Raw genomic sequence first — 57671 nt, forward strand, 5'->3', positions numbered from 1 at the left:
TCGAGTGGTGGAGGCCGATGATGGAGGTGGGCGCGTGGCTGGGGGTGGCGGTGGTGATCGCGATCGCCGGCGCGGTAGCGGAGGTGTTTGGGGATACGGTGCCCGATAACTTCTCGGTGCTGGTGGTGACCGGGGGGCTGGCGGCGTGGTTTGGGTGATGGGGGTGGGGACGTCGGCGCCGGGGTAGCGGTACACGCCGCGCCGGAGGCCGGTTCGAAAAGCGATCGAAATTCGACCGGTCGTATTGCCAGGGTTCGTTGAGGTGTCAGCCCGGGAAACGTGGGCAATGCTCGATCTGTAATGATGGTCGCGTGGGTGGTCGGCGGACTCGGCGGATGTGTGACCGAGGAGCCGGAGCGGGAGCGCAGCGAAGAGCCGACGAATGTAGTGATCGAGCGGCTGGGCTCGGCGGCTCATGGGCTCGAGCAGGCGAGCCAGGGCTGCGATGGAACACCGCTTCCAAGCTGCGACGGGCCGTTCACGGGAGCGTCGTGCGACCTGCCGTGCGCGCTCGCTCCTCCTGGTCTGCCGCCGCGCGAGTGCGGCGTGGACCGCTACTGCCACTCCGACGGCAGCACGTACGGCCTCGCCGCTCGCAACGCTGTGCTCTACCCCGCGTCGCCCGATGAGCCCGACGAAGCGGTCCAAGCCAATCTCGAGGCGTGGATCGTCGAGCATCCCGCCGATCTCGGCCTGGAGGCGGGGCTGACGGCGGATGACCTCGAGCTGCACCGGATGAACGACTTTCGGTCGTCGGCAGGGGCGCTGACGATCTTCCGCTTCGGGCAGACCTATCGCGGGATCCCGGTGCTGGCGCCGGATGGGATCGTGACGGTGGTGTATGGGCCCCAGGGGGCGATCTCGATCACTGGCGCGATCATCGATGGTCGGACGCCGTACGAGCATGCCGACGCGCAGGTCCACGCCGCCAAGGCGATCGACTCGATCTTGGCTCATGCGGACGCACAGATCGCTCAGGCGTCAGTGCAGGGGCTGCGGGTGGAGCATGCCACGCCCGTGGCAATGCCCATGGCGAAGGCGATCGGCTGGGCCGGCTTCGTGCGGCAGCCCGGAGGGCCGTTGCTGGCGCGGGTGATCGTGGACGCCGATCCCGGGTTTGCGGGGGCGGTGCAGCCGCTTTGGAGCTTTCGTGAGCTCGTGGTCTCGGGGCTGGGAGATACGCAGCAGATCGACGTGCACACGCTGGACGGCAGCAGCGATCCGACGTCGCTGGCGTATGCCGATCGGGACGTGCTGACGACGGGGGCGCCGCTCTTGGGCTCGATGTACGATGCGACGCTCCAGCTCCAGCTTGCGACGGAACGGGTGGTGGTGTTGACGCTTGGCGGGGAGCGGTCCAGGGATGTCGAGATCTACGGTGCTCGCGTCCTCGACCCGGTCGGTGACTTCTCCGCCAACACCGGACCCGAACTCAGCGCTCAGACCGCCTACCACCTGATCCAGAGCTGGTACGACTACACCGACGAGCACCTGAGCGACCCCGTGACTGGTACCAAGCAGTGGGACTCGGCCAACCTGCTGTACTCGGATGGAATGTCGCCAGGGGATACACCACCCGGAACGTACTCGCCACGGGTGCTGGTGTTCTCGAACACCAGCTCGGCCGACTGTCCGGTCTCGGGGATCGCGTGCGTGCGGCAGTCGGGGTACAAGATCGGAACACAGGAAGTTTCGGTGTTCCCCGAGCTCGCCCATATCCCCGCCGGCGCTTCCATGCAAGAAACGACGGGCAATGTCATCCTCCCCGGTGAGGGCGTCGAGCCCATCACCTTCGCCCACGAATTCGGCCACATCGTTGATCTCTTCACGGGCGGCGGCCTGATCAAGGACTTCGCGCCCGATTGCGGCAACGTGTGCGTCTACGAGTGCGTCGTCGGCACCACCGACGAGGCCCCTCCGCTGTCCGAGTCGGTGGCGCAACTCTTCACCTTCGTGTTCCTGCTCCAGGCCTTCGATGGCGTGGACTGGCAACACTGTTCGATCGTCGACCTCGTCTCCCGCAACGGCACCAAGTCGTGGACCCCCGGCCCCTGCATTCCACCCGGCGAGGACATCAGCCTGCTGCTGCGGTCGGACGACTGCACCAAACCATCCGATCAGTACTGCGACCGACCCGAGCAGATTGGGGTTGGTCGGGACTGTTGCTACGATGACGAGGATCTCGGCGATTGCACGCTGATCGTACCCAGCGAGTGCCCCGTGGGCGAGGTTGGCGCGACCGGCGGCTTGGGCACCGGGACGGCTCGCCCGGAGCCGACGGGAGCATGCGATCCCCATCCGGGCTATAGCACCAACAGCCTGTTCCAGGCGTTCTGGCAGATGCTCAACGGCCAGCGCTGCGATCCCACGCCGCCCTTCGCGTGCGTCTCGGTCGACTGGGCGCCGGGGGTGACACCAATGGACGCGGCCACCGACGCGCTGATCTACGCCATGCGGATCAACGCGCTCACGTACGACCAGCTCGTCGACGGCATGGCAACCTACGTCTCGTGCAACTACGGCGAGGCGGCCTATGATGAATTCAACGCGGTTGCCTGCGCCCATGGGCTCCGTGATTGCGCGGCGCCAGCTCCCATGATGTGCGAGGATTGCGGCAACGGCGTGCGTGAGGGCACCGAGACGTGCGACGGCGCCGACTGGCTGTACGCGAGCTGCGACGACCTCCCGGAGTATGCCGGTGGGACGCTGTCCTGCGACGAGAACACCTGTGCACTCGACTACGCTCAATGTTCGATGCCCAGCGTGGATACGACCGCGGGCACCGACGACCCCATCGATTCGTCGACGTCGATGACGCCCTATGTCGAGACGGAGACGACAGGGGCCGCGGGGGTGGATCCGGGCGGTTGCGACTGTCGAGCCTCTTCGGGCGGTCGTTGGCTCATCCTCATCCCATTGTTCGTGCTCGGCGTGAGGCGCCGAAGGAGGGCTGCCTGATGCGCTCCTGCGGGTTGATCGTATCATTGGGCCTGGCGTGGCTGACCGGCTGCCAGTGCTCAAGCGGAGAGATCGTCGGGCTCGACTCCGATACTTCCTCTGAGGCATCCGGGGAAATGTCCACCGGCTCGTCCATATCCGGTGAAGGTAGCACTGGCGAGCCATTCGACGCCTCGCGTTGGATCGGCCGCTATCACTTCGAGAGCACATTCCTTCCGTTTGGTGAGAGCGGCTATCCGGGTGGTGACTATTCGCTCGTCAATTTCGAGATTCTACACGATTCTCGTGCGACGATGCTCTACGATGATTGTTCCTTCGAAGAGCCGATCACCATCGCCTATGAGTGGCTCCCTCCCGAGGATGGCTGGATGAGCCTGCGACCCGGAGCGGGTGAGACGTCTCTCCGATTCCTCTCCCTCGAGGATGTCGAGAACTTGCGCGTGAAGCTCGTCGAGCCCTGCCGTGAGCTCGAGTTCGAGGTGGACGGGATGGGTTTGTCGTTCACCGTCGTACGACCCGGCGCGTCGTGCTGGGTTGACAAGTGTACGACTGGTCATGTCATGCAGGTCGACTACTGTGAGGGAGAACAGCCGGAGGAGGTGTGCCCATGAGCGAACCCCGACTGGCTGCACGCGAGCTGCGACGACCTCCCGGAGTACGCGGGCGGGACGCTGACCTGCGGCCAGAACACCTGCGCGCTCGACTACGCCCCTACATGATGCTCGCATCGTTGGCCTTGGCTTGGCCGACTGGCTGCCAGTGCTCCAGCGGAGAACTGGTCGAGGTCGACTCCGAAGGCTCCTCTGGGACCTTCGAGGAGACTCTCGCTGCGTCGTCCGGCTCCGGCGACGAGAGCACGGGTGAGCCCTTCGACGCCTCGCGCTGGATCGGCCGCTATCACTTCGAAAGCACCTTCCTTCCGTTTGGTGAGAGCGGCTATCCGGGCGGAAATTATACACTCACCAATTTCGAGATCCTACCCGACTCGCGGGCAACGATGCTCCACGATCACTGCAACTATAAAGAGCCCATCACCATCGAGTACCAGTGGCTACCCTCGGAGAATGGCTGGCTCATCCTGCAGCCGGGGGCTGGCGAGAGATCACTGCGGTTCAATGCGGATCCGGACGTGGAGAGCCTCCGGGTGCGACTGATCGAGCCGTGCCGCGAGCTGGAGTTCGACTACGACGGTACGATGATCGGGATGGGTCGATCATTCACCCTCATTCGACCCGGTGCATCGTGCTGGGTGGACAAGTGCACGACCGGCTCGATCATGCAGGTCGACTACTGCGACGGCGAACAACCAGAGGATGTGTGCCCGTGAGTGAATTCCGACTGGCTGTACGCGAGCTGCGACGACCTCCCGGAGTACCGGGCGGGACATTGACCTACGACCCCTGCGACATCCTGGTAGCGTGAGTCAGGGGACGTCGGCGCCGGGGAAGTCGGGGGTACCGTGGGTGGTCGGGCGGGGATCGCCGTCGATGTCGGTGGTGGGATCGCCGAGCTGCCACTGGGCGATGTAGGCGAAGGCTGACTGTCCGGAAGGGGAAAGATGGAAGTTGCCCGAGGCGATGTTGGTGAACCATGCCGTGCTTAGGGCACCGACCTGAAGATTGCCAGTGTCAGGTACATCGACGGAGGTGACTGAGTTGGAGACATCCACGATCGGGCAGTAATTGGTGACGTTGGCGCTGACCATGATGCTATTGCGTGCCGTGACCGAGAACGGATTGTCGCAGTACAGACTCGTGCCAGCAGGCCCGTCGCCTATGAGCGTCGAAGAGACGATCGTTGCCGATGATGTCGAGTAGACGCGGAGAGCGGAGCGGTTGACACCACCAAAGAAGGAGCCGACGAAGCAGTTGCGGATCATCAACTCGGCCCCGCCAACGATGTAGGCGCCGTGGATGTTGTTGACGAGCGAGGTGCGATCAAGCCACGCTTGGCCGCCGGTCATATATAGTGCAGCAGAACTAGAATTGTCGGAGAGACGGAGGCCGTCGAGGAAGACCGTCCCATCTGCCCAGATCTCGAGCTGAAACTGTTCGCTCGTGCTCCAGTTCGGTGAATCTCCCGGGGCAGCCAGAAAGGCGAGTCGCTTCTCGTTGTCGATCATCACGGACTCCAAGTAGTCGCCTTGATGGATGATGATCGTCCCTCCTTCGCCCGGCCCGAAGCTCGCAACGGCCGAACCGATCGTCGCGAACCTTTGCCCCGGCCCCACGCGGACGACCGCGTCCTCGGGCAGGCACCAGCCGGTGAACATGTCGCACGCCGCTTCGCCGCATTGGCTGTGCTCGGTGCACGGGACACACGTGTTGGTGAGAGGGTCGCACACAGGCGTGCTGCCGGTACATGCCACGGAATGGCTGGGTGTGCACTCCACGCACTCATCCCGGAGGCACACGGGGGTGGCCGGATCGAGATGTGCACAGGCGCTGTTGGGATCCGGTAGCTCGCCACACGACACGCATTCTCCACTGAACGGACTACAAAACGGCATCGCCGAATCCGGACAATCCTCGGACGACGTGCATGGAGCTTCGCCCGACGAGCTCGTGTCGGCCGAGGTACTCGACGAACTCTCGGTCCCGGTCTCCGAGCCGCTGGTCCCGTCCAGCAGTCCGCTGCATGTCAGCGCCCACTGATCGACCGCATCGTAGAATCCGCGCAGAGCCTCCGCCTCCTCCTCATCGACGAAAGCCTGCTCCTCCCGGATCCTCTTCGTCGCTCGCAGCCCCTCCAGCCGCCCCCGAGCCGCGAACACCACCTCGACCTCCATCATCTCCAAGATCTCCACGGGCAACTCCTCGTCGACCGAGCAGACCTCCTCGAGACCATCCTCCCGAGCCCGGCGCGCGAGCACGCCTTGCACGGTATCGGACTCGAGCAAGGGCTCGCCCTCGGCGACCCAAGCGCGCGGCACCCCGTCGCGCAGATGCACGTGGCGATCGGGCTCGAGCTCCAGCGCCTCGTCCACGGCCAGGCAGCCATGGCTCGCCCCCTCGACCACTCCACCGCCGATGACCACTACGCAGGCCTGGCCGTCACAGCCGCGGTCACCCCCGGTGAACACGCAGTGCTCACCGTCGATCCTCCGACCGCAGCCGGTCCCCCAGGGGATCGTGATCGCCAACAAGCCGAGCAACCTCGTCGAGACTCGCATCCTCCACCCCCTCATCGCGCTACCCATCCTCGGGACTGGCGTGGGCCAGCCATGCGCTCGAGCAGCGGGCCCCGCTCACCGCATACCACTCGATCCCTCTTGCAGCGCACCACGTCGGTCACGAGCAGCACCACCCCGGTGGTCAGCACGGCAGCACCGACCCCGAGCAGCGCGTAGCCCGGAGGGCGGAAATCGGTGGCGCTCAAGAGGTCGTTGCCCGAGGGCTCGATCCCTTTGGCCGAGACCAATGCTCCGCTCACCATCAACCCTCCACCCAACCCTGCGGTCACCGCTCCCATCAGTCCGAGCATGGCGGGTCGATAGGGCTTGGTCGCCAACGCGTTTCGGCGCATCAACTCGGCCTGGGCGGTGCGCTCGCGTTCGGCTCGTTCCCGGGCCTGGCGCTCGCGCTCGGCTTGCTCTCGCGTCCGCGCCTCGATCAGGCGATCGACGGCCTGCTCGACACCCACCTCGACCAGTGCGAGTAACTCGTCGGTCGAGCCCCTGCACTCGAACGTCTCGGGCTGCTCGGCCAGCGGCTCACCGTGTCGCAGCACGCGAATGGTCACGCGATAGTCGCGGCTCATGCCGGCCAGATCCACCACGATGCCGTCGCCATCCTCCAGATCCGAGGCGCGACGGTCGAGGACGGTACGCGCTTGTTCCTCGACCCATCCGCGATGAGCCTCGGCCTGGAACATGCGAGGGTCGACTTCGACGGTGAGCCGCTCGTCGGCGGCCGGGGCAGCGATGCTCGACGCCGAGCCGTTCGCCGCGCTCGACGACAGCCCGGCCAGTTCCGCCGCGAGGATCACGGCCAGCCAGGTTCGTGACGAGATCCCGATCACTTCACGCGCTCCTTGCTTGCCTCGACGACACCAGCGACGAGGAGGGCGAAGTGTCGATCGGAGCGGTCGATCGAAGAAAGAGCAAACTATGAATATGACCCTCACGTGTCACATCACTCGACGTCTTCGTGCGTGGTCGACCAAGGAGTGGAATGTTCGGGTCGACGCCCCCACCGCCCGACCCACCACCAAGACCAGAGCCACCCGCCGGCGCGGTCGGGTCGTCCTCCAGATCCCGGCCGGGCCAACGGACTGGTCACCCCGCGCGGTTTGCTGATATGCTCCGCCCCGACTCATGCCTCGCGCCGTTGCCCAGCGCCACGTCCGAGGGAGGTTGCGGGCCTCGTGGCTCGGGTGTGCCGCGATCGTGACGGCGTGGCTCGTGGTGACCGGATGCGGCGCTTCCGAGCCAAGCGCCCCCTTGGTGACGTCGAGCGAGGCACCGAGCCCCGAGCCGGCGAAGGGCGGGGAGCCCGTCGCGGCTCCGACCGCCGTCGATCCTCCTCCCGTCGCCGCCTCGACCTCGGACGGCCCCGAGCCCGACGCCGAGCCCGAGCCCCCGCCCAAGCCCGATCCCCTGCACGGCCAGGTGCGCGCCGGCGACAGCCTCAGTCGCATCCTCAATCGCGCCGGCCTCTCCGGCTCCAAGATCCAGCGCGTGGCCGAGGCGCTGCAGCCGGTGATGGACCCGGCCACCATCCGCATCGGACAGCGCTACGACATCGAGCTCGATGACACGGGTGAGCTGCTCTCGTTCGCCTTCCACCTGTCGGTGACCGAGGTCGCGCGGGTGCGACGAACCGACGACGGCACGCTGCAAGGACGGCTCGAAGAGCTGCCCACCGAGCTGCGCGAGGAAGAGATCGACGGCGTGGTCGAGAGCTCGCTGTGGGCCGCGCTCACCGAGCGCGGTCACTCGCCCGCGTTGGTCGACGTGATCGTGGACGTGTTCGCCTACGACATCGACTTCTTCCAGGCCACCCGCAAGGGCGACCGCTTCGCGCTGGTGGTCGAGCGCCACGAGCTCGACGGCGAGCTGGTGCGCTACGGACGGGTGCTGGCCGCGCGCTACGAGGGCGAGGCCAGCGGCGAGGTGCTGGTGCTGTGGTGGGAGCCCGATGGTGGCGAGGGCCGCTACGTCGATGGCGAGGGCCGCGGGGTGGCCCGCACCATGGTCAAGTCGCCGCTCAAGTACGCGCGGATCTCCTCGGGCTTCGATCCCAAGCGCATGCACCCGGTGCTGCATCGGGTCAAGAGCCACCAGGGCGTCGACTATGCGGCCCCCGAGGGCACGCCGGTGTGGGCGGCGGCCGACGGCAAGATCGTGTGGCGAGCCGAGAAGGGCGGGGCGGGCAACCTGGTGATCCTCCAGCACGACGGCGGGCTCAAAACCCTCTACATGCACTTGTCGCGCTTTGCCCCCGATCAGAAGGTGGGCGATCGGGTGAAGGCCAAGACGGTGATCGGCTACGTGGGACAGACGGGCCTGGCCACGGGTCCGCACCTGCACTTCGGGATGCAGAAGCACGGACGCTACGTGGACCCGACCACCATCGAGTCGGTGCGCGGACCCGGGGTGGGCGCGGGCGATCGTGCGCGCTTTGGCAAGGTGCGGGCGCGGTGGGAGGCGAGGCTGGCCGGGATGGGTGAGCCGGGCGAGACGGGCGATGGCGAGCCGGCCGATGCGGCGGGAGCGGATGCCGAGTCGGAGACCGACACGACCACGGAAGGCGATGTGGGCGAGCGCGACGGCTGACGCTCACATCGGCGTGTCGTCGCTCCCCCTCAGCACCTCGACGTTGTTCTGGATGTCCGGTAGTTCGAGCACTGCGAGGTAGATCGCCGCGTAGAGCAGCGTGCCCCGCATCGATCGCTGTCCGTCGGTTCGGTTGCCGAGCACCAGCGACGAGGTGTCCTTCAGCGGGAGGCCGGCGCCCAGGACCGGTGCCTCCATGTCCGGGGTAACGAGCGCGTCGCCGTCGATGTAGGCGCGAATGCGGTCCTGCTCGGCGACCTGCGTGGTGTCGACCACCACGTGCACCACCTGTCGCTGGCCCGTGAGGGTGGTGTCGAAGGTGCGGACGATGTCTCCGTCGTCCCAGCGCACCTGGAGCACGTTCATCATGTGCGCGCCGATCACGAAGTCTCCATTGTCGTCGTCGGTGCCGATGTGGAGGAAGCGCGAGGTGTTGCTGACCACGGCCTGAACACTGATCACCAGCTCGAACGTGATCTCCGACGCGCCGCCCAGCTCGTCGAGCAGCTTGGTGCCGTCGATGGGGGCCAGGGCCCGCCCGCTGCGGCCGGCCTGGCTCCACTGGATCCCTCGATTGCCGTCGTCGAGCGCGTAGACCGGGGTACCGTTGGTATAGATCAGCTCGAGGTCCACGGCCGGAGGCACGCTGTCGAGAACGTGCTCGGGGCGCTGGTCCGTGTCGGCCTCGTCGACGTACCAGCGTGCGAGCAGTTCGGTGTCCACCAGGGCCGGCTTGCTGGGTCCGGTCGTGTCGTCGGTGGGGTCGACCGCGGTGGTGGTCGGGGACTCGGTCGCCCCCGAGGTGCTTGACGACGTGCCGTCGTCGGCGGCGACGGTGGTGCTCGAGCCGGTCGACCCATCGGTGCTCGTCGTGGGCTCACCCAGGGGCGGCCCCTGGTTGTTGAGGCCGCCGGCGTTGGGATTGCACGCCAAGCACCCGAGCCCGAGCACCAGCCACGTCACGCCTCGCATGGGCCCGAGGATAGCCGAGGTCGTGACGGGACCGCGACGGGACCAGGTCAGTAGAGGCTCCGCAACCCCAGCACGTCGCCCTTGCCGAACTGGCGGTTGGCCGAGCTGCATGGGCTGGCCGCCGGGGACATCGTCAGGTTGCACTGCGTGGCGTGACCGAGCCCGTAGGCGTGGCCGAACTCGTGGGTGGCGACCCCTCGCAGCGAGAACGCGGACGAACACCCGCCGGGAACGGCGTTTTCGAAGTACCACGCCTTGTCCTTGTTGAACGACATGTCCATCTTGGTGATGGCGAAATTGCCCCCGCCGAGGCTGACACCACGCGTGCACGTGGTGGCGAGGTTGTTGCTCGTCATCGAGCGCCAGCCCACGACGTTGGTGGCATCGTCGAGCAGGGCCTCGTCACAGGTGAGGGCTCCGTTGACCACCTTGGGCGAGGGCTGCACGTTGGTCTCCCCCTTGTAGCTTTGGGTGGCGCTCACTTGGTCGGCGAGCGAACACGAGTTGCGCGAGCTGGGGACCGCCCCGGCGCCGTGCTTGAACCCGTCGATGGCCGCGGTCTTGGTGCCCGACGGTCGGCCGCCGTCGCGGTAGCGCCAGTTCAAGGTGCTCTGCCACTTGGCCGGGATCCCGGCCCCGAACAGGTAGCTGTAGGTGTTGTCGCTGCACTTGGCCGCACACGCCGCGGCCGTGCCCTCGGGGATGGCGACCAGGTGATCATCGGGATGGCGGATCCGAACGCTGCCCTCCACATCGTGCACCAGGGCGGCCGTCGCGGTCTGGCCATCCTCGTAGATCACCTCGATGGCGATCATCTCACCGGGGGCGGGCACGGGCAGCACGATGCCGTCCTCCACCTCGACCAGGTCGCCCGGCACGACGCCCTCGACCCGCTCGTCGTTGGCGTGGGGATCGGCGGGCTCGCTCGGACCCGGGTCCTCGTCGTCGGCATCCTCCACGGTGAGAGAGCCAGGGGTGTCGTCGTCGAGCTCGAGCGCGTCGGGATCGAGCGCGTCGTCCTCCACCACGCAGCCCGCCGCCATCACGAGGGCGAGCAGGCACGGAAGTGGCGCGGGACGAGAGCGACGACGGGACTCGGGTAGGGTCATGGGCTTCACGGCCCTGATGTCGGTTTCTCGACCGGCGTGTCTCAGGAATCGACGAGCTGGTCGCTCACGGCTGCGCAAACGGCGCTGGCCCTGAGAGCGCGCTATCATCCCATTTGCGGTCACTCTCGAACCCGTCGGGATCACCCGACCATGCCCGAGCGACTCCACGAGTGGGAGGCCATGCCCGGCCTCATCGACATCATGCCTCGTACCCGATGGTCCTCGTTCCTCCTGCTCCTGACCCCGTGCCTCTACGGGTGCCCCGATCACACGCCGGTGGACGCGATGCCCGGCACCAGCACCGACGCGACCGGCGATGGCATCGACGCGGCGTGCGTCCCCGGGCAATCGGTCCCTTGCACCTGCACGGGCGCCGACATTGGCGTGCAGGTGTGCCAGCCCGATGGCTCGGGCTACGGGGAGTGCTTCTGTGGCGAGACGGATGACACGAGCTCGACTGGCGAGACCGACTCGACCGGCGAGACCGACTCGACCGACTCGACCAGCTCGACCGGCTCGACCGACTCGACCGACGACACCACCGACACCACCGACACCGGTCCGTTCTGTGGCGACGGCCTCCTCGACCCCGGCGAGGACTGTGACGAGGGCGGCGAGTCGGTCACCTGCAACGCCGATTGCACGATCTCGGTGTGCGGTGACGGCATCCACAACGCCCTCGGCGAGGACTGTGACGAGGGCGGCGAGTCGGCCACCTGCGACGTCGACTGCACGTTCGCCGCCTGCGGCGACGGCTGGCTCAACTCGCTGGCCGGCGAGGACTGCGACGAGGGCGGCGAGTCGGCCACCTGCAACGCCGACTGCACCGTGTCCACCTGCGGCGACGGGGTGTGGAACGCCACCGCCGGGGAGCTGTGCGACGAGGGCGGCCGCACGGCGCTGTGCGACGCCGATTGCTCGCTGGTCGAGTGCGGCGACGGCTGGATCAACGCCACGGCGGGCGAGGCCTGCGACGACGCGGGCGAGTCGGCCACCTGCAACGCCGACTGCTCGCCCGCCGCGTGCGGCGACGGGATCACCAACGCGACCGCGGGCGAGGCCTGCGACGACATGGGCGAGTCGCTCGCCTGCAACGCCGACTGCACGCCGTCGACCTGCGGCGACGGCCTGGTCAACGTCACGGCGGGCGAGGCCTGCGACGACGCGGGCGAGTCGGCGGTCTGCGACGACGACTGCACGCTCGCCGGCTGCGGTGATGCACACGTCAACGCGACGGCCGGCGAGGTCTGCGATGGCGATGCGCTGGCCGGGGCCACCTGCCAGTCGCTCGGCTTCACGCTGGGTGCGCTCGCCTGCGTGCCCGGGTGCGCCGCCTTCGATACCTCGGCCTGCGTGACCCTGCCGGGCGTCCCGGTGCTCTCGCTGAGCCCGTCGCCGATCAAGCGCTTCGAGTTCTCCTGGGCCGCGGTCCCCGACGCCGACTACTATCAGCTCGAGGAGAGCCTCGCGCCCGGCGAGCCGTTCGTGCAGCTGGGCGCCGACATGCTCGGCACCTCGGTCTCGTACACCGTGCCGCTGCACTTTCGCTGGGACGCGAGCTATCGCCTGCGCGCGTGCAACGACGAGGGCTGCACCGACTCGGCGGTGGTGGACGTGACGAGCTCGCTGGCCGAGGCGGTCGGCTACTTCAAGTCGAGCAACAGCGAGGCGACCGACTCGTTCGGCGAGAGCGTGGCGCTGTCGGCCGACGGCAGCACCATGGCCGTGGGCGCCAACCACGAGAGCAGCAGCGCGGCCGGCATCGGCGGCGACCAGGCCGACGACTCCCTGCCCGGCGCGGGCGCGGTGTACGTGTTCGTGCAGGACGGCGCGGGCGGCTGGGTCCAGCAGGCCTACGTCAAGGCCTCCACGCCCGGCGGAGGGGACTTGTTCGGCACCCGGGTCGCGCTCTCGGCCGATGGCAGCACCCTGGCCGTGACGGCCCCGCAAGAGGACAGCAACGCCACCGGCATCAACGGCGCCCAGATCAACAACGCCACCTCCAACTCGGGAGCGGCCTACGTGTTCGTGCGCGACGGCATGGGCGCGTGGTCCCAGCAGGCCTACGTCAAGGCCTCCAACACGGACTTCAACGATCGCTTCGGCCACAGCGTCGCGCTCTCCGACGACGGCGACACCCTCGCCGTGGGCGCGATCGACGAGGACAGCAGCGCCACCGGCATCGACGGCAACCAGGCCGACAACGGCGCGACCCAATCCGGAGCGGCCTACGTGTTCGTGCGCGACGGCGTGGGGTCGTGGTCCCAGCAGGCCTATGTCAAGGCCTCCAATACCGACGCATCGGACCGGTTCGGCCACGGCGTCGCGCTTTCGGCCGACGGCGACACCCTCGCCGTGGGCGCCCATGAGGAGGCCAGCAATGCCACGGGCATCGACGGCGACCAGGCCAACGACGCGGCCGCGGCGACGGGAGCGATCTACGTGTTCGTGCGCGACGGCATGGGCGGATGGTCGCAGCAGGCGTACGTCAAGCCCGGCGCCGTCGGAGCCGCGTGGCTCGGCGAGCAGCTCGCGCTCTCCGACGACGGCGACACCCTCGCCGCGACCGCGCGCCTCGATCAGGCCATCGCCCCGACCTCCGGGGCGGTCTACGTGTTCGTGCGCGACGATCTCGATGCGTGGTCGCAGCAGGCCTACCTCAAGGCTTCCAACGCCGCCTTCGGCGATGAATTCGGCTGGCGCCTGGCGATGTCGAGCGACGGCGACGCCCTGGCCGTGAGCGCTCGGCAGGAGCAGAGCAACGCGGTGGGGCTCGACGGCGACCAGACCAACGACAGCATCACCGGCGCTGGCGCGGCCTATGTGTTCGTGCACGATGGCCTGGGCGCGTGGTCACAAGCGGCGTACGTCAAGGCCTCCAACACCGGCTCGAGCAACGACCACTTCGGCTCGGGAATTGCGCTCAGCGGCGACGCCGAGCTCCTTGCCGTCGGTGCCGTCGAGGAGGACGGCAACGCCACCGGCATCGGCGGCAACCAGCTCAACAACGCTGCCCCCACGTCCGGTGCGGTCTACCTCTACTGACGGCGTCGCGAGGCCGACTTCGTGCGGGTAGAGCGCGAGCACCTCGACGATCTCGATTGCCTGCGGACCCCGGTCGAGCACGTGCGGTCGGTGGGCGATCCGGCCACGCGCGCCCGGCTGGGGCTCGATGCCTGGCCCGCCCCCCGATCGCCCGTACAATCGCCTTCGATGACTCCCTCGCGCACCCGCGGTGGTCGCATCGGGGTCGCGCTCTGGCTCGCGGGGGTGCTCGGCCCCGCGGTGGGCTGTGCGACCGACGACGATCCGAAGCTGCCGCCCGGGACCTGCCCGGCGGTGGTGTGGGGCCAGCCGCAGCGCGCCGGCGAGCCGCTGGCCGTGCGCGGAAGCTGGGACGACTGGGAGCGATCGATCGCGCTGCGCGACTTCGTGGACGACGATGCACCCGAGGTCCCGTGGCAGGTGGCCGAGCTGGCGCTGCCTCCGGGCGCGTATGGCTACCTGCTGATCGAGGAAGGGCGCGGACACCTCGATCGCTACGAGCCCGTCACGACCTTCCGCGAGGATGGGCTCGAGGTCTCCCGGCTCGAGGTGCCCGATTGCCAGCAGCCGCGCCTGGAGCTCGGGGCCGTTCACGAGGATGCGCCCGATGGGTTCGCGGTGGAGCTGTCGTTCGAACCGGCGCTCGACGGGGCGCCGCTCGATCCTGCGAAGATCCAGGCCGAGCTCGCCGATGGCACCCCGCTGGCGCTCGAGCGGGTCGATGCGGAGGCCGGGACCGCGAGCTTCCGCGCCCGCGCGCTGCCTCGCGGCAAGCACCGGGTGCGCGCGACGGCGACCGATGCCGAGGGGCGCCCGACCGAGCCCGTGGTGGGCGTGGGCTGGGTCGACCCCGTGGCGCCGCAGTGGGCCGACGGGATCGTCTATCAGATCATGATCGACCGCTACCGTGGTGACGGGGGCACGGTGCTCGCCCCTCCGCCCGACCCGGGGGCACGGGCGGGCGGCACCCTCGACGGCGTGCTGGCCGAGCTGCGCGCGGGCACCTTCGATGCGCTCGGGGTCTCGGCGCTGTGGCTCTCGCCGGTCTATCTCAACCCCACCGAGGCCCGAGAGGGGCGCGACGACGATCACCTCTACGAGGGTTACCACGGCTACTGGCCGCTCGACGCTCGCGCGGTCGACCCACGCATCGGCGGCGAGGCGGCCCTGCGCGCGCTCGTCGACGAGGCGCACGCCCGGGGCATCCGCGTCCTGCTCGATCTGGTCCCCAACCACCTCTACGAGGACAACCCGCGCGTGGCCGAGCACCGCGCCGAGGGTTGGTTCCACGAGCACGAGCCCGCCTGCATCTGCGGGTCGCCGAGCTGCTCGTGGGCCGAGTTCATCGAGGTGTGCTGGTTCACCCCGTACCTGCCCGACCTGCGCTTCGAGCATCCCGAGGTGATGGAGCTGGCGGTGCAGGACGCTCTTTGGTGGCACGACTCGTTCGACACCGACGGCTTTCGCATCGACGCGATCCCGATGATGCCGCGGGCGGTCTCGCGGCGGCTGGTCCACGAGCTGCGCGAGGCCACGGCTCCGCAGGCGGCGGCCTTCACCATGGGGGAGATCTTCACGGGTCCGGGCCCAGGAGGCACCGAGGTCATTCGCTACTACCTCGGGCCCGACGGGCTCGACAGTGCGTTCGACTTCCCGCTGATGTGGGTCGTCCGCGATGCGCTGGCGCACCAGAGCACGGGGCTGTCGGCCATCGAGGCCAGCCTCGCCAACACCGAGCGTCGGCTCGAGGGCTCGGGGGCGCTGATGGCCACGATGATCGGCAATCACGACGTGACCCGCTTTGCCTCGGAGGCCGATGGCGAGGTGGGGAGCCCATGGGACGATCCGCCGCCTCCGCCCGTCGATCCCGACGTGTATGCACGCACCGGCTTGGCGCTGGCGCTGGTGCTCACCCTGCCCGGGCTGCCCGTGATCTACTACGGGGACGAGGTGGGCCTGGCCGGCGGCGCCGACCCGGACAACCGCCGCGTGATGCCCGAGCTGGCCTCACTGCCCCCGGCGTCCCTGGCCGCGCTCGACCTGGTGGAGCGCGTGGCCCGGCTGCGGCGCTGCGTGCCCGCCCTTCGCCGGGGGGATCGTCGGGCGCTGCTGGTCGAGCGCGATCACTACGTCTTCACGCGCGATGCCGGTGATGGGGCGCCGGCCGTGGTCCTGCTCTCGCGCGAGCCGGTCTCGGCGACCCTCGAGCTCCCCGCTGGCTCGACGGCCATCCCGGGCTGGTATAAGGATGCCCTGTCGGGCGAGCGCGTCGAGCTGGGGCCTTGGAGTGCCTCCATCGAGATGGAGCCCCGCTCGCTCCGAGTGCTCGTGCCCGAGTCCCTGCCTTGCCCTTGAACGCTCGAACGACGGTCGAGAACACGAACATGCGCTGCCTTTCCCGCCTCGGTCCCACCTTCCTCTCCGTCGCCGGTCTGCTCGCGCTGGGCCTGCAGTCGACCGCTTGTGGCTCCGATGGCCTCGAGTCCGCCGCCACTCTCGATCCGCCCGATGACACCGATGGGTTCGATCCCTCGGCGGGCTACTCGAGCGGGGGCACCGGGACGGGGACCGGAGGGCCCGGCAGCGGCCCGGACGGCACGGGAGACGACGGCCCGCCGCCGCCACCGCCCTCGGAGGGCGCGTGGGACTGGCGCGACGCGATCATCTACTTCGTGTTCGTCGATCGCTTCCACAACGGCGACCCCGGCAACGATGAGATGCTCGACGGGAACGTGGCCGACATCGCCGACTGGTACGGCGGCGACTGGGAGGGGGTGATCATCCGCATCGAGGAGGGGTACTTCAACGAGCTGGGCGTGAACACGCTGTGGATCACCGTGCCGATGGACAACACCAGCGCGGCGGGCCTGGGCGTGGGCGATCCGCACTACTACTCGGGCTACCACGGCTACTGGCCCTCGGATCTCGAGAGCACCGAGGAGCACTTCGGCACGCTCGAGAAGCTGCAAGAGCTGGTCACGGTGGCGCACGATCACGACCTCAAGGTGATCTTCGACTACGCCATGAACCACGTGCACGCGGACTCGCCGGTCCATGCCGACAACCCCGGGTGGTTCTGGCCCAACGACAACGGCTTCGGGGGCAACTGCGTGTGCGGTTCGGGCTGCTCGTGGGACGGGGACGAGGGCAAGCGCTGCTGGTTCACCGACTACCTCCCCGATTTCGATTTCACCAACGCGGCGGCCCGTGACTTCTCGGTGAGCAATGCGCTGTGGTGGGCCGAGCAGACCGGCGCCGATGGCTTTCGCCTCGACGCGGTCAAGCACATCGACGACTCGTGGCTGCTCGAGCTGCGCAACCGCAGCAACACCGAGCTCGACCGCTACGACGACGACGGCAACCTGATCCAGCGCTTCTACATGGTCGGCGAGACCTTCACCGGCGACCAGGGGCAGATCGCCTACTACGTCAACGACGAGATGCTCGACGGGCAGTTCGACTTTCCGATCCGCACCAAGATCGTCGAGAACGTCCTGATGCGCCAGGGCAGCATGAGCGACCTGGCCGGCTTCATGGACGCCAACGACGGCTTCTACTGGTCGGGCGCCGTGATGAGCACGTTCATCGGCAACCACGATCTGCCGCGGGTGGTGCACTACGCCGAGGACGATCCGCTGTCGGGCACCGACCCGTGGTGGAACGACAAGGATCTCGGCTGGAACAGCCCCCCCGGCGTGCCCGGCGGGACGTCGGCCTTCGAGCGCCTGGTGGTCGGCTTCGGCATCATCCTCACCACTCCGGGGGCGCCGCTCCTCTACTATGGCGACGAGATCGGGATGGCCGGGGCGGGCGACCCCGACAACCGTCGCCCGATGGACTGGAACACCGCGGGCTACACCGGCGGCCAGCAGCTGTTGCTGCAGGCGATCAAGGATCTCAACGAGATCCGGGCCGAGCACCCGGCCATGCGCTACGGCACCCGCACCACGCTCGACGCGGGCTTGCACACCTTCAGCTATCGCATGGACCTCGCGGTGGGCGACCCGACGCTCGACGAGACCGTGTACGTGGCCATCAACCGCGACGACGGAACGAGCGACGTCGGCGGTCTTCCCGATGGTGGCTATCTCGACGAGCTGAGCGGCGACGGGGTGACCGTCTCCGGCGGCACCGTCAGCGTGCCGCCGCGGTCGCTGCGGATCCTCGTGGCTCGATAGGCCAGCGTCAGCGCGTTCCGTAGTTGTGAATCGAGGTCTCCTCGCTGCGATCGGTCGCCCGCGGCGGCTCGGGTGAGAGCGCCGAGATCGCCGCGTAGAGCTCCTCGCTCGGCTCGAGCTCCGCTGCACCCAGACACACATCGAGCTGCTCGAGGCTGCGGGCGCCGAGCAGCGGGGCGGTGACGGCCGGGTGGGCGGCCACCCACGCGATCGCCAGCGCGGCCGGGTGCAGTCCGTGCTCCTGCGCGAGGGTCACGAAGCGCTCGGCGATCTCGAAGTTGCTCGCGGCCCCGTAGCGCACCCCGTACATCGGGTTGTCGACGATGCGCCCCTGCTCGGGCCGGCGCTGCGTGCCGTACTTGCCGCTGAGCAGCCCGCCCGCGAGCGGGCCGTAGCTCAGGCAGGCCAGCCCCTCGGCCGCACACAGCGGCAGGATCTCGACCTCGGCCTGCCGCTTGAGCAGGTTGTACATCGGCTGCACGCAGCACACGGGGGCCCAGCCGTGGCGCTCCGCAATGCCGAGCGCACGCGCGGTCTGCCAGGCGGCGAAGTTGCTCACGGCCGGATAGAGGATCTTGCCATCCGTCACCATGCGCTCGACCTCGCGCAGGGTCTCCTCGAGCGGCGTGTGGTCGTCCATGCGATGCAGGAAGAAGAGGTCGACGTGGTCGGTGCCGAGCCGCCGCAGGCTGGCCTCGACCGCGTTCCGTAGGTGGTAGCGGCTGCTGCCTCGATCGTTGGGTCCGGGGCCGGTGGGAAAGTAGGCCTTGGTGGTGAGCACGACCTCGTCGCGTGCTCGGCCGATCAAGCGGCCGAGGATCTCCTCGGCGCGACCCTGGTGGTAGAGATTGGCGCAATCGAACAGGTTGATTCCGGCCGCGCGGCAGCGCTCGAACATGGTGGCGGCCATCTGCTCACCCACCTCGCCTCCGAACGACATGGTGCCGAACGCCAGCTTCGAGACACGGACGCCGGTGCGCCCCAAGAACACGTACTCCATCGACCCGAGGATAGCCGGCGAGCCCGCGGGCGACCATGCGGCTCCGAGGCTGCTCGAGATCGCCCCGAGACCACCCCGATGCCACCCCGAGACATGCTATGGTCGTCGGCCATGGTGCGCCGGTCGACCGCGCTCTGTCCCATGCTCTTGCGGGGGCTCCTGCGCGGGCTCGTGGGGGTGCTCCTGGGCGCCTGCCGCCCCGACTCCGCGGGCCTGGGTGCTTCGGGCACGGGCGAGCTCGAGGACCCATCGACCGGCACGAGCACCACCACCGGCGAGACCACCGGCTCGACCGGCCCCATCGCGCCCGACACCACCACGTCGACCGGGGTGGTCGACAGCGGCTCGACCGGCCCGGGCACCACCGGCGACGCGAGCACCTCGACCACGGGTACCTCGTCCGATGGGGTCGACACCGAGCCGCAGCCCCAGCAGGTGGAGTACTGCACGGTCGCCAACCTGCCGATCCCCGACAATGCCCTCGACGGCGTGACGTCGTCGATCAACGTCGATCTCCTGGGCGGCGGCACCATCGTCTCGATGCAGCTGGTGATCCAGGCCAGCCACTCCTACGTGGGTGATCTGCGCTTCGACCTGCGCAAGTCGGGCGAGGCGGCGATCATCGTGATCGATCAGCCGGGGGGTGGCATGTGCAACGGCAACGGCATCGACGTGGTGCTCCACGACGGCGGCACCGCGCCGGTCGAGGACAGCTGTGTCAACGACGGCGGGGGCACGCCCGCGCTGGGCGGCGAGCTCATCCCCGAGACGACGTTCGATCCCATGTACATGGGCAACGAGCTCATCGGAACCTGGCGCCTGCAGGCCTTCGATCGGGCCGAGGAAGACACGGGCACGCTCGATGCATGGTGCCTGCGCTTCACCTACTGGTGATGCCCGCGCTTGCCGCCGCCGTGTGATGCCGCGCGTCGGAACGCCTTGCCCGCAGGCCCCGTCCTGTCCATGCTAGGGGCCCCCCGAGCAGGACGAGCGAGCGGTGACACGGCATCAGGCGGTCTTCTTTCGTCGGCTGATCTACGTCTACGATCTGATCGTCAGCACGCTGGCGTTCTTCGCCTCGCTGTGGATCCGGCAGATCCTGGCCGTGCTCCAGACGGAAGGCTCGCTGCCGGGACCGCTTGCCCGCCTCGACCTCGGGCCGATCCAGATCCCCGACTACTACCCGCTGCTCTGGGGCCTTTGGCCGCTGTGGTTCATCACGCTCTACTTCGGCGAGAGCTCCGACTTCCGCCTGCCGTACCGTAGGGTGGCGACGCGCTACCTGCGGGTGGTGGGCCTGGGGCTGGTGCTCTTCATCGCCTCCACCTTCGCATTCAAGGTCGCCTTCATCGCGCGCACCTTCGTGCTGCTGTTCGGTGCGGTGCAGCTCGTGTCGCTGATGATGGGGCGGGTGCTGATGGTCGAGCTGCTCTCGATCTTCCAGAACCAGTCGGTCGATGGTCATCGCGTGCTGGTGGTGGGGCGCGGCGAGCAGGCCGTGGCCTTCGCGCGATCGGTCCGCACCGAGCCGCCGTGGAACAACAAGCTCATCGGGCACGTGTCGGTCCCCAACGAGGTCGTGGCCCCCGAGGCGCCCAAGCCCGTGGGGGCGCTGCGTCAGCTCGACAAGCTCCTCGACGGCCAGCCGATCGACGAGGTGGTGTTCGCGGTGCCCGACGAGCCGCCCGAGACCTTCGAGGAGGCGCTGCGGCACTGTGAGGAGCGCGGGGTCGAGGTGCTGCTCACCATGCCGCCCGACGTACCCCGGGCCGGCAAGATCGAGGTGGCACAGATGACGGGCTACGACATGCCGCTCATCGGCATGCGGCGCACGCCCACCAGCGAGGGCAGCCTGCTGCTCAAGCGACTGCTCGACTTCACCGGGGCGCTGGTGGGGATCCTCCTGCTGTCGCCCATCATGTTGGCCACCGTCATCGCCATCAAGGTGACCGACCCCGGGCCGGTGATCTTCTCGCAGGTGCGCTCCGGTCGAAACGGCCGCAAGTTCCGGATGCACAAATTCCGGTCGATGGTGATCAACGCCGAGAAGCTCAAGAAGGAGCTCGAGAAGCACAACGAGATGGACGGGCCCGTGTTCAAGATCAAGCACGACCCGCGCATCACCCGAGTGGGTCGCTTCATCCGCAAGACCAGCATCGACGAGCTGCCGCAGCTGTTCAACGTGCTGTTCGGCGAGATGAGCCTGGTGGGACCGCGTCCGCCGCTGCCGTCCGAGGTGGCGCAGTACAAGCCGTGGCAGCGTCGCCGGCTGTCGGTCAAGCCGGGGATCACGGGCCCGTGGCAGGTCTCGGGCCGCAACGAGATCAGCTTCGAGGAGTGGATGAAGATGGATCTCGAGTACATCGACAAGTGGTCGGTGTGGCTCGACCTGCGGATCATCTTCATGACGATCCCGGTCGTGCTGATCCACAAGGGGGCCAGCTAGGCTGGTTTGGCCCCGGGCGCTCTACGGTGCTCGTCTCAGTAGGTCGGCCAGGGGTTGAACGAGAACCGGCGGATGCGGGCGGTCCAGGCCGCGAGCGAGTTCGTCGGACATGCGGCCATGTCGACGTCGGTCACGGCGGCCAGGAGCGCGCGCCAGCGAGCCTCGCGGAAGTCGGAGCTGGTGGCCTTGCACAGCCCGTGCAGGGTCTCGCCGAGCGTGGGGTGCTCGCTGCGCTCGAGCGCGTCGAACAACCACTTGGCGTCCTCCGAGCGGCCCACCTGGATCGCCAGGAGCGTGAGCACGCCGCGGTAGGTGTCGTCGGCGAGGTAGGCCGAGAGCGCGCTGGCCTCGATCTCGGCCCGCAGCAGCCGGTAGGTGTTGACCAGCGCCTTGGCCAGGCGCGGGGTGTCGATGACCGTGTGCAGGCCCTTCATGAACTCCACCTCGCACGAGTCGAGCGCGAGCACTCGGTCGTGGGACAGCTCCTGGTCCTGCTCGCGCTCGAGCGCGTCGCCCGGGGGCACGTCCGGGGGCGGCTCGGTGAGGGGGGCGGGAGGATCGTTGGCGGGCACATCGAGGGGCGGGGCATCCTCCTCGCCCGTGGAGCGTTCGAACCCCGTCCCCACGACCCCCTGGACCAGCGCCCCGAAGCCGGCCGAGTCCATGGGGCGCAGCGAGAACGGGATCTGGAAGATCTTCTCGAGGTAGTTCTTGGCCGTGGGGCGAGCCTCGAGCTCGCTGCCCACGCCCTCCTCCCGCGAGCCCTGCAGCAGGCGGTCGTAGTGCAGGGTCAGCGAGCGCCGCAGCCAACGCACGTCGACCGCGACCACGACCACGAAGATCGGCGTGGCCAGCAGCAGGTGCACCGCCTGCAAGACCTCGACCACGCGCTCGGGCTCGCAGCGATCGAGATCGTCGATGTAGAGCACGATGCGGGTGAGGTGTGCTGCCTCCCCGTCGCTGGGGCCCTCGCGCTCGACCTGCTCGAGGATCTCCTCGAGCCGGGCGAAGTCCTGGCGGATCATCGACACCAGGCCCAGGTGCTTGCGGTAGTCATCGTCGCCGTCGCGGTCCCGAACGAAGGCGTAGAAGCGCCGGCCTCCGCTGAGCTCCTGCAGCTCGCGCTGCGCTCGGGCGACCTTCTCCGCGGCCTTGTCGGTGGCCATCGTGGCGCTCTCGAGCCCGACCTCGGCCTCCTCGAGCCGCTGCTGGGCCATGCCGAGCGCGGTCTTGGTGGGCCGCAGCAGATCCGTCACCGCACGGCCGACGAAGCCCTCCACCGTGGCGCGCTCTTCCACGTAGGTCGTATAGGCGGCGCGGGTCTGCTGGAGGCGCGGCCGAATCACCAACAACCACGCCGACGCGGTGCCGGCCACGCCGGAGACCAGGCCGGCCGCCGTGGTGGCCCATGCGAACGCGGGCTCGAAGTCCATCCACTCGCGCCACCACGCCAGCAGCAACGCGATGCCCAGCACGACGAGCAGGCCCGCCGCGATCAACCCGATGCGGGCTCCCCGGCCGCGCGTCCACATCCAGCGCAGCGTGATCCGCAGGTGTGCCCAGGGGTTCTTGCCCACCTCGAGCTCCTCGGCGGCGGCCTCGGGTCCTGCATCGGCGCCCGAGGCCGGAGCCGGTGCGACGGCCTTCACCACCGCGAGCTCGTCGCGCATCTTGGTCAGCGTGGCCTCGCGCTCCTCTCGCTCGACCCGGGCCTCGGCCAGCAGCTTCTCGGCCTCGCGCAGCTCGTGCTTGGCTTGCTCGCGGCGCAGCTTGCCCTCGCTGACCTCGGCCATTAGCCGCGCGCGGGTGTCCTCGAGCGACTCGCCGGGGCTCACGAGCTCGGCCAGCTCGTCGAACACCCGGGTGACCATGCTGGCCCACAGGTTGGGCTCGGCGTAGTGCCAGGCGTTGAACGTGATCTGGGCGACGCGGCCGTGCCAGCGCTCGGCCAGCGTGGCGAGGCCGGCCTCGTCGTCTTGCTCCTTCATGCGTGCATGCAGCCGCAGGTAGGCCGCGTTGCGGGCCTCGATCTCTTCTTGCAGCTTGCCCATGAAGAACGACTTGCCCGAGCCCCAGTCGCCGAACAGCCCGATCGACAGCGGAGTGCCCGTGCGTCGCGAGCAGATGAGGCGCGCGAAGGCTCGCGCCTCGCCCTGCACGCCCAGGAGATCGGCCCCATGGCGGGTGTCGGGGCTGATCCCCGGCACGGCCGGCGGGCGCCCTCGTGGGGTGGATGCGGGCTCGGAGAGGTCGCCCTCGGCCTGCGCCATCTCGTCCTCGGCCGCCTCGGCCGCCTCGGCCATCTGGGCGACCTCGGCCATCTCGGCCATCTGGGCGACCTCGGCCAGCTCACGGAACTCGCTCTGCGCGACCTCCGAGGCCTGCTTGCGTGCCCTCGCGGGCGGGACGTTGGCCTTCGCACGCCCCACCTGCGAGGTGGTCGGGCCGGCCGGGCTTCCGCGTCGGGCGATCTGCTCGAGGCGCCGAAGCACCTCTGCACTCACGAGCGAGCCATTGCCGTGCCAGCCCTGGGTCCGCATGAAGCGAGCGACCGCCGATTGCGTGCGAGGCCCGTACACCCCATCGACCACCACCGACTCTCCGGCCCGGCGCAGCAGCTGCTGGAGATACTCCACCTCCTTGCCGTGCTGCCCGCGGCGCACGGCATCCTCCATCGGGCCCAGCATCCGGGGCCGATTGTGGCACGGGAAGGGCCCGAGCAAGGGCCGGCGTCCCGGTCCGCGAGCCATTGAGGCAGGGCTCGCGGACCGGGGCCGGAGATGCGACCGATGCGTTCGCGCGGAGGCCGGCTAGTCGTCGACGACCGTGTTCGACGTCGCGGTGACCGAGCGCTCCCGGGAGGAGCGAGGCTGGGTCCGCGGCCGGGGCGCGCTCGAATGCATCGAAGCCAACATCGGGGGTGGGGGCGGCAAGGCCAAGCCCGGTGGCCGGCCTCCATGCATTAGTGGGAATCGCGGCCGAACCGATCACGCCTTTTTGCGGTCCGCCGCATTCGACTCACCTGCGATCGGACGTGCGTGTTACGCGCAAAACCTCTTGCCCGAGGCGCTCGATACGAGGGACAATGCGGAACGAGGTTCTCATGGAGTCCAATGCCATGGCGCATGTCCCGCAGTCCGCAGGCTCGCGGGTTTCCCTTACGCAGATCGCGTGATCGGTTTCGGCCAGGTTCACACTAACGCTCGGTCCAACGGACCGTGCGATTTCCATGTCCTCCCCGCGCTCCCGCCATTCCAACGCCCCGACCATGAAACTCGTCTTCGAAGGCCCCAACACCGGAACCGCTCTCGTTCGCACCGTCTCGGGCGCCAACCCGCCCAGCACGGCTCCCGTGGTGTTCGAGCCCGGCTCCTCCACCGAGCAGCTCTCGGGTCAGCCCGCGAGCCTGTGCAACAGCCCGGCGGCGGGTGAGCCCCTCGTGTTCACCCTGCCGGTTCCATCCTCGGGCGCTTCGACCACTACCCTCACGGTGTCTTCGTCCACGAGCAGTGGACCGGGGATCCGAATTCCCGTCACGATCAAGCACGGCGAGTGAGCCGAGGGCCGCACGCCGCCCTCCGATGTCCCCGGACGACACCCCACGCGAGTCGGACCCCGACCCCTCCACGCTCCGGTCGCGGCGCGTGTGGAAGGAGGCGGGTCGTCAGGATCTCGACTTCGAGAGCGAGCGCCTCCGGGATCGACTGCGGGCCAAGATGTTCGGGGTCGAGGCCGCCCCGATCAAGATCGGTCGCTTCGCGGTGGAAGAGACGGTCGGGACCGGCGGCATGGGGGTCGTCTACGCCGCCTACGACGAGCAGCTCGACCGCCGCGTCGCCGTCAAGCTGCTGCACCACAGCCCCGGCGAGGACGTCTCGATCGGCGAGGGGCGCATGCAGCGAGAGGCGCAGGCGCTCGCGAAGCTCTCGCACCCCAACGTGGTCCAGGTGTACGACGTGGGGACCCACGACGGGCGCGTGTTCCTTGCCATGGAGCTGCTCACCGGCTCCACGCTGCGCGAGTGGCTCGTGCAGCAGCGGCGATCGTGGCGCGAGATCCTGCAGTGCTTCATCGAGGCGGGACAGGGGCTCGCGGCCGCCCACCAGCAGGGCATCATCCACCGCGACTTCAAGCCGGCCAACCTGCTGTTCGGCAGCGACGGCCGCATCCGCGTCGTCGACTTCGGGCTCGCTCGCTCCACCCTCGAGCGGCTCGAGCGACCCATGCCGGCGTTGGGCTCGGCGGAGAGCGGCCTCGCATTGGACGTGGAGCTCACCCAGACGGGTGAGATCATGGGGACGCCCGCCTACATGTCCCCGGAGCAGGCGCGGCACGAGCTCACCGACGCCCGCAGCGATCAGTACAGCTACTGCGTTGCGCTCTACGAGGCGCTGTTCGAACGTCGCCCCCACGTGGGGCGAAGCACGGCCGAGGTGCTCATTGCCGTGGCCGAGGGCGAGGTCCGTAGCCCGCCGCGCAACACCAAGGTCCCGGCCCGGATCTGCCGCGCCATCATGCGAGGGCTGTCGGCCGAGCCCGACAAGCGCTTTGCCAACATGGAAGCCTTGCTCGCCGAGCTCGCGATCGACGACAGTGGACGTTGGCGCATGGCGGGAGGGGGCCTCGTGGTGCTGGCTGGGCTCGGCGCTGCGCTGTGGCTCGTGGACCGAGACCCTTGCCCCTCGTTCCAGGGCTTGCTCGCCGAGGCCTGGGGCGACGAGCAGCGCAACGAGCTGCTCTCGCAGTTCAAGCGGCGTGGGCCGGCCGCCCAGGAGATGGCGTCCCGGACCGTTGCGCGTCTCGACGCCTACGCGCAGGACTGGCGCAAGGCTCGGGTCGAGGCCTGCGAAGCCCACTACGTGACGCGCGAGCAGTCGGCTGAGCTCTACGATCGGCGGATGGCTTGTCTCGCCGAGCGGCACGCGGAGCTCCAGGCCCTGGTCGAGGCATTCTCCACGGCAGCTCGGGGGGACTCGGAGGGGAACCTCGGCCCAGCCGACGAACAGGTCATCGATCGTGCACCACAGGCCGCAGCGGAGCTCAGTCCGATCGCCGAGTGCAGCGATCTCGAGCGGCTGCAGAAGCGCCGTCAGGACGACCCCGCACGCAAGGAGCTGCGGCTTCGCCTCGCCCAGGCGCAGGCCCAGTACAAGGCGGGCCGCTACGAGCAAGCGCTCCAGGCGATCGACGAGGTGGCGCGGGAGGCCAACGCGCTCGATGCTCCCGAGATCGAGGCGGCCGGGCTGTTGCATCGGGGACTGCTTCACAAGCGTCGTCGGGTCTACGAGCCGGCCGTCGAGGCCCTCGAGCGCGCCATCGATCTCGCCGAGCGAGGGCAGGACGACGACGTTGCCGCCAGCGCGTGGATCCACCTCGTTCGTGGGCTCGCGTTGCTCGGTCGTCACGCCGAGGCCAAGAGCGGAATGGGCCATGCCCAGGCCAAGGCGGATCGTGTGGGCGATGCACAGCTGCTCCGCGAGGCGCAGCGATCGCGGGCGGTGGAAGCGTGGCAGGCCGGTCGCTTCGACGAGGCGATCCCCCAGCAACGCCAGTTCGTCGACTGGTGCCACGAGGCCTTTGGCGACGAGCATCCCTACACCGCCGATGCCGAGATGCTCCTGGCGAACATCCTGGGCGACGCGGAGCGTCACGACGAAGCGCAGGCGGGCTACGCCCGGGCTCGCGACGTGCTGACTCGCTTGCTCGGGGCAGAGCACCCCGCGGTGGGGCGCGTGGCGCTGGAGTCGGGGATCGATCACATGGCGGCCCGTCGGTTCGAGGAGGCCAAGGTCGCGTTCGACACGGCAGAGCAGATCTTCCAGGCGGCGCTGGGTCCCCAGGCCCTCGAGCTGGTGGTGGTCAACAAGGCGCTGGTGCAGCTGGCGTTTGCGCGGGGTGATCTCGAGGAGGCCGACCGCCGTGCGCGCCGCAGCGTGGAGCTGGCCCGTCTCGACGGGCTGCCCGTGGCCGAGGAGCTCGAGGCCGTCTCCATGCGCGCCATGGTGTCGGCCGAGCTCGGGGAGCACGAGCAGGCGATCGCGATGTGCCGCGAGTACCTCGAGAGGCTCACGTCGTTGTCGTCGCCGTCACCCGAGCTCGAGATCAACTCGCTGTACGTGCGAGGGACGCTGATCTCCGAGCTGAGCACGATCGGGCGGCACGACGCGGCCGAGGTGGAGGCCACGCGCTTGCTCGAGGAACTCGGCAAGCGTCCCCAGGGGGAATTCGCCGGGCTCGAGACCCACGTGTGGCTCGCGATCGGTCGCGCTCACGAGACCCGCGGCGCTCGCGAGGATGCGCTCGAGTCGTTCGAGCGCGGACTGGCCAGTCTGGCACGTGCCGACGACGCGCAGGCGCCCCCGCCGGTGGTTCAGGCTCACCTGCGCTGGGGCTGGGGCCGGCTTCAGGCACCCTCCAGCCCGGAGGCGATCGCAGCGGTCCGGCGCGCACGAGAGATCTTCGCAGACGTCGAGCCACGGCCACCCGAGCTGGCGGAGATCGACGCGTGGCTGGCCGCCGCCGACTGAAATCGGTGACCGGCCCTGCTCACTGGGTCACTCACCTCACAGCGACGCCCTCCACAAGCCACCCGGGGCTGCTGCTACGATGCGGCCCGTGCCGACGGACCTCGAGCTCCTCGATGCCTGGCGAGCCGGGGACCTCACCGCCGGTGACAAGCTGTTCAACCGGCACTTCGCGGCAATTCACCGGTTCTTCCGCAACAAGATCGTCGCCGACGGTCTCGAGGATCTGGTGCAGCAGACGTTCGCGGCCTGCGTGGAGGGGCGCGAGCGCTTTCGCAGCGACTCGTCGTTCAAGACCTACTTGTTCGGAGTGGCCCACAACCTGCTGCGCGATCACTACCGGGCGCAGCGGCGGGAGCCCGAGGTCCTCGACTTCGGCCAGAGCTCGGCCGTCGACATGGGGGCCGGCCCCTCGACCGTGGTCGGCAAGCGGAGAGAGGAACGGCTGCTGCTCGAGGCTCTGCGGGCGATCCCGCTCGACAGTCAGATCGTGCTCGAGCTCTACTACTGGGAGGAGATGTCGGCCTCGCAGACCGCGGTCGTGCTGGGGATCCCCGAGGGGACGGTGCGCGGGCGGGTGCGCAAGGCCAAGGAGCTGCTGCGCAAGGAGCTGGCCAAGCTGGCTCGTTCTCCGCAGGAGCTAGAGACCACCGTGGGCAACCTCGAGCGCTGGGCCGCCAACCTGCGCGAGCAGATGGCCCAGTGACCACAGGAGAGACTCAGTCGTCGCAGCGGCTGCAGGCTCGGGTGGCCGCCACGCACTGCTGCTCGGCTCGCTCGCACGCCTGCACGTAGCGGGCCTCGCCGGGGTGGCGCAGGGCGAGCTCGCAGATCTGCGTCTCCAGGTCGCACGTGGCCTCGGCCAGGTCGCACACCCGCTCGCAGCGCGAAGGAACCTCGCGGCGGGACGATGAGCGTCGCCCGCGGCGGCGCTCGTAGGCCACCGCTTCCTCGCTTTCGAAGGCGTAGTCGGGCTCGGCCGCAGCGGGGGCAGGCATCGGAGCGTCGTCCTGAACGGGCTCGGGCTCGGGCTCGACGAGCTCGGGTGCCTCCGCTCCGTCGTCGGACTCGATGGACTCGATGGACTCCTGCTCCTCGCCCGCCGCTTGCTCGACGCCTGGGCTCGGGGTGGGCGCCGTGGGCACGGTGGCCGCGGCGATCATGATCCCCTCGCTGGCCAGAGCCTCGTCGTTGCGCTGCAGCTCGGCCTCGATCTCCGCCAGCGTCCAGTCGCGGACGTCGCGGCTCGGATCCTTGCTCTTGCCCGACGACTTGCACCCGGTCACGGCGAGCCCGGCGATCAGGCCGGCTCCGAGGACGCTAACCTTCACAACCTTCACAGGCCTCCTTGGCGCGACCGCAGTCGAGGGTGGCACGGTCACAGACCCGCGCGTAGCGGGCCTCCCGACCGTGATCGTCGGCCAGCGCGCAGATGCGCTCGCTCAGGGAGCAGATGTTGGTGGCCAGATCGCAGCGGCGCTGGCAGCGGTCCCCTCCAGCCCCAGCCCCCGCGGCCACGCTGGACTTGCCCATGTCGGTGCGGGCCTGGGCCACCTCGCTCGAGAGCTCGACCCCGGTCTCCAGCAGCGCGTCCTCGAAGCCCTCGAGCTCGGTCTGCATCTGCACGAGGTCGTCGTCGGCGGCCCATGCCCCACCGCCATCTTCGGCGGGCTCGGGTGATGCCTCGGCCGCCCCGTCGGCCATTGCGTCCGCGGGAGCCTCGGTGGCCGGCTTGTTCTTGCCGCAGCCCACCACGAGCGCGGCGGCCATGAGCAGACCCGTGACCACGCCGAGCCAGGGGGATGAAGGGCATGAGCCGAGCGGGCCTCGCGTCGATCGCGTGATGGGCATGGGAGGAGGTCCGAGCATCCCCCGGGTCGGGGGAGGGCGCAACCAGACGGCGGCCACGTCCGGGCACGTGCCGTGGGATCAGGGCAGGCCCCGAACGCCACCGGGCGCAGGGGTCTTACACGAGATGATCGGTGACTGGGTGCCCTTGGCGAGGTTTCACGTGCCTTGGGTCTTGCGTCGTCGCCGAGCGAGTCCCGCCCCGAGCACCAACACGCCCAGGCCCAGGGCCCAGCGGCCGCCGTGGCCGTCTTCGTCCTCGACGGTGCAGCCCGTGCAGCCCTGAGTGTCCCAACCCACCGATGCGTTGTAGGCGGTCAGCAGCTCGTCGATCTCGGCGGTGCGGTTGGCCAGCACCATCGGTGCGCCCGCGATCGGCATCTCCGAGACCTCCTCCTCATAGGGCATCTCGTTCGGGAACTCGGGCCAGCTCGCGCCCATCGGCAAGAACACCTCGCGCCCGTCGGGCAGGATGAAGACCCGATCGTTGCTGCACAAGATCCGCTGCGTCGCCTGGCGAACGTTGGGCACGTCGTCGAGATCATCCCGCGCATGGAAGATGGGATCGGCGGTCATCTCGTGGGGCGAGATGGTGGTGTACATGCGCGTGACATAGGGCCACCGCTGCAAGAGCTGCTCGGCATGCTGGCCTGGTTCCACGATGCGCTCGGCGAAGGCGCTGGCGAATCCAGCCCCGTCCCAGGTCGCCTCGGGGTAGAGCGAGGGATCCTCGAGGAAGGTCTCGATGGTCACGCCGGCGGGCAGGGTGAGGAACTCGCCGAGCAGCCCGCCGATGAGCGGGTGCAGGAGCTGACACCCGCTCCACTCGTCGCAGTAGGCCAGGTCCTGGATCTCCAGCGCGTTGGGGAGCTGCGCCGGGGTCAGGGCGGAGAAGGTCTCTGGACTCCAGGTGGCGCCATGGAGCCCGGCCGGGGAGACCACGTCGCTCGGCCCGGCATACTCGGTCACGAACGCCCGGCCGTCGGCATGCTCGGCATCGACCGCGAGCGTGATGATCTCCTTGTAGTTGTCGGCGAGCTGCGACCAGTCGATCTTGACCGGGTTGACCAGCACGTGGCGGTAGTTGCTGGGCACCATCCGCTCGTTGCCGAGGAAGAAGGTGCGGATCTCCATGTCCTCGACCGCGGCGATTCGGGTCAGGCGCAGGGGCACGCACGGCTCGGTGCTGCGGTAGCGCAGGGTGATGGGGTGGATCTGGTCCACGCCGGCGCCGCCGGTGAGCTTGATGGCACCGAAGAGGTGGCCCTCCTGGAGGTACTCCTCGAGGATCGGCTCGGCCTCGGGGTCTTGCTGGTAGCCATTGGCGTCGAGCCACTCGATCACCTCGACCGCGGTGCCGCCCTCGAGCACCACGATCTCGTAGGCGCCGACGGTCTCCCGGAGCACGATGGAGGGGCCGCCTCCACCTTCGTCGCCTCCGTCGGTCCCGGCCGCGCCGGTCAGGCCCGCGCCGTCGTCGAAGCCGCCGCCGGCGTTGGGGACCCCCTGGGCGCTGGGCACGGGGCACTGGTCGCGGACGGTGGTGAATCCGTAGGTGGGCACGGTGCCGTTCAGCAAGCTCTGGAACAGCGCCTCCGAGCCGACCGAGAACACGGGGACCGCGGTCAGCGGGATCACCCACGCGAACTTCTCGGGATCGCCCTCGTATTGGATCTGGATGTGGACCTCGACCTCGTTGCCGTCGAGGATGAACAGGATGTTCTCGCCCGACTGATCGACGGGCATGGACTGCGGGCCCGTATCACAGAAGGTTCCGCCACAGGCCTGGGCGGGTTGGGGGGCGGCCACGAGGGCGAGCCCGAGACCGAGCGAGGCAGCGAGCGTGGTACGAAGGACGAACGACATGATTAGACCAACTCCTCGTTGTCGAGCATCGCGCGACGAGCGGGTGGGCTCGTGGACCGATTCGCCAACGGGGTCGAGGATAGCAGCCGCGCTCGGGTGGCGGCCAGGCGTCGGCCGGCGAGGTACGAAGGTGCGCGCCGTGACATGGATGTCGCGCCAGCGCGGGGGCCGGAGTCCGAACGGCGTTATCGTCACCCGCGTGCACGCGGCGTAGATCGCTCTGGCACCATGGGCGTGCCCAGGGCCCGCGCGCCCGAGCGCGACCCAAGGAGACCTTCGTGATGCACCACGCCGCCTGGATCCGCACTGCCTCGTTCGTGACCAGCCTCGGCCTGCTGGCGACCACCACCGCGTGTGGCACCAGCTCGGCGAGCACCGATGCCGGAAGTCGCGCCCCGCTGGCCGCCGCCCCCGTGGATGCCGCTCCGGCCCACACCTTCACTCCGCGCCGCCATCCGCCACGAGTGCACGAGCCCGCTCCACCTCCCAACCTGGCCAGCCTGCCGCCGCTGACCGATCGCACCCGCGCGTGCTTCGGGTGGCCCGAGCCGGTGGAGGCTCCGCCGCCGCCGACCCGCGGCAAGAAGAAGCACAAGCGCACGCCCTCGGCGCCGCCCGGATTCGTGCCGTATGGAGGGGGTGGCAGCGGCAAGGGGGCGGGGTCGGCCAGCACCAAGCGACCGGCCAAGGACGTGGCACGGCCTGCGTCGAAGTCGTCGGGCTCGCGGGGTCGGGGTGGCGTGGAGGGGGGCGTGCCCGGAGGGGTGGTCGGTGGCGTGGTCGGAGGCGTGGCCAGTGGTGCGGCCGCGCCCTCGACCCCCGCGGCCGAGCCCGCGCCGACGGCTCCCGCGGCCGATCGCCGAACGAACGAGGCGCGCAAGCAGCGGGCCGAGGAGGATCCTGCGCGCGGCCCCCTGGCGCAGGTCGACGACGAGGCCGAGGCGCCGCCCTCGATCGCCACCGACCCCGACGACGGCTACCACGACTGGGGGGCGGCGATCTACCTGAGCAATGACGACACCATGAGCCTGTCGTCGGCGCAGCGGGTGATCTACGCGATCGACAACTTCTTGCCGCTGCCCGCCGAGCACATTCGGCCGCACGAGCTGCTCAACTACTTCTCGTTCGACACCCAGAGCGTCGCCGAGGGCAATGACTTCTCGGTGGATGCGTCGATCGAGGCCGACCCCGATCAAGAGGGCATCTACAGCCTCGCCATGGCGGTTCGCGGGCGCCCGGTGACGCTCGAGGAGCGTCGCAACGCCAACCTCTCGCTCGTGATCGACCGCTCGGGCTCGATGTCGGCCGAGGGGCGCATGGAGTATCTCAAGCGTGGGCTCCGGCAGATGCTGGGCCAGCTCAAGACCGGTGACATGGTGCACCTGGTGCTGTTCGACCACGACGTGTGCGCTCCGGTGGAGAACTTCGTGGTGGGGCGCGACCGCCCCGATGTGCTGATGCAGGCGATCGATGCGCTCGAGCCCCGCGGCTCCACCGACCTGCACGCGGGTCTGGGCGAGGGCTACCGCATCGCCGACCGCTCGTACCAGCCCACGTACTCCAATCGGGTGGTGATGATCACGGATGCCATCGCCAACACCGGGGTCACCGACGAGCAGCTCATCGCCACGGTGGGCAAGTTCTACGACGCGCGCCGCATTCGCCTCTCCGGGGTCGGCGTGGGCCGTGACTTCAACGACTCGCTGCTCGACCGGCTCACCGAGCGGGGCAAGGGCGCCTACGTGTTCCTGGGCTCGGAGGCCGAGGTCGACGCGGTGTTCGGCTCGCGGTTCATCTCGCTGGTCGAGACCACCGCGCTCGACGTGCACTTTCGCCTGCACCTGCCGCCGTCGCTGCGCATGAACGTGTTCTACGGCGAGGAGAGCTCCACGGTGAAGGAGGACGTGCAGGCGATCCACTACTTCGCCAATACCTCGCAGCTGTTCCTCTCGGATCTCATGGCGCGCAACGGCGAAGGGGGAGGCCAGCTGCGGCTGCAGGACGACGTGATGCTGACCGTCGAGTACGAGGATCCCGAGACGGGGGACGAGATGGTCGAGGAGTATGCGTTCAATCTCGGGGAGATCAGCCGCGCGAGCCGCAACGTCCGCAAGGGGCGGATGATCATGCGCTTCATCGACGGCCTCTCGTGGATGGCCTCGCGCCCGACCCCCGGTGCGTGGGGCACCTCGCGAGGCGGGTGGGACGACGCCGAGGCATGGGAGGCCTGCGCGGCCGGGCGCGGCGAGCTGGCCAAGCTGGCCAAGGGGCTGGAGGAGGATCCCGAGGTGCACCGGGTGACGGGGCTCTGGGATCAGTACTGTGCCCGCTTCTCGCAGCCGCGCGAGCCGGTGCGGCGCGACCCGCCGAGTTCGGGCTGGCCCTCGGCCTCGGGACGCTGAGCGCGTTGGCCTATGGACGGGGGTCGGGGTCGGGGTCGGGGTGCTGGATCCACGACCCGACCTGCTTGTAGTGGACGCCGTAGGCGAAGCCGAAGATCAGGCCGCACAGGACGATCCAGGGCAGCACGGAGGTGTTGGCCAGCACGTGGACCATGCGGATCCCCATGTCCGGCACGCTGCGTACGCCGTAGGTGGCGCCATGGAACAGCGCAAGGACTCCGGCGATGATCATGATCGCCGAGTACAGGTTGGTGTGGGTGACCTTGCCCCACAGCCGCCCGCGGTCGTCTTGGCGAAAGTGCTCGAGGGAGTAGCGGATGATGGAGTGGCCGATGAGGTAGATGCCAGCGAGCGCTCCATCGAACGGCAGGTAGGGCAGCAGGGCGTAGAACACCGTGAACAGGCCCAGGTAGACCACCAGGGCGTAGAGCTGGGCGGGATGGATCTTGACGTTTTGGAGGTGAGGAGCGGCGCGCACCACCTTGGCGTCCTTGCTGGTGTAGCGCACGCCGAAGCGAGCTCCCCAGCGCCCACGGATGGGACGGCCCCAGCAGCAGCCGTAGACGAAGCAGCCCAGTCGCGCGATGGCCTCGGCCAGGGGTAGCGCGAGCGCAGACGCGTCGAGCAGGCGCAGCAGCGGAACGTCGACGATCGAGCTGATCGCGAGGAACCCCACGAAACCACCCGCGAGCCCGCCGTGCATCATGTAGCCCGGCTTGATCAGCGTGGCGATGGGTCGACGAAACAGCTCGCGCCACTCGAGCATCACGCTGAACAGCCGCAGGCCCACCAGTATCGGGGGGATCAGCAGGAACACGTAGATCTTGGCCAGGTACGCCACGTCCATCCCGTGCATCGCGTCGAACCACAGGATCACCGCGAACCCGGTGGCGATCGCCGTCCCCGCCAGGAACGCATAGGTGGTGAACAGCCAGTTGCCGATCCGAAACAACACGGTTCGGTTGTGGAAATCCAGGATCCAGGTCGAGATGAAACCTCTCCGGGGCTCCTCCTCCGTCCGCGTCGTCGATGTCATGTGCAAATGCAGTCGTGTTTCTCGTACCTTAGACGACCGGAGAGGATCGACACAAGCATGGATCGGGTCGAGCCTCGACGCTGCCGGGCCGCGGGTGCAGCCAAAGAAACCCGTCCCGGGTCGCCCGGGTCGAACGCCCACCATGGCCGACCGCGACCCCTCGCTGGTGATCGAAGGACTGTCGAAGACCTATCCTGGCGGGGTTCGTGCGCTCCAGGGCGTGAGCCTTCGCATTCCCCCGGGGATGTTCGGGCTGCTCGGCCCGAACGGCGCGGGCAAGTCCACCCTGATGCGGACGATCGCGACGCTGCAGGATCCCGACGAGGGCAGCATCCACCTCGGCACGATCGACGTGCTGCGCGACAAGGATGCGGTGCGACGGGTGCTGGGCTACCTGCCGCAGGACTTCGGGGTGTACCCGCACCTCGATCCGCTGTCGCTGCTCGATCACTTCGCGGTGCTCAAGGGCATCACCGATCGCAGCGAGCGCAAGGCGGTGATCGAGGCGCTGCTCCACCGGGTGAACCTGTGGGAGCAGCGCAAGCAGAAGCTCGGCGGGTTCTCGGGCGGCATGCGGCAGCGCTTCGGGATCGCGCAGGCGCTGATCGGCGATCCTCGGCTCATCATCGTCGACGAGCCCACCGCGGGGCTCGACCCGCAGGAGCGCAATCGCTTCCTCGACTTGCTGTCGGAGATCGGTGAGCACGTGGTGGTGCTGCTGTCCACGCACATCGTGGAGGACGTGGCCGACCTGTGCCCGCAGATGGCGATCATCGCCAGCGGCAAGCTGCTCCACAGCGGTCAGCCGCAGCGCGCCATCGACGAGCTGCGGGGGCAGACCTGGAAGAAGGTGGTCGGCAAGGACGGGCTGGCGTCGTACGAGCGGGAGCACATGGTGATCTCCACGCGGCTGGTGGGCGGCCGGACCGTGATCCACGTGTTCTCCGAGGATGCGCCGGAGGACGGGTTCGAGGCGGTGGATCCCGATCTCGAGGATGTGTACTTCACCACCCTGGCCAAGGCGGGCCTGCGTCGCGCCGCCTGAGCGCCGAAGGAGTATTCCGATGCTCGCGTCCTTCCTGCGCTTCGAGCTGCGCTATCGCTTCCGACAGCCGGCGGTCTACATCTTCGCGGCGGTCTTCGCCCTGCTCACGTTCGGGGCCACCACGTCCGATGCGGTGGTGATCGGGGGCGGCACCGGGCAGACGGCCATCAATGCGCCGTTCGTCGTGATCCAGACGCTCGGGTTCATGAGCGCGCTGTCGGTGCTCTTGGTGACCGCGTTCGTCTCGACGGCGGTGCTGCGCGACTTCGAGCTGGGCACGGACGCGCTGTTCTTCACCAAGCCCGTTCGCAAGCTCGACCTGCTGGCCGGACGCTTCCTCGGATCGGTGCTGGTGTCGACGGTGGTGATGGTGTTCGCCGCCCTGGGCATGGCGATCGGCACGGTGATGCCGTGGCTCGATCCGGCGCGGCTGGTGCCGGTCTCGGCGGCACCCTACCTCTACGCGCTGTTCGTGCTGGTGGTGCCCAACCTCCTGGTGATGGGCTCGTTCTTCTTCGCGCTCGCGACCCTGAGCCGTCGCGTGCTCCTGGCCTACGTGGGGGTGCTGGCGTTCTTCGTGATCTTCTCGGTGGCGGATGCGTTCGTCGCCGACCTCGACAACGACATGCTGGCGGCGCTCGTCGATCCGTTCGGGCTGTCGTCGCTGTCGATCTCCACGCGCTACTGGACGGTGGTCGAGCGCAACACCTCGCTGCCGCCGCTGACGGGGGCGCTGGTGCTCAACCGGCTGCTGTGGCTCGGGCTGGGAGCGGCATGCTTCGCGCTCACGGTGCGGCGGTTCTCGCTGTCGACGCGGGCCCGCCGTCCCAAGGCCGCCGACGCGACGGCGGTGGAGCGCGCGCGCACCGATGCGCCGCTGCGGCGGGTGACCCCACGCTTCGGGCGTGGCACCGCGCTGGCGCAGCTGTGGCACGTGTGGCGGGTGGAGACGGGGACCGTGCTGCGTGGCAAGGCGTTCCTGGTGATCTTGCTGTTCGGGTCGCTCAACATGGTGGGCAACGCGCTGGGCACCATCGATCAGCTGTTCGGTACGCCGGTCCTGCCGGTCACCGGGCTGATCGTGCGGGTGGCCGATCAGGTCATGAACTTGTTCGCGCTGATCGTGATCACGTTCTACGCGGGCGAGCTCTACCACCAGGAGCGGCAGCGGGGGCTGCACGAGGTGCACGACGCCATGCCGGTGCCCTCGTGGGTGCCCTTGCTCGGCAAGCTGGGGGCGCTGTGGGCCGCCGTGCTCGTGCTGCTCGGGGCGGCGGGGCTGACGGGCATGCTGTTCCAGCTCGCGTCCGGCTACTCGCGGGTCGAGCCGGGCCTCTACGTGCAGGGGCTGTGGGGTCTGGCGCTGTGGAGATGGGCGCTGGTCTGCGTGCTCGCCTTGTTCTTCCAGGTGCTGGTGAACCACAAGTACCTGGGGTTCTTGCTGATGCTGCTGTTCTTCGTGGCGCAGATGGTGCTGCCTGCGCTCGACCTGCAGCATGGCCTCTATCGCTACGCCTGGTCTCCCGAAGCGCCGTACTCGGACATGAACGGCTATGGGCACTTCTTGCGGGCGGTGGTCTGGTACAAGACGTACTGGTCGCTGCTGGCCGCGGGCCTGGTGGTGGTGGGGAACCTCCTGTGGGTGCGCGGCACGGATGCTGGCCTGCGCACGAGGCTTCGCGAGGCCCGGCGCCGCACCACGGGGCTGCACGTGGCCATGCTCGGCGGGCTGGCGGTCGGAGCGTTCGTGGTGGGCGGCGCCATCTTGCACCACACCACCGACCTCAACCGCTATCGCACCGGCGACCAGCTCGAGGACGCCGCGGTTCTCTACGAGCAGACCTACAAGGCGCAGTGGGACGGCGCTGCGCAGCCCCGGGTGATCGCGGCCGCGCTCGAGGTCGACATCTGGCCGCAGGAGCGCGAGGTGGCGCTGCGGGGCACGATCACGCTGAAGAACCGCCACGACGCGCCGATCGACCGCCTGATGGTCTCGGTCGAGCCGACGCTCGAGGTGGAGTCGCTCGGGCTGCCCGACGACGCGATGCTCTCGCACGACGAGGAGCTCGGGGTTCGCATCTACCGGCTCGAGCCGGCAATGGCCCCCGGGGCCGAGCTGCAGCTCCCGTTCAGCCTGCGATTTCGCGAGGCGGGCATCAAGAACCATGCCTCGGTCCACCAGGTGGTGGGCAACGGCACGTTCTTCAACAGCGGCTACGTGCCGCGCATCGGCTACGATCCCCGCGGCGAGCTGGCCGACCCCAACGAGCGCCGCAAGCGAGGACTGCCCGAGCGGGAGCGCCTGCGGCCGCCGAGCGACATGAAGGCTCGCGCCAACACCTACCTCTCGCGCGAGGGCGACTGGATCGAGTTCTCCGCCACCGTGAGCACCAGCCGCGAGCAGATCGCGCTGGCGCCCGGCTACCTGGTGCGGGAGTGGGAGGAGGGCGATCGTCGCTACTTCCGCTACGAGATGGACGTGCCGATCCTCGACTTCTATGCGTTCCTCTCGGCCGACTACCAGGTGGCGCGCGATCACTGGAACGACGTGGCGATCGAGGTCTACCACCACGACACGCACGACATGAACGTGCCGCGGATGATCGACGCGGTGAAGGCCTCGCTCGAGTACTACACGGCCAACTTCTCGCCCTATCAGCACCGTCAGGTGCGGATCGTGGAGTTCCCCCGCTACGAGCGCTTCGCCCAGTCGTTCCCCAACACGATCCCGTACTCGGAGAGCATCGGCTTCATCGCCGACCTGCGCGATGCCGACCGCATCGACTACGTGTACTACGTGACCGCGCACGAGGTGGCGCACCAGTGGTGGGGGCACCAGGTGATGGGCGGCGAGGTGCAGGGCAGCACCATGCTGGTGGAGTCGCTGTCGCAGTACTCGGCGCTGATGGTGATGGAGAAGACCTACGGGCGCGCCAAGATGCAGAAGTTCCTCGAGTACGAGCTCGATCGCTACCTCAAGGGGCGCGGGGCCGAGGTGCTGAAGGAGGTGCCGCTGTCGCTGGTGGAGAACCAGCCCTACATCCACTACAACAAGGGCAGCCTGGTGTTCTATGCGCTGCGCGAGGTGATGGGCGAGGAGGTGCTCAACGGGGTGCTCGCCCGCTTCATCGCCGACAAGGGCTTTCAGTCGCCGCCGTTCACCACCTCGCTCGAGCTGGTCGAGCGGATTCGGGCCGCGATGCCCGAGCGCTTTGGCTACCTGGTGGAGGATCTGCTGGAGACGATCACGCTGTACGACAATCGGGCGCTGCGGGCCACGGCGACGGCGCTGGCCGACGGGCGGTGGCAGGTGGAGCTCGAGCTGTCGTCCCGGAAGCTGCGGGCCGACGAGGAGGGAGCGGAGCACGAGGTGCCGCTCGACGACTGGCTGGAGATCGGGGTGTACGGGGAGGATGCGGACGCGGAGCCGCTCTACTTGGAGTGGCACCGGATCTCCGAGGCGAACCCGACGATCCGCGTGGAGGTGTCGGGGCGGCCGGCGCGGGCGGGGGTGGATCCGCGGGTGCTGTTCGTGGATCGCGAGCCCGACGACAACGTGCGGGTGGTCGAGGCTCGGGAGTAGGGTCGCTTCACCGGGAGGCACGGTGGAGGGTGCTCGAGCGCGCCGCTGGTGCGCGCGACGGTGTCTTGCGTGCCCGGGGCATGGCTCGACCGATGAAATCCGTCGAAATCCCGAAGTGACTGAAATCCGTTGAAATCCCGGTACTTGCGGCGTCGCAAATCGTCCTGAATTCGTCGCGTTCGGTCTCTTGTTGGATCGAGCCGCGTAGCGAATCTTGTCCATGAATCAACGGCATCGACCAACTGGATCACGGTCGAGGCGGTTCGATGCGAACGCGACGATCGGTCACGCAGCCCGAAGGCTCGTTGCCGAGCGGAGCCTGGACCCCCAACGACAACCATCGACACGAGGACGTAGACCCATGAAGAAGCTCATCACCGCCGTGCTCTCCCTTCCCCTCCTGCTCGCCGGAGGCGACTCGGATGCCTCCACGCAGCACTTCGGCGAGTACAAGGTGAAGATCAACGTGACCAACGCCGAGGAGATGAAGGTGAAGTGGTGGTGCAAGGAGGCCGACGGCTCGACGTCGCTCATCGACGCGGATACCTACCCCGCGTCCACCTCCACCACCCGCTCGACCAACATCAACTCCACCAAGTGCTCCACCGGGGACTGGAAGGTGAGCTTCCACATCAAGGCATGGGGCAGCTGGAAGGACCTCGAGCCGGGCAGCAACGTGTGTCTCACGAACTCGTGTGGCTATACCACCAACAGCTTCACCTACAAGACCTACGCGCATCCCGAGGATTTCACGGCGGGCTCCAACAACAAGCTCTGCACGACGTCGCTCAACCTCCAGTTCGAGAAGATCGCCGTCTCGAAGGGGGGCTGCTGATCCTGTCGTGAAGGACGAGCGCGGAGCGGGTATGAAGATCTTCACTCTCTCGATCGCGGCTGCGGTGATTGGTCTCGGGATGCTCGGGGCTGGTCTCGATCACGAACCTCCGAAGCCGACCCCCCCGCGCTCCTCCTCGCGTTCGAGCAAGGGCGAGCGAGCGGAACCTCGCTCGTCCCCACGGCTCGCGGCGTCCGGGGCCCGCGAAATCAGGGAGCTGTGGGTCCGCCGGGCTCGATCGCGCGAGGTGGATCTCGTGCCCGGCGGGCTCGCAGCCGAAGACGGGCACCTCGCGCTCGCCATCGGTGATCCCGTCGAGGCGCTGACCCAGGCCCGCGACCAGCTCGAGCTCCAGCTCGAGGAGCTGTCGGTGGACCTGCGGACGATCGCCAGCGACACCGAGCTCGATCCGGACGACTACGAACGAACGCTCGAGCGCATCGAAGAAGAAACCGACGAGCTCGAGCAGCAGCTGGCGGCGCTCGACGTGCTCGAGCAGGCGCTGGTCTTCGGGGATGACGAGCTCCCGGGGTGAGTCGGCTGCGTGACGTCGCACGTCGGCGAGCCGCATCCGCCCGCCATGCAGCAATGGGCGATGGTCTCATCCCAGGGCCTCACCGAGGCCGCGATCGTCAGTCGTCGAGTTCGAAGGTCGCGTGCACGACGGTGATGATGTCCTTGTCGACGGTGCTGGTGTCGTTGTTGCCGTCCCAGCTGCTGCTGCGGGAGTTGGGCGGGTTGATGTTGATGACCCCCATGTCGGCGTCGAGCAGCTCGCCGAGCTCGCCACCGGCGGCCTCGATGATGTTCTGGGCGCGGGCGCGGGCGTCCTTGGCCGCCTCGGCGAGCATCTCGACCTTGAGGTCGCCGAGCTTGGTGTAGTGGTACTGGGGGGCCGACGACGAGATCGAGATCCCGTGCTCGAGCAGCGCGGTCACCTCGCGCGAGGCCTGGGCCACCGTGTCCACGTTGGCGCTGCTGACGTTGACCCACTGCTGGAGCTGGTAGCCCGTGACCACGTAGCGCTCGATGCGGTCCTCACCGGTGCCAACGACCTCGAGCTCCTGGAGCTGCTGCACCGAGACCGAGGAGATCCCGATGTCCTCGCGGGAGATGCCGGCCTTCTCGAGGAACGCGACCGTCTGGTCCACGTGCTCGTGGAGCTGCCGGTAGGCCGCGCGGCGGTCGGGGCTCTGCACCTCGATGCTGGCGGACCACTGGATGAGGTCGGAGGTGATCCTGCGGGTGGCGGAGCCGGTGACCTGGATCGAGTGCTGCTGGGGCTTGGTCCGCACGCGCTCCCAGGTGCTGGAGGCGATCCAGGTGGCGCCCAGCAGGGCGACGGGGAGCACGAGCCAGTCGACCTGGCCGCGGCGGCGGGTTGAACGGCGGACGGGGGTGGAATCGCTCATGGCGCGGGGCGACGCGCGAAGGGGGTGGGGGTATTCCCGGGCGGGGACGATTCGTTGGGGGCGGACGCCCTGCACGAGTCTTTGCCGATCAATGTCCCGTTGCCGGCATGGGGTGGGCGGCGAAGAACGACCAGATCGTCGCGTTGGCAGCGTACCATCGCGAGACGTCGTCGCGAGACCTCAGCGGTGGCGTTCCCGAGGCCATCGTCGCCACGCCATCACGAGGCCGAGGAGCATCGCCGCCAGGGCTCCGACGACGATCGGCCCGCGCCCGTGCGCGTGGCGACGCAGCCAGCGCTCGAGCGGTGCGCGAGGGCGCAGCACGAGGTCGCCGCGGCCGAGCACCACCACGCCGGCCCACGCTGCGGTCGGGGCTCCGGCCCGCACGAGGTCGCGCTGGGCCCGGGTCAGTGCGGTGGCCAGCGAGTCGCCCTCGTCCACGTGCGCATAGAGCCGCTCGAACAGCAGCAGCGCATCGTCGTCGTCGAGCGGCCAGCGGCTGGCCACCACCACGTCGGCGCCCGCGAGCAGGAACGCCCGCGACAGGCTCATGAGCCCCTCGCCGTGCACGGGCGCGCCACTCAGACCACTACAGGCCGACAGCACGATCGCGCGTCCTCGCAGCGGCAGCTCCACGATCTCGCGCGCCTGCAGCAGGCCATCCTCTTCGGCGCTGCCAGCCGCGAGCGTCACGCCGGAGCGCTCGGGATGGTCGAGGTCCACCACGGCGTGGGTGGCGAAGTGCAGCACGTCGAACCCGTCGAGCGCAGCCGACTTGAGGAACGACTCGCTCGCACGCTCGCCGGTCCTCACCTCGGCCGTGCCGAAGATCGTCGCGATGCGACGGGCCTCGGTCTCGGCGCGAGGCAAGGGGCCGAGCGTGAGGGCCTCGTCGAGCGCTCCGCCGCGCTGGCCGGAGCCGTGGGGGCTTGGACCCGCGCTGGCGAGGGCCAGGAGCCCGCCGTCACGCCGGGCGGTGTGGCCCTGCCAGCGCGCGAAGCCGGTGACCGAGGGGCTCGAGGTCAGCTCGAAGCGCTCGGCCAGCATGGGCTCGTCGGGGGAGCGGCGGAGAGCACCGAACGGTACGTCGTAGAGCACGCCGTCGGGCACGAGGACCAGGCGCTCGATCCGGGGATCGAGCTCCGCGAGCGCGTCTTCCAGCAGATCGCGGTGCAGGCGGACGAGCGCGGGAACCTCGGAGCCGTCGCGGCGCAGCACCAGGCCCTCGAGCATCGGCACCTGTCGCTCGAGCCAGTGCCGGTCGGGCAGGCGGTGGGTGGTCACGCGCTCCCGGGTGATCACCAGCAGCCACGAGCCCCCTTCCTCGGCGAGGTGCTGGTCGAGTGTGTCGCTCACCTGGAATGCGAAGATGGCCTGGTCGGGGGCCAGGCTCGCGGCCACGGTCGCGAGCTCGGGCGGCGTTGGCATGCGCAGCTCGGCGAAGCGGCCGTCGTGACGGGCAATCTCGGAGCGGAGCCGTCGCTCGCGCTCCTCGAGCTCGGCGAGCGCGGCGAGCTCGACGGAGCGCTCGTGGTCGGAGAGCGCGGTGGCGAGCAGACGCCGCTGTACGGCTGCGATCGCGCGCAGCAGCCCCTGGCGCTCGGTCCCGCGGTGATCGTGGCTGGTCAGCGGCGCGGCGTCGGCCAGCACGAGGCGCTCGAGCAGGGTGCGCGCCCGCAGCCGCTCCATGGTCGAGAACGCCAGCTCGAGCTCCGCTTCGGTCCGCTGGGGTCGCTCGAGCAGCTTGCCCGACAGCAAGTAGTAGGCGAACGCGTAGTGGTGCAGCGTGTGGGTGCGGTCGCGTTCGTCGAGCTGGAGGTCGCGCAGGAGCTCGACGTGCTCGAGGCAGCGCAGGCCTTCTTCGATCGCGGCCTCGCGGTCACCGATCTGCCAGAGCACCCCCGAGAGGCTGGCCGAGGCCTTGAGCATGGCACCGAGCGCACCCGAGGCGCGGGCCTCGTGCAGGCCCTCGCGGGCGAGCGCCCGCGCCTCGTCGTGGTGCTCGGTGCCCAGCGCGGCGAGGCGATCGGCGAGCGTGGTCTTGGCGTTGTAGGCCCCGGCGGCAAAGCCCACGCGCTCCTCGGTGGCCAGGCACGCCCGAAGGTGCTCGATCGCGAGCGAGTCATCCTGCTCGAGGTAGCCCAGCGCGCAGCGGGCAACGGCGGCTGCGTGGGGGTTCTCGGCGCGCTCGGCCGCCTCGACGGCCGTCCGCGCTCGCGTGACGTGAGGGGTGGGATCGGCCCCCTCGAGCCGCGGATCGAATTGGTCGGCGTAGAGCGTCGCGAGCACGGCCATCACGCCCGCGGCCGAGTACGCATCGCCCTCGGCGGTCACGAGCTCCAGGATTCGCTCGCGATGGGCGATCGCAGTCGCGACGTCGCCCGAGCCGCTGGCCACGTTGGCGGCGATCACCAGGGCCTTGGCCGCGTACATGTACTGGCCCGAAGCGAGGGTCACGGGCAGCGCGTCGTCGACCAGCGCACGCACGCGGGCCAGCTCTCCGCCGCGGAGCCAGCGGGCGTTGGCCAGCTCGAGCCGAGCCATGGCGAGCAGCGCCGGCACGCTGGTCCGGGCCGCATGCTCCTCGGCGCGTTCGAAGTGCTCGATGGCCTCGTCGAGCCGCCCGCGCTCCCGCAGCGTGCTGGCCAGGTTGAGCTCGATCGTGGCGAGCTCTCCCGGGGTCACGTCGTCGCGCCGCTGCAGGTCGTCGAGCGCCGCCTGGGCCAGCTCGATCGAGTGCTCCCGCTCGCCGAGATCGACCAGGGTGTTGGCGAGCGCGATCCGTGCCCACGCCTGCTCGGGCTCGGCCATCACGATCGGCTCGAGACGCCGCCGGGCCTCCTCCAGCTCGCCCAGGCGATGGCCCACCGTGTAGTAGCAGATGGGACCGGGGCGTGCGTCGGGGTGTTCGCGGCGCAGCGCATCGCAGTCCTCGAAGGTCTGCGGCTGGCGTGGGGACGCGTGGCCCCCCAGCAGCATGGCAATCACGAGCCCGGCGACGACCATGGCTACTGGAGCGCCGTCGTGAAGGTCTCGGAGCGCTCGCGAGTGCCGTCACCGACGACGGCCTCGACCCTCCACAGCAGCGTCGTACCCGGCGGCAGGGCGCGCAGCCGCGCCGGGTCGATCGTCACCGTCGGCCGGGTGAGGTCCCGGGCGGTGAGCACGGGCTCGAGGTCGTCGGTGGTGACCTGTACCTCGTAGCGAGTGGCGCCCTCCACCGCGGTCCACGAGAGCGTGGCGTCGGTACGATGCAGCGGGCCGTCGACCGTCGAGCGCAGCGTCGAGGCCGTACCGCTGCGGACCTCGTGGCTCCCGGGCTCGTAGCGAAGGTCCTCGGGGGCCGGCCACACCAGCACGGCCAGCAGCACCGCTGCCGCCACCGCGGCGAGGATCGACCACGAGCGATGGGACCTCGTGTTGGCGGCGACCTCGGTCGACCCTTCGCGCTCGTCCGCGTCCGTGGCTTGCTCGGCGAACGCCCGGGCGATCGTCCACTCCTCGAGCAGCGTGGCATCGCGAGCGAGGCGCTCGGTCAGCCGCGCCGCGGTCTCGCGCTCGGCCTCGCCACGAACCACCGCCCACAGCTCGTGGGGATCGACCGGCTCCGACCCGGGGGTGCCGCCCCGCGCGAACGCCTCGCGCAGCGCCTGGTCCTCGGGCTCGCTCATGGCTCGATCCCCTTGCTCGTCAGGCACTTGCGAAGGTCGGCGAGGCCTCGATACACCAGGTTCTCGGCCCGCTTGGCGTTCCAGCCGAGGATGCGGCCCGACTCCGGCACGCTGTGGCCGGCCAGGTGCAGCGTGACGGCCTGCCGCCGCGCTTCGGCCAGGGCCGAGAGACACTCGCGAACGCTCCGCGCGACGTGCTCGGCTCGCAGGCGATCCTCGGGGGTCTGTGCCGGATCCACGACCCGATCGCCGTCGTGCTCGTCGTCCATGGGCACCTCGCGCTGCGCACGCAGTCGCCGCAGCTCGTCGATGGTGGCCGAGTACGCGACCTTCCATAGATAGGAGGCCGGCAGCCCATCGTTGGGCCGCTGCTGCTGCGCCCGGATCATGCGCATCATCGCCGCCTGTGTGATGTCGTCACGGTGGCTGCTGGCCCACGCCGGGCAGGCCCGCGCCACGATGCGCGCGAGCTTGTCCCTCATCGCCGCGTCCTCGGCTCGCCCGGGGGAGGTGGGCACGGTTGGCCTCGAGGCATCCACGGGGCTGACGCAGGACATCACACGGCCCCTCGCTCGGCGTCAAGGCGAAGGTCGTCATGCGTGCGAAGGCGGCGGACGAGCATGGAAGTCACGCGGATTCACACGGACCGCGGTGGCCGATCCCCTCATGGCTCGCGGATCCACGCGCTCTCGAGCGCATGCGACCTCCGTCACACCAGGCGATTCGAATTTTCTGCCTCCGGGGGTGAGGTGATGACCGTGGTGGGCCCGTGTAGGGGGGCGAGAGAAGCCCCCATGCGACATCCCAACCCTTCCACCACTCCCCATGCCCCGCGCTGGCTGCTGGGTCTTGCGCTGCTGCTGCCGCTGGCCTGCATGACCGAGGCCGACGAGGCCGACGAGTCCATCGACACGGAGCGCTCGGAGCAGCTCGACGAGGCCACCCACGTGCTGAGCCCGCAGGGCGACGACGACCGCGAGCGTCTGCGGAACTACGGCAAGGACGCCTTCGTGGCGCCCGTTCGCGTACCGGCGCCGGAGCTCGGGGTCGATCGCGACGCACTCGATCCCACCACCGCCGCGAGCCTGACCCACGGCTTCGCCGGCCACGATGCGCTGTTCGTGCGCCGTCGCGTGGACGATGGGCGAGCCTCGATCGTGGAAGACGAGGGCCGCAGCGGCCTGCTCGAGCAGGCCAGCATCGACCCCATGCGGGCGCACCTGCCCGCGCTGGCGGAGCAGACCGGCCTCGATCTGGGCGTGAGCGTGCGGATGGAGAAGCGCGCCGAGGAGCAGCCGGTCGAGATCACCGAGGCCATCGTGTTTCGCGGACGGACCCCCGAGCAGATCGGGGCCGACGAGCGCTACTCCGCGAGCGTCGATGCCACGGCGCGCGTCGCCATGGCCGAGCGCGAGCTGACGACGCGCGATCCGGTGGTCGATGACGACGGGCGCCTGCTGGTGTACGCCACGTTCGCGCCGCGCGTGCCGGCCGATGCCCCGCAGCGAGTGGACTGGCTCGCGGCGCACGAGAGCCGCGAGCAGGCCATGCGCGATGCCGAGCTCGAGCGCCAGGACGAGCTGCAGGCGCTGATGGCCGGCACCGCCCGCAAGCTCTCGGCGCTGGGCCTGTGCGAGCTGGAGGGACGCTCCCGCGCTGCACACTCGGGCTACCTGCGCTGCACCCCCGAGGAGCTTCGAGCGCTGGCGAGCGAGGCCGACTTCGTCGTCGAGCTCGACGTGATCGACGAGGGGCGCTCCATGGGCATGCGTGGCGACGACATGCGTGGCGCCACCGGCATGCAGACCCAGACCGCGCTGGCGGCCGCCTACTCGGGCGAGCACGAGGTGGCGGGGACCGGTCGCGCCACCGTCGAGGTGGCGCTGCTCGACGGCGAGGGCTTCTATCGCGCGTGGGAGCACCCGGCGTTCGACGACGTGCAGGGCGGTGCGTCGCGCATCGACACGCACCTCTACTGCTACGCCTCGGGCAATTGCTACACCGACACGGTCAGCGGCTCCCCGCTCAATCACGGGGCCACGGCGATGAGCGGTGCGTTCTCCCACCTGCTGCAGGGGCAGGACCCCGCGGTGGTCAACGGGGCCGACCGCGAGGATCGCTCGCACGGCGCGTACGAGGCCACCATCGAGACCTACCGCTGGCTCGCCGGCGGCGGCGAGCCGGCGCTCGTACGGGCGTCCGACCCCGCGCAGGGCGACGGCGTCGACATCGCGGCGATCTCGTGGGGCAACGACTACTGCAGCAACGTCGATGCCCACACCGCGTGGCGCGATGCGTGGGACTTCGCCTACTCGCACGGCACGTTCGGCGTGATCTCGGCGGGCAACACGGTCAAGGGCACCAACGACGAGTGCACCGCCAACGGCTGGGCCACGCGCGTCGACATGCTGGTGGCGGGAGCGTTCGGCGACAACGTGGGCGGCTGGGTCAACGGCAAGGGGCCCACGCCGATCTCCTCGTGGACCTACGACACGCAGCCGCTGATGGGCTGGCACTGGACGGACATGTCGCAGGCGATCAACTGCGTCTCGCCCGATGCCTCCAACAACTGCTGGTCGTCGGCCTACGGCGGCGGCAAGCTGCGCTTCGGCGGTACGTCGGTCATCAACGCCCGCGGCGTGGTCGACGTGGTCGCCCCCAGCGGTCGCGAGCTGGGGCCGCACATGACCGGACCCGGTGCCTCGACCTACGGCACGCAGTGCTGCGGCACCTCGATGGCCGCGCCCGAGGCCGCCTCGGCGGCGGTGACCCTCAAGGACTGGGCCAACGCGCAGGGCCACGGGGTGTTCACCGATCCCGGCTTCATGCACGTGAACATGCTGCTGATGGGCGACGGCACCCGTGGCTACAAGGAGCACGATCCCGGCGGCTCCCCGGCTGGCTCCACCGCCGCCATGGACCCGCTGTGGGGGGCCGGCCGGCTCAAGATGCGGCTCTACACCGAGGCGGGCATGGACGGGCCGTGGGCGTGGGGCACGGGTGCGTTCTGGATCTACGACGGCGACGTGGTCGACGTGCCGATCGGCGGCACTCCGATGAATGCCGACGTGGACTCGTGGACCGGCGCGCTGGCCTGGGACGAGCCCTACCTCAACGCGAACGACGCCTCTCACTCCGCGGCCGACATCGTGTTCCGGGTGGTGGTGACCAACCCGACCAGCGGCGTGTGCGTCAACCCGGGGGGCTCGGGCGGCACCATCGTGTACAGCGACATGAGCTACGATCCGCAGAAGGTGATTCGGCTGCGGCCCGGCGTCATCGAGCAGCTCCACGGAAAGTGCGCGTGGATGCGGTTCCAGGCGCTGGACGTGCCCACCGGCCCCGATGGCTTTGCGCGGCGCCTGATCTACCGTGCCGATGCCTGGGAGGATCTCGACCGCGAGGCCCAAGAGAACCTCGCGAACATCGAGTAGTCGAGGTCGGCTCCGCGCGGCCGTGTGCCGCGTGGTGAGCATCGGCTGGATGGGGCGGCGGCTCGGGGAATCCGGGCCGTCGCCCTCGCGCGTGGTCTTGGGCAAGCCGCGCCGCTATACTCCGCCCCATGTCTGGCTTCGTCCCGTCTTGCTGGTCACTGGGTGCCTCGCTCCTCCTGCTCGTGGCCTGCACCGCCCAGCCGCCGGCAGATGACGAGGGGGCCGACGCGTCGACCTCGACGACGGCGAGCACGGTGCCTCCGACGACCGGGCCGGGCGACACGACCACCACGGCACCTCCGCCCGACGGCACCGGCACCACGGCCGCGGATCCGACCACGAGCGGCACCACCACCGGCGACGACCCCACGATGGGGCCGCCGATCTTCGACGTCAACGAGCTGCCCGATGCGCCCATGTTCGACATGGGGTGCCGCAAGGTCGACTTCCTGTTCGTGATCGACAACTCGGGCAGCATGAGCGCCCAGCAGGCTCAGCTCCTGGCCAGCTTCAACGGCTTCATCACCGCGATCCAGGCCTCGCTGGACGACACCGTCGACAGCTACCACGTGGGCGTCATCACCAGCGACAACTACTCGTACAATCAGCCCGGGTGCACCACGATCGGCGATCTGGTCACCCAGACCCAGAACGGGGGCAACTGCGCCCCGTTTGCCGAGGGCCACCGCTTCGCCACCGAGCAGGACGACCTGCTGGCCAAGTTCCCCTGCATGGCCAACGTGGGGGCCTCGGGCAGCCCGATCGAGCAGCCGGTGACCGCCACCATCGCGTCCTTCGATCCCTCCAAGACGGGCGTGGGCGATTGCAACTACGGGTTCTTGCGCGACGACGCGATCCTGGTGCTGGTCATCGTGACCGACGATCCGCCCTACGACTTCGACGTGGACGACGCCCACCCCACCAACGCCGGCAACGTGGCGTCTTGGCACGACCAGGTGATCGCGGCCAAGAACGACGACCCGGAGGCGTTGGTGGTGATCGGGTTCATCCCGTGGATGAACCTGACCTGCGTGTTCGGTGGCGACAGCCCCAACCTCATCGATTTCGTCGACTCGTTCGGCGAGCAGGGGGTGATGGCCAGCATCTGCGAGCCCGACTTCGGGCCGGTGTTCGCCGACACGGTGGAGACGATCGTGACCACCTGCGAGAACTTCGATCCGCCGGCGTGAGCCCGGGGCAGCGGTCGCGCTCGTCGCCGCTGGGCCCCCCTGGGGATGCGTCGACCAGTCGATCGGTCACGGGCTCGAATATGGCGGGGAGCGTCGTTCGGTGTGCCTCTGCTCGCAAAGGGGAGTCGTTGGTTCAGCGATCGCGGCGATGGAGACCCAAATCGAGCCGCGCTCGATCCTGGTCATCGGTGGCGTGCGCGCGCTAGGATGCGGCTCGGAGAACGAGTCATGGGTCTGTTCGGTCGCAAGAATGAAGAGCCTGCACCCAAGCCGGAGCTTGCGTCCAAGCCGGAGCCGGTGATGAGCCCGGAGCCGGCTCCGCAGCCCAAGATCCAGGTGGCCGCGCCCGCGCCGGCCCCCGTGCGCGCACCCGCGCCGCCGCCCTCGCCCGAGTTCGGGATCCAAAAGGCGATGGAGCTGATGCGCAAGCTGCCCGCCGACAACACGCCGCTGGTGGTGCAGGTGGTGCGCGCGACGCTGGAGTCCACCAACGTGGACGTGACCTCCATCATCTCCGACGCCAAGGACAAGCGGCGACGCATCGAGGCGCGCATCGAGAACCTCAGGCACGAGATCGTCGAATTCGAGGAGGAAATCTCGGCGCGACGGCAGGAGATCAGCGCGCTCGAGGCCGATGAGGCCGAGACCAAGAACGTTCAGGAGCGCCTCGAGATGGCGATGGGCTCCGAGGACGATCCGTTCAAGGCGTCGTAGCACCCGCCCTCGCTACGGCACCCCGCGCTCGCAGCTCGAGATCCGCTCGAACACCGCCCACGGCTCGCCCCCTCGGGCGCGCAGGCGGGCGGCGAGCCGTCGGTTGTCGAGGGCCCGAACGAGGCGCTCGTAGGGAGCGGATTGCTGCCGCAGATCCCACAGGCGCTGGCCGAGCAGCTCGGCGTGATCGCGAGCCGCACGGTAGTCGGCGTAGCTGCTGGAGCCTCGGAGGTGCGCCTCGATCGCGTCGCGCTGCGTCTGCAGCACGCGCGGGTGATCGGGATGCCAGGGGTCGTCGAGCACGGGCCAGCGCGCGAGCAGGTCGGCGGCGGCCTGGCGGTAGGTCGCGTCCTCGAGCAGTCCCGCGTCGTCGAGGGCGCGCAGCGTGGCCTCGATGTCGTCGTCGAAGCGCTGCAGCTCGAGGCGCGCGGAGTCCTCGTTGCCGCGAATGCCCAGCCGGGCGGCGAGCGCCTCGATCACGGCGTCTTCCTCGGGCAGCTCGGCCGGCAGCTCGGGACCCTCGCTGGGCGCGGCGAAGCGAAGCCAGCGCTCGGCGGTCGACGTGGGCACGTCGGCGGATGCCGAAGCGATGCGCGCCCGCGTGTGGGCCTCGAGCAGGGACACGCGGCCGTCGTGATCGAGGTCGAGCGTCGAGGTGGGGAGCGGCTCACCACGGCGATCTCGGCCGTGCAGGGCCTGCAACAGGTGCAGGCCGTAGCCGTCGTGGGTGGCGCGATCGGGGTTGGGATCGCAGCCGGTGGCCTCGAGATCCCACGGCGCGGAGAACAGGCCGCAGCGGTCGTTGGGGCTGGCGCCCTGGGCCTGGTCGGCGCCGCGGAACACCAGCTCGGCAAAGCCACCCGAGAAGCACGTGGTGACCACCAGCCTGACCGGGCGCGGGCTCTCGTCGAGGCGAGCGGCGAGGTCGATGACCGACAGCTCCGACTCGGCCCACAGCGAGACGGTGTTGTGCTGCGGCTGGTCGCCGAGGTTGCCGTGGCCTCCGAGGTAGATCAGCAGCGGCTCGGGGCCACCGGCGAGCGCGTGGTCGAGGGCCTGGGTCACGGTCTGCGCGGTGGCGGGCTCGGCGGTGGTCAGACGCGAGGGGCGGTAGGCGAGGTCTCGGCCGCCGCGGGGAGAGAACAGCTCGCCGAGGGCGATCGGCACCGGATCGACGGCGGGCTCGTCGGGGCGAGCGGGGGCGAGCACCTGCACGGTGGCGGTGCCCGGGCCCGAGCCGAACAGCACGCGGCCACCGGGGCCGAGCACCTCGGCCGCGAGCGCGAGGTCTTGCTCGAGCGAGACCTGGTTCAGCTCGGGCACGGGTCCGCTGGCGGCCGCGATGTAGCGCGGGGTGGTGCCGGGATCGAACGCGGGGATCGGGATCGGCGGCTCGGCGGGCAGGGGACGCTCGGGCACGGGGGGAGTCGCGGTGGGGGTGGCGGCCGGCGAGGGCGAGGCACCCGGCCCCGGCGCCTCGGCGGCCGGGGGCGCGTCGCGAGGGGGCGCGCCGCAGCCCACGATCGCACCGCCGCTGGCCGCGGTGAGGCCGAGGAAGGCGAGGATCGATCGGCGACGCACCGGGCCCGAGCCTACTTCATCTGCTTGGCACCCTCGTGACGGGAGACGCGCTGGCGTAGGGGGCGTAGAAGAGGGTGAGGGACATTGGTGACGGTTCTGCGCGCGGTCGAGGCTTGGTTGGAGTCGTCGAGGCGGTCACGGCGGGGGAGCGCGGTCCAAGCGCAACCGGGCGTGCGCTTGCTGGCGCGAGCGCGTGCGGGATCGAGCGCGGTGGCGCTCGACTTTTGCGACCCGGCTTGTAATTCTCGGGCCGGTTCCTTCAGGGGGGATGGCAGCATGCGTCGACTTCGATTGGTGACTGGTCTTTCGCTCGTGGTCGCCTGCAATGGCGGTGGCGAGGGGCGCGACGAAGGGGGCGATGGCAGCAACGGGGTGCTGTCGATCACCGCGTCGTCGACCGCGGGAGACGACGAGCAGGGCACCGAGGGGCAGAGCGGCACCCAGGGCACGAGCAACGGCTCGAGCAACAGCCAGGGCAGCCTCGACGACGGCAGCGGCGACGCCAGCGATCCCAAGTTCGACGTGGGCTCGCCCGACGGCGGCCTCTCTTGTGGAGGTGGGCTCGGGGGAGGCGACGGCACGCACTCGTACATCTGGATCGCCAACAGCCCGCAGGGCACGGTGTCGAAGATCAACACCCAGTCGATGATCGAGGAGGGGCGCTACATCGTGCGTCCCGACGCGGCGGGCAGCCCCTCGCGGACCTCGGTGGCGCTCTCCGGCAACGTCGGCGTGGCCAATCGCGTGGGCGGCGTGACCAAGATCTACGTCAACCCCGACGACTGCCAGGAGAGCAACGGAGTCCCCGGGATCCAGACCTCGACCGACGCCAACTACCTGCCGTGGGGCCAGGAGGAGTGCATCGCCTGGTACACCCCGCTGGCCTACAGCTCCAACCGCCCCATGGCGTGGGCGCAGGGCGAGCTCAACGAGAACACCTGCGAGTACGAGAACGAGAAGCTGTGGACGGCCGGGGCCAACGGCGGCGGCACCACCCAGGTGCTCCTGCTCGACGGCGAGACCGGCATCCAGGAGGCGCTGGTCAACATCCCGGAGATCGCCAGCTCGATCGGCCTCTACGGCGGTGCGGTCGACGGTGACGGGCACTTCTGGGGCATCGAGACGGGCGGTCCGCGGCTGGTGCGGGTGGATCGGCAGACCTTCACCTATCAGGTGTGGAGCGGTCCGGGGGTGGCGAGCTACGGCATCGCGGTCGACTCGGTGGGCCGGCCGTGGTTCTGTGCCGGCGGCGGGGCCTCGCGCTTCGACCCCATTGCGCAGACCTGGCAGACGCTGCCGAGCCCCGGAGGCAACCAGTGGGGCGGCTGCATGACCGACGGCGCGGGCACGCTGTGGCACTGCCGCCAGCAGGACTCGATGCTCGTGGGCATCGACACCGAGTCGCTCACGGTGGTGCAGCAGATCCAGCTGCCGGCGTACTCGCACGGGATCAGCGTCGACTTCGACGGCTACGTGTGGGCGGTGGGCTTCACCAGCACCAACGCCTATCGCGTCGATCCGGTGACGGGCACGATCGACACCTTCTCCGGGCTGGTCGGGGCGTATACGTACAGCGACATGACGGGGTTCGGTCTGAGCTCGGCGGGCACGCCCAGCGGCTGAGCGGGGGTCGCTCGTGCTCAGGGCTCGGGCTCGGGCTCGGGCGGTTGCACGACGATCGTCCCGAGGTCGAGCGCCTGGCCCGGCGCGAGCGTCAGCTCGTGCATGCCGAGCGCCGCGGAGCCGGCTTGGCCTCGGCGATCGCGACGGAACTTGATCCAGGCCCGGCCCGGGCCGATCCCTTCCGCGGAGAAGCGGCCATCGTCGTCGGTCTGCTGCGCGTCGCCGAGCAGCGCGTCGAGCCGGCGCTCGTGGATCTGGCGACGGCCGCTGTCGCTCCCGACCACGAACGAGACCCCCGCCAGGGGCGTGCCATCGGGGGCGACCGCGATGCCCTCGATCGAGCCCCACGCGCCGATCTCCAGGGTGACGCGAGACGCCTCGCCGGAGACCACGGTAACCGTTTCGGAGGCCGCTCCTTCGTCGGTGCTCACCGCGACGCGCCACTGCGCGGCGCCGAGCCGCGGCAGGGTGAAGGTGCCGTCGCGCGAGATCACGCTGCGCCCGCTGCCGATGAGTCCGTAGTCGAGCTGGAAGTGGGTCACGGGGGCGCCCGCGTGGGTGACCTTGCCCTCGATGGCGCCGAGCGCCTCGAGGGTGAGGCTCACCGTGGAGCCGATGGCCACGTCCTCGGCCGTGCCGCGGGTGTTGGCATCGGGGCCTCGCGCGTGCAAATCGTAGGGCCGGTCGGCGAGGCCCTCGAGCACGAAGCGTCCGTCGGCCTGGGTGAGGGTGGTGGGAGGATCGTCGAGCTCCGACGGCTTGCCGCGGCCGTCATCGGCGACGGCGACGACCCACGCATCGGCGAGCGGCTCGCCGTCGGGGCCGAGGATCATGCCCTCGATGCGCCCGTGCGGCAGCTCGGCCCGGAGCTCGAGGTCGTCCACGTTGCGGCCAGCGATGGTTTCGACGGTGGTGGGGCTCCGACCCAGCAGCGCGATCGGCTGATGACGGGCGTCGTCGAGCCGTAGCGCGTGCCGGCCCGGCTCCACCCCGAACACGACGAAGGTGCCGTCGGCGGCGCTCACGGCTTCCCCGGCGATCGTGGGTCGGCGCAAGCGCTTGGGCCGCGACGGATCGGCCTCGTCCTCCAGCCGTAGGGTCACTCCCGCCAGAGGGTGCCCCTCGGCATCGAGCACCACGCCACTCACGTGCGAGCGCGGCACGAGCCCGATCGCGACGTTCTGCAGGCCCTGCGGCGTCACGTCGACGTCGAGCCGACCGTGGCTGCCGTCGTCGATCTCCGCCACCACCGTCCACTCGCCCGGAGGCACGCCGTGGATGATGAACGAGCCGTCCTCGGCCACGGGCGCGATCGCATTCTGGAGCTTGGCGGACTGGAGCAGGACCTCGAAGCCGCCGTGCTCCACTCGCCCGCGCACGCGCACCGTGCCAGGGCCGGGCGGCTCCACGCGACCCGTCACCACCACCCCCTGCTCGAGCTCGAACAGCGCGTCGGTGACGTTGGCATCGGTGATGCTCAGACGATGCTCGAGGCCGGTGGGGATGACCCCGCCCCCTTCGAACAGCATCACGTAGCTGCCAGGGAGCAGGCCGGGGAGCTCGAAGTGGCCATCGGACTCGGTGCGCGCGAAGTGATGCTGGTCGGTGCCCTCGGACAACAGCGAGATGAGAACGCCGCCGAGCCCGTGCGAGGGATCGTCCTTGGTGACGACGAAGCCCGAAGCATCGAACGCGGGGTCGACGGGGACCTCGATGCCCGTGACCTCTTCGCCGAGCTCCACGTGCACGGTGGCCGCGGCCGCGGTGGCCAGGCCGGGGGCGGCGGCGTAGAGGGCGTACTCGGCGGGAGCGAGGGGGCGCAGGAGAAAGCGCCCCTGCGCGTCGCTGACCGCGGTTTGGTGGCGCTCGGACGCACCGTGGATGCTGGCGTTGCCCAGTCGCCTCGACATGCCGAAGGTGACCACCGCATCCGGCACGGGCGTGCCGGTGCCACGCTCGACCACGCGCCCGTGGATCTCGGCGCCGGGGATCAGCTCGAAGTCGACGCGTCCCGGCCCGTGGTCGACCCGAACGGAGCGGGTCTGCGCGGTGTAGTCGTCGCCGCCTGCTTCGAGCACCCAGCCGCCATCGGGGAGCGACAGTGCATAGTGTCCCTCCGCGTCGGTGAGCGTGCCGACGGGCGAGGTCCGGTCGTCGCTGGTTCGGCTCGTGTAGGCCTGCACGAGCGAACGCTCGACCGGTCCGCCGCCGATGTCGACCACGGTGCCCTCGACCACGTTGCCACCCGGCACGAGCCGCAGCTCGAGCTCTTCGGTGGCACCCGGCCGTAGCTCGAGCCCGGTGTGGCGAGCCGGCAGGCGACCGAGCGCGGCGGCGGTGACCGAGTAGTGCCCGGCCGGCAGCCCCGACAGCGAGAGCGAGAAGCGACCATCGGCCGCGGTGAGCAGGCGCGCCGCGACGGTGGGGGCGAGGGGCCCTTGCTCGGTGATCATCACCAGCGCGCCCGCCACGGGCTCTGCGGTGTCGGCCAGGAGCACGCGCCCCGAGACGGTGGTCGGGGCGTGATCGATCCGCGTGCGCTCGGCTCGCTCGGTCTGCTCGAGGTCGACGATGGCCGTTCGCGTGGCCGCGGGATCCTCGGCTGCGCTCGTGGCCTGGGGGGCACGCTCATCGGTGCCCTCGTGCGTGGCCAACCAGATCCCCACCCCCGTCGAGATTGCGACGACGGCAATTGCGATCTTCACTCCCACGGCTGACATCACGAGTGCTCTCCATCCGGTGGAGGTGGAGCCGGAGGCGAGCGGGGAGGGGATCAGGAGCACGGCCGGGGCCCACGCCCGGCGATCCCCACCCCACCGCTCGTCGAGGCTCCGCCGCACCCGAGCCGTGGCGCGGCTCAGGCGGGATCGAACCGTGGATGCCGGCAGTCCCATGCGCTCGGCCAGCTCGGGGGCGAGGCACTCGTCGCAGTAGCGCGCCAGCAAGAGCGCGCGGTCGCTCTCGTCGAGCTCGTCGAGAGCTTCGCGCACCGTCGACAGCACGCGGTGCCGGTGGAGCTCGAGCTCGGCCTCGAGCTCGGTGGGCTGGCCGGACGCATGGGCGTGGGCCTCGCGCTGGCGTCGCCGCGCCTCGCTGCGCCGCTGCATCCGCTCGCGATTGCGGAGCACGCCCAGCAGCCATGCCCTCGGCGAGCGTGCCGGCGTGCCGGCGGCCTGCTCGGCCGCCAGCCAGGTCTCCTGCACGAGATCGTCGGCCTCGTCGGAGCTCCGCGCCAGTCGGCCAGCGAGCGCCCGCAGCCAGCGTAGGTCGTCGGGACTCAGGGCGTTGGGTGAGCACGCACCGGAGCGCTTGGGGTCGGTCGGCATCGTTGGTTCGTCCCCCCGTTGCCGCAGGGGCCCCAAGTGTCCCGCGTCTTCGTTCGATTGTTCTCGTGACGTGCCTGCGCGCTCTTCGCAACGCCTC

At 69.6% G+C, this 57671-nt stretch carries 38 protein-coding genes (1 of these 38 running past the window's edge); 22 read left to right on the forward strand and 16 right to left on the reverse strand.

Going from position 1 to position 57671, the window contains the following annotated elements:
• The 4 genes from OEB96_RS39385 to OEB96_RS39400 all read left to right on the forward strand — a co-directional run.
• Positions 1–158 carry the 3' portion of a diacylglycerol/polyprenol kinase family protein gene (locus OEB96_RS39385; RefSeq protein WP_266222060.1) on the forward strand. The gene continues 775 nt to the left of window position 1, outside the view, so the window shows 158 of its 933 coding nt (coding positions 776–933); its start codon lies beyond the left edge, outside the window; the stop codon is at positions 156–158.
• 121 nt (positions 159–279) lie between these two features.
• Positions 280–2958 carry a hypothetical protein gene (locus tag OEB96_RS39390; RefSeq protein WP_266222061.1) on the forward strand — a complete coding sequence of 893 codons (2679 nt, stop codon included), beginning with the start codon at positions 280–282 and terminating at the stop codon, positions 2956–2958.
• Positions 2958–3569, forward strand: a complete 612-nt coding sequence (locus OEB96_RS39395; protein WP_266222062.1) for a hypothetical protein — start codon at positions 2958–2960, stop codon at positions 3567–3569. Before OEB96_RS39390 ends, OEB96_RS39395 begins: the two co-directional genes overlap by 1 nt.
• Positions 3566–4285 carry a hypothetical protein gene (locus tag OEB96_RS39400; RefSeq protein WP_266222063.1) on the forward strand — a complete coding sequence of 240 codons (720 nt, stop codon included), beginning with the start codon at positions 3566–3568 and terminating at the stop codon, positions 4283–4285. The genes OEB96_RS39395 and OEB96_RS39400 overlap by 4 nt, the downstream gene beginning before the upstream one ends.
• A 96-nt stretch (positions 4286–4381) precedes the next feature.
• Here the strand turns inward: OEB96_RS39400 and OEB96_RS39405 are convergent, their stop codons facing one another.
• Complete coding sequence (locus OEB96_RS39405; RefSeq protein WP_266222064.1) at positions 4382–6100, reverse strand: hypothetical protein; 1719 nt, start codon at positions 6098–6100, stop codon at positions 4382–4384.
• A 41-nt stretch (positions 6101–6141) separates the two neighbouring features.
• The gene (locus OEB96_RS39410; RefSeq protein ID WP_266222065.1) at positions 6142–7083 is read right to left on the reverse strand and encodes a hypothetical protein; all 942 of its coding nucleotides are present in this window, start codon (positions 7081–7083) and stop codon (positions 6142–6144) included.
• A gap of 190 nt (positions 7084–7273) precedes the next feature.
• On the opposite strand from OEB96_RS39410, the gene OEB96_RS39415 reads away from it, so the two are divergent.
• Positions 7274–8734 (forward strand): M23 family metallopeptidase, encoded by a 1461-nt coding sequence (locus tag OEB96_RS39415; protein ID WP_266222066.1) that lies wholly within the window; start codon positions 7274–7276, stop codon positions 8732–8734.
• Between the two features lie 3 nt (positions 8735–8737).
• On the opposite strand, the gene OEB96_RS39420 is transcribed toward OEB96_RS39415, so the two are convergent.
• Positions 8738–9706 carry a hypothetical protein gene (locus OEB96_RS39420; RefSeq protein ID WP_266222067.1) on the reverse strand — a complete coding sequence of 323 codons (969 nt, stop codon included), beginning with the start codon at positions 9704–9706 and terminating at the stop codon, positions 8738–8740.
• A 47-nt stretch (positions 9707–9753) separates the two neighbouring features.
• Positions 9754–10815, reverse strand: a complete 1062-nt coding sequence (locus OEB96_RS39425; RefSeq protein ID WP_266222068.1) for a matrixin family metalloprotease — start codon at positions 10813–10815, stop codon at positions 9754–9756.
• 150 nt (positions 10816–10965) lie between these two features.
• On the opposite strand from OEB96_RS39425, the gene OEB96_RS39430 reads away from it, so the two are divergent.
• The 3 genes from OEB96_RS39430 to OEB96_RS39440 all read left to right on the forward strand — a co-directional run bounded on the left by OEB96_RS39430 (position 10966) and on the right by OEB96_RS39440 (position 18038).
• A complete protein-coding gene (locus OEB96_RS39430) occupies positions 10966–13860 on the forward strand; it encodes an FG-GAP repeat protein (RefSeq protein ID WP_266222069.1) in 2895 nt (964 codons plus the stop codon).
• Between the two features lie 168 nt (positions 13861–14028).
• Positions 14029–16215, forward strand: a complete 2187-nt coding sequence (locus OEB96_RS39435) for an alpha-amylase family glycosyl hydrolase (protein ID WP_266222070.1) — start codon at positions 14029–14031, stop codon at positions 16213–16215.
• Between the two features lie 29 nt (positions 16216–16244).
• The gene (locus tag OEB96_RS39440; protein ID WP_266222071.1) at positions 16245–18038 is read left to right on the forward strand and encodes an alpha-amylase family glycosyl hydrolase; all 1794 of its coding nucleotides are present in this window, start codon (positions 16245–16247) and stop codon (positions 18036–18038) included.
• A gap of 7 nt (positions 18039–18045) precedes the next feature.
• On the opposite strand, the gene OEB96_RS39445 is transcribed toward OEB96_RS39440, so the two are convergent.
• A complete protein-coding gene (locus OEB96_RS39445; RefSeq protein WP_266222072.1) occupies positions 18046–19038 on the reverse strand; it encodes an aldo/keto reductase in 993 nt (330 codons plus the stop codon).
• Between the two features lie 111 nt (positions 19039–19149).
• Here OEB96_RS39445 and OEB96_RS39450 point away from each other — a divergent pair, with 111 nt between their 5' ends.
• Entirely contained in the window at positions 19150–19932 is a 783-nt protein-coding gene (locus tag OEB96_RS39450) for a hypothetical protein (RefSeq protein WP_266222073.1), read from the forward strand.
• 103 nt (positions 19933–20035) lie between these two features.
• On the forward strand, positions 20036–21484 hold the full coding sequence (locus OEB96_RS39455; protein ID WP_266222074.1) for a sugar transferase: 1449 nt from the start codon (positions 20036–20038) through the stop codon (positions 21482–21484).
• 35 nt (positions 21485–21519) lie between these two features.
• On the opposite strand, the gene OEB96_RS39460 is transcribed toward OEB96_RS39455, so the two are convergent.
• The gene (locus OEB96_RS39460) at positions 21520–24171 is read right to left on the reverse strand and encodes a P-loop NTPase fold protein (RefSeq protein WP_266222075.1); all 2652 of its coding nucleotides are present in this window, start codon (positions 24169–24171) and stop codon (positions 21520–21522) included.
• 581 nt (positions 24172–24752) lie between these two features.
• On the opposite strand from OEB96_RS39460, the gene OEB96_RS39465 reads away from it, so the two are divergent.
• The 3 genes from OEB96_RS39465 (at position 24753) to OEB96_RS39475 (ending at position 28714) form a co-directional block, all read left to right on the forward strand.
• A complete protein-coding gene (locus OEB96_RS39465; protein WP_266222076.1) occupies positions 24753–25040 on the forward strand; it encodes a hypothetical protein in 288 nt (95 codons plus the stop codon).
• A gap of 25 nt (positions 25041–25065) precedes the next feature.
• Positions 25066–28011, forward strand: a complete 2946-nt coding sequence (locus tag OEB96_RS39470) for a serine/threonine-protein kinase (protein ID WP_266222077.1) — start codon at positions 25066–25068, stop codon at positions 28009–28011.
• A gap of 88 nt (positions 28012–28099) precedes the next feature.
• Positions 28100–28714 carry an RNA polymerase sigma factor gene (locus tag OEB96_RS39475; protein WP_266222078.1) on the forward strand — a complete coding sequence of 205 codons (615 nt, stop codon included), beginning with the start codon at positions 28100–28102 and terminating at the stop codon, positions 28712–28714.
• Positions 28715–28727: 13 nt separating this feature from the next.
• Here the strand turns inward: OEB96_RS39475 and OEB96_RS39480 are convergent, their stop codons facing one another.
• The 3 genes from OEB96_RS39480 to OEB96_RS39490 all read right to left on the reverse strand — a co-directional run bounded on the left by OEB96_RS39480 (position 28728) and on the right by OEB96_RS39490 (position 31722).
• Positions 28728–29339, reverse strand: coding sequence for a hypothetical protein (locus tag OEB96_RS39480; RefSeq protein WP_266222079.1), 612 nt, complete (start codon positions 29337–29339; stop codon positions 28728–28730).
• Positions 29329–29778: a hypothetical protein gene (locus tag OEB96_RS39485; protein WP_266222080.1), complete on the reverse strand. Its 450-nt coding sequence runs from the start codon at positions 29776–29778 to the stop codon at positions 29329–29331. Before OEB96_RS39485 ends, OEB96_RS39480 begins: the two co-directional genes overlap by 11 nt.
• Before the next feature lie 237 nt (positions 29779–30015).
• Complete coding sequence (locus tag OEB96_RS39490; RefSeq protein ID WP_266222081.1) at positions 30016–31722, reverse strand: DUF2330 domain-containing protein; 1707 nt, start codon at positions 31720–31722, stop codon at positions 30016–30018.
• 281 nt (positions 31723–32003) lie between these two features.
• On the opposite strand from OEB96_RS39490, the gene OEB96_RS39495 reads away from it, so the two are divergent.
• A complete protein-coding gene (locus tag OEB96_RS39495) occupies positions 32004–34124 on the forward strand; it encodes a vWA domain-containing protein (protein ID WP_266222082.1) in 2121 nt (706 codons plus the stop codon).
• Between the two features lie 10 nt (positions 34125–34134).
• Here OEB96_RS39495 and OEB96_RS39500 read toward each other — a convergent pair whose 3' ends face one another.
• Entirely contained in the window at positions 34135–35079 is a 945-nt protein-coding gene (locus tag OEB96_RS39500; protein WP_266222083.1) for a prolipoprotein diacylglyceryl transferase, read from the reverse strand.
• A 223-nt stretch (positions 35080–35302) separates the two neighbouring features.
• Here OEB96_RS39500 and OEB96_RS39505 point away from each other — a divergent pair, with 223 nt between their 5' ends.
• The 4 genes from OEB96_RS39505 to OEB96_RS39520 all read left to right on the forward strand — a co-directional run bounded on the left by OEB96_RS39505 (position 35303) and on the right by OEB96_RS39520 (position 41158).
• The gene (locus OEB96_RS39505; protein WP_266222084.1) at positions 35303–36205 is read left to right on the forward strand and encodes an ABC transporter ATP-binding protein; all 903 of its coding nucleotides are present in this window, start codon (positions 35303–35305) and stop codon (positions 36203–36205) included.
• Between the two features lie 19 nt (positions 36206–36224).
• Complete coding sequence (locus OEB96_RS39510; RefSeq protein WP_266222085.1) at positions 36225–39788, forward strand: ABC transporter permease/M1 family aminopeptidase; 3564 nt, start codon at positions 36225–36227, stop codon at positions 39786–39788.
• Positions 39789–40149: 361 nt separating this feature from the next.
• Positions 40150–40623: a hypothetical protein gene (locus tag OEB96_RS39515; protein WP_266222086.1), complete on the forward strand. Its 474-nt coding sequence runs from the start codon at positions 40150–40152 to the stop codon at positions 40621–40623.
• A 256-nt stretch (positions 40624–40879) separates the two neighbouring features.
• A complete protein-coding gene (locus tag OEB96_RS39520) occupies positions 40880–41158 on the forward strand; it encodes a hypothetical protein (RefSeq protein WP_266222087.1) in 279 nt (92 codons plus the stop codon).
• 97 nt (positions 41159–41255) lie between these two features.
• Here the strand turns inward: OEB96_RS39520 and OEB96_RS39525 are convergent, their stop codons facing one another.
• The 4 genes from OEB96_RS39525 to OEB96_RS39540 all read right to left on the reverse strand — a co-directional run bounded on the left by OEB96_RS39525 (position 41256) and on the right by OEB96_RS39540 (position 46188).
• Entirely contained in the window at positions 41256–42035 is a 780-nt protein-coding gene (locus OEB96_RS39525) for an SIMPL domain-containing protein (RefSeq protein ID WP_266222088.1), read from the reverse strand.
• 180 nt (positions 42036–42215) lie between these two features.
• Positions 42216–45041: a CHAT domain-containing protein gene (locus tag OEB96_RS39530; protein WP_266222089.1), complete on the reverse strand. Its 2826-nt coding sequence runs from the start codon at positions 45039–45041 to the stop codon at positions 42216–42218.
• Between the two features lie 2 nt (positions 45042–45043).
• Positions 45044–45706, reverse strand: coding sequence for a fibronectin type III domain-containing protein (locus OEB96_RS39535; protein WP_266222090.1), 663 nt, complete (start codon positions 45704–45706; stop codon positions 45044–45046).
• The gene (locus OEB96_RS39540) at positions 45703–46188 is read right to left on the reverse strand and encodes an RNA polymerase sigma factor (protein WP_266222091.1); all 486 of its coding nucleotides are present in this window, start codon (positions 46186–46188) and stop codon (positions 45703–45705) included. The genes OEB96_RS39535 and OEB96_RS39540 overlap by 4 nt, the downstream gene beginning before the upstream one ends.
• A 312-nt stretch (positions 46189–46500) precedes the next feature.
• Between OEB96_RS39540 and OEB96_RS39545 the strand changes: the two genes are divergently transcribed.
• From OEB96_RS39545 to OEB96_RS39555, 3 genes are all read left to right on the forward strand, one after another.
• On the forward strand, positions 46501–49140 hold the full coding sequence (locus OEB96_RS39545) for a S8 family serine peptidase (RefSeq protein ID WP_266222092.1): 2640 nt from the start codon (positions 46501–46503) through the stop codon (positions 49138–49140).
• Positions 49141–49268: 128 nt separating this feature from the next.
• On the forward strand, positions 49269–50330 hold the full coding sequence (locus OEB96_RS39550) for a vWA domain-containing protein (RefSeq protein WP_266222093.1): 1062 nt from the start codon (positions 49269–49271) through the stop codon (positions 50328–50330).
• A 228-nt stretch (positions 50331–50558) separates the two neighbouring features.
• On the forward strand, positions 50559–51044 hold the full coding sequence (locus OEB96_RS39555) for a coiled-coil domain-containing protein (RefSeq protein WP_266222094.1): 486 nt from the start codon (positions 50559–50561) through the stop codon (positions 51042–51044).
• Between the two features lie 12 nt (positions 51045–51056).
• On the opposite strand, the gene OEB96_RS39560 is transcribed toward OEB96_RS39555, so the two are convergent.
• The gene (locus OEB96_RS39560) at positions 51057–52625 is read right to left on the reverse strand and encodes a hypothetical protein (protein WP_266222095.1); all 1569 of its coding nucleotides are present in this window, start codon (positions 52623–52625) and stop codon (positions 51057–51059) included.
• 276 nt (positions 52626–52901) lie between these two features.
• Between OEB96_RS39560 and OEB96_RS39565 the strand changes: the two genes are divergently transcribed.
• The gene (locus OEB96_RS39565) at positions 52902–54248 is read left to right on the forward strand and encodes a Vgb family protein (RefSeq protein ID WP_266222096.1); all 1347 of its coding nucleotides are present in this window, start codon (positions 52902–52904) and stop codon (positions 54246–54248) included.
• Between the two features lie 17 nt (positions 54249–54265).
• On the opposite strand, the gene OEB96_RS39570 is transcribed toward OEB96_RS39565, so the two are convergent.
• Entirely contained in the window at positions 54266–57574 is a 3309-nt protein-coding gene (locus OEB96_RS39570; RefSeq protein ID WP_266222097.1) for a sigma-70 family RNA polymerase sigma factor, read from the reverse strand.
• Positions 57575–57671 lie beyond the last annotated feature (97 nt).

It is taken from the genome of Paraliomyxa miuraensis, assembly GCF_026337845.1.
Lineage (GTDB): Bacteria > Myxococcota_A > Polyangia > Nannocystales > Nannocystaceae > Paraliomyxa > Paraliomyxa miuraensis.

What these genes read in the sequence shown, in the direction of transcription:
- OEB96_RS39395 (WP_266222062.1), top strand. Translation starts at nt 2,958, where the DNA reads ATGCGCTCCTGCGGGTTGATCGTATCATTGGGCCTGGCGTGGCTGACC.
- OEB96_RS39400 (WP_266222063.1), top strand. Translation starts at nt 3,566, where the DNA reads ATGAGCGAACCCCGACTGGCTGCACGCGAGCTGCGACGACCTCCCGGA.
- OEB96_RS39415 (WP_266222066.1), top strand. Translation starts at nt 7,274, where the DNA reads ATGCCTCGCGCCGTTGCCCAGCGCCACGTCCGAGGGAGGTTGCGGGCC.
- OEB96_RS39420 (WP_266222067.1), bottom strand. Translation starts at nt 9,706, where the DNA reads ATGCGAGGCGTGACGTGGCTGGTGCTCGGGCTCGGGTGCTTGGCGTGC.
- OEB96_RS39425 (WP_266222068.1), bottom strand. Translation starts at nt 10,815, where the DNA reads ATGACCCTACCCGAGTCCCGTCGTCGCTCTCGTCCCGCGCCACTTCCG.
- OEB96_RS39430 (WP_266222069.1), top strand. Translation starts at nt 10,966, where the DNA reads ATGCCCGAGCGACTCCACGAGTGGGAGGCCATGCCCGGCCTCATCGAC.
- OEB96_RS39435 (WP_266222070.1), top strand. Translation starts at nt 14,029, where the DNA reads ATGACTCCCTCGCGCACCCGCGGTGGTCGCATCGGGGTCGCGCTCTGG.
- OEB96_RS39440 (WP_266222071.1), top strand. Translation starts at nt 16,245, where the DNA reads ATGCGCTGCCTTTCCCGCCTCGGTCCCACCTTCCTCTCCGTCGCCGGT.
- OEB96_RS39445 (WP_266222072.1), bottom strand. Translation starts at nt 19,038, where the DNA reads ATGGAGTACGTGTTCTTGGGGCGCACCGGCGTCCGTGTCTCGAAGCTG.
- OEB96_RS39450 (WP_266222073.1), top strand. Translation starts at nt 19,150, where the DNA reads ATGGTGCGCCGGTCGACCGCGCTCTGTCCCATGCTCTTGCGGGGGCTC.
- OEB96_RS39460 (WP_266222075.1), bottom strand. Translation starts at nt 24,171, where the DNA reads ATGCTGGGCCCGATGGAGGATGCCGTGCGCCGCGGGCAGCACGGCAAG.
- OEB96_RS39465 (WP_266222076.1), top strand. Translation starts at nt 24,753, where the DNA reads ATGAAACTCGTCTTCGAAGGCCCCAACACCGGAACCGCTCTCGTTCGC.
- OEB96_RS39470 (WP_266222077.1), top strand. Translation starts at nt 25,066, where the DNA reads ATGTCCCCGGACGACACCCCACGCGAGTCGGACCCCGACCCCTCCACG.
- OEB96_RS39485 (WP_266222080.1), bottom strand. Translation starts at nt 29,778, where the DNA reads ATGGCCGCCGCGCTCGTGGTGGGCTGCGGCAAGAACAAGCCGGCCACC.
- OEB96_RS39490 (WP_266222081.1), bottom strand. Translation starts at nt 31,722, where the DNA reads ATGTCGTTCGTCCTTCGTACCACGCTCGCTGCCTCGCTCGGTCTCGGG.
- OEB96_RS39495 (WP_266222082.1), top strand. Translation starts at nt 32,004, where the DNA reads ATGCACCACGCCGCCTGGATCCGCACTGCCTCGTTCGTGACCAGCCTC.
- OEB96_RS39505 (WP_266222084.1), top strand. Translation starts at nt 35,303, where the DNA reads ATGGCCGACCGCGACCCCTCGCTGGTGATCGAAGGACTGTCGAAGACC.
- OEB96_RS39510 (WP_266222085.1), top strand. Translation starts at nt 36,225, where the DNA reads ATGCTCGCGTCCTTCCTGCGCTTCGAGCTGCGCTATCGCTTCCGACAG.
- OEB96_RS39515 (WP_266222086.1), top strand. Translation starts at nt 40,150, where the DNA reads ATGAAGAAGCTCATCACCGCCGTGCTCTCCCTTCCCCTCCTGCTCGCC.
- OEB96_RS39525 (WP_266222088.1), bottom strand. Translation starts at nt 42,035, where the DNA reads ATGAGCGATTCCACCCCCGTCCGCCGTTCAACCCGCCGCCGCGGCCAG.
- OEB96_RS39530 (WP_266222089.1), bottom strand. Translation starts at nt 45,041, where the DNA reads ATGGTCGTCGCCGGGCTCGTGATTGCCATGCTGCTGGGGGGCCACGCG.
- OEB96_RS39535 (WP_266222090.1), bottom strand. Translation starts at nt 45,706, where the DNA reads ATGAGCGAGCCCGAGGACCAGGCGCTGCGCGAGGCGTTCGCGCGGGGC.
- OEB96_RS39540 (WP_266222091.1), bottom strand. Translation starts at nt 46,188, where the DNA reads ATGAGGGACAAGCTCGCGCGCATCGTGGCGCGGGCCTGCCCGGCGTGG.
- OEB96_RS39545 (WP_266222092.1), top strand. Translation starts at nt 46,501, where the DNA reads ATGCGACATCCCAACCCTTCCACCACTCCCCATGCCCCGCGCTGGCTG.
- OEB96_RS39550 (WP_266222093.1), top strand. Translation starts at nt 49,269, where the DNA reads ATGTCTGGCTTCGTCCCGTCTTGCTGGTCACTGGGTGCCTCGCTCCTC.
- OEB96_RS39555 (WP_266222094.1), top strand. Translation starts at nt 50,559, where the DNA reads ATGGGTCTGTTCGGTCGCAAGAATGAAGAGCCTGCACCCAAGCCGGAG.
- OEB96_RS39565 (WP_266222096.1), top strand. Translation starts at nt 52,902, where the DNA reads ATGCGTCGACTTCGATTGGTGACTGGTCTTTCGCTCGTGGTCGCCTGC.
- OEB96_RS39570 (WP_266222097.1), bottom strand. Translation starts at nt 57,574, where the DNA reads ATGCCGACCGACCCCAAGCGCTCCGGTGCGTGCTCACCCAACGCCCTG.